Origin of the sequence: Sphingomonas mucosissima, assembly GCF_002197665.1 — a bacterium.
Taxonomy (GTDB): Bacteria; Pseudomonadota; Alphaproteobacteria; order Sphingomonadales; family Sphingomonadaceae; genus Sphingomonas; species Sphingomonas mucosissima.
Map to the genome: position 1 here is coordinate 1 of NZ_NBBJ01000003.1, position 55,068 is coordinate 55,068.

At 65.8% G+C, this 55,068-nt stretch carries 57 protein-coding genes and 1 riboswitch (1 of these 58 only partly in view); of the genes, 26 read left to right on the forward strand and 31 right to left on the reverse strand.

Translation table 11 applies throughout. The features are described 5' to 3' along the window. Positions 1–515 precede the first annotated feature (515 nt). The 3 genes from SPMU_RS09745 to SPMU_RS09755 all read right to left on the reverse strand — a co-directional run bounded on the left by SPMU_RS09745 (position 516) and on the right by SPMU_RS09755 (position 2,466). A complete protein-coding gene (locus SPMU_RS09745; RefSeq protein ID WP_088333720.1) occupies positions 516–1,496 on the reverse strand; it encodes an aldo/keto reductase in 981 nt (326 codons plus the stop codon). Positions 1,497–1,594: 98 nt separating this feature from the next. Then, positions 1,595–1,843, reverse strand: coding sequence for a hypothetical protein (locus tag SPMU_RS09750; protein ID WP_088334070.1), 249 nt, complete (start codon positions 1,841–1,843; stop codon positions 1,595–1,597). 35 nt (positions 1,844–1,878) lie between these two features. Next, positions 1,879–2,466, reverse strand: a complete 588-nt coding sequence (locus SPMU_RS09755; RefSeq protein ID WP_088334071.1) for a hemerythrin domain-containing protein — start codon at positions 2,464–2,466, stop codon at positions 1,879–1,881. A 211-nt stretch (positions 2,467–2,677) separates the two neighbouring features. Between SPMU_RS09755 and SPMU_RS09760 the strand changes: the two genes are divergently transcribed. From SPMU_RS09760 to SPMU_RS09780, 5 genes are all read left to right on the forward strand, one after another. Beyond that, on the forward strand, positions 2,678–3,826 hold the full coding sequence (locus SPMU_RS09760) for a zinc-dependent alcohol dehydrogenase (RefSeq protein ID WP_088333721.1): 1,149 nt from the start codon (positions 2,678–2,680) through the stop codon (positions 3,824–3,826). Between the two features lie 13 nt (positions 3,827–3,839). Continuing rightward, positions 3,840–4,394: a hypothetical protein gene (locus SPMU_RS09765; protein ID WP_088334072.1), complete on the forward strand. Its 555-nt coding sequence runs from the start codon at positions 3,840–3,842 to the stop codon at positions 4,392–4,394. A 368-nt stretch (positions 4,395–4,762) separates the two neighbouring features. Then, on the forward strand, positions 4,763–6,616 hold the full coding sequence (locus SPMU_RS09770; RefSeq protein ID WP_169715679.1) for a M61 family metallopeptidase: 1,854 nt from the start codon (positions 4,763–4,765) through the stop codon (positions 6,614–6,616). Between the two features lie 53 nt (positions 6,617–6,669). After that, on the forward strand, positions 6,670–6,951 hold the full coding sequence (locus tag SPMU_RS09775) for a DUF6894 family protein (RefSeq protein WP_088333723.1): 282 nt from the start codon (positions 6,670–6,672) through the stop codon (positions 6,949–6,951). An 81-nt stretch (positions 6,952–7,032) separates the two neighbouring features. Beyond that, positions 7,033–7,725 (forward strand): HAD family hydrolase, encoded by a 693-nt coding sequence (locus SPMU_RS09780; RefSeq protein WP_088333724.1) that lies wholly within the window; start codon positions 7,033–7,035, stop codon positions 7,723–7,725. Here SPMU_RS09780 and SPMU_RS09785 read toward each other — a convergent pair. Beyond that, complete coding sequence (locus SPMU_RS09785) at positions 7,722–8,873, reverse strand: hypothetical protein (protein ID WP_088333725.1); 1,152 nt, start codon at positions 8,871–8,873, stop codon at positions 7,722–7,724. The two genes, SPMU_RS09780 and SPMU_RS09785, sit on opposite strands and share 4 nt — an antisense overlap. After that, entirely contained in the window at positions 8,870–9,994 is a 1,125-nt protein-coding gene (locus tag SPMU_RS09790) for a hypothetical protein (RefSeq protein ID WP_088334073.1), read from the reverse strand. The genes SPMU_RS09785 and SPMU_RS09790 overlap by 4 nt, the downstream gene beginning before the upstream one ends. A 40-nt stretch (positions 9,995–10,034) precedes the next feature. On the opposite strand from SPMU_RS09790, the gene SPMU_RS09795 reads away from it, so the two are divergent. From SPMU_RS09795 to SPMU_RS09810, 4 genes are all read left to right on the forward strand, one after another. Next, entirely contained in the window at positions 10,035–11,330 is a 1,296-nt protein-coding gene (locus SPMU_RS09795) for a lipopolysaccharide biosynthesis protein (RefSeq protein WP_169715680.1), read from the forward strand. Positions 11,331–11,580: 250 nt separating this feature from the next. Continuing rightward, positions 11,581–12,624, forward strand: coding sequence for a diacylglycerol/lipid kinase family protein (locus SPMU_RS09800; protein ID WP_140418445.1), 1,044 nt, complete (start codon positions 11,581–11,583; stop codon positions 12,622–12,624). Continuing rightward, complete coding sequence (locus tag SPMU_RS09805; RefSeq protein WP_088333728.1) at positions 12,621–13,523, forward strand: hypothetical protein; 903 nt, start codon at positions 12,621–12,623, stop codon at positions 13,521–13,523. Before SPMU_RS09800 ends, SPMU_RS09805 begins: the two co-directional genes overlap by 4 nt. Continuing rightward, positions 13,520–14,281 (forward strand): NTP transferase domain-containing protein, encoded by a 762-nt coding sequence (locus SPMU_RS09810; RefSeq protein WP_088333729.1) that lies wholly within the window; start codon positions 13,520–13,522, stop codon positions 14,279–14,281. Before SPMU_RS09805 ends, SPMU_RS09810 begins: the two co-directional genes overlap by 4 nt. Before the next feature lie 10 nt (positions 14,282–14,291). Here the strand turns inward: SPMU_RS09810 and SPMU_RS09815 are convergent, their stop codons facing one another. Both SPMU_RS09815 and SPMU_RS09820 read right to left on the reverse strand, forming a co-directional pair. Continuing rightward, entirely contained in the window at positions 14,292–15,179 is an 888-nt protein-coding gene (locus SPMU_RS09815) for a DMT family transporter (RefSeq protein ID WP_088333730.1), read from the reverse strand. Positions 15,180–15,294: 115 nt separating this feature from the next. Further along, a complete protein-coding gene (locus SPMU_RS09820) occupies positions 15,295–16,167 on the reverse strand; it encodes a type 1 glutamine amidotransferase (RefSeq protein WP_245833030.1) in 873 nt (290 codons plus the stop codon). A gap of 74 nt (positions 16,168–16,241) precedes the next feature. On the opposite strand from SPMU_RS09820, the gene SPMU_RS17225 reads away from it, so the two are divergent. Both SPMU_RS17225 and SPMU_RS09830 read left to right on the forward strand, forming a co-directional pair. Next, positions 16,242–16,478: a hypothetical protein gene (locus SPMU_RS17225; RefSeq protein WP_088333731.1), complete on the forward strand. Its 237-nt coding sequence runs from the start codon at positions 16,242–16,244 to the stop codon at positions 16,476–16,478. 137 nt (positions 16,479–16,615) lie between these two features. Continuing rightward, positions 16,616–17,131, forward strand: coding sequence for a hypothetical protein (locus SPMU_RS09830; protein WP_088333732.1), 516 nt, complete (start codon positions 16,616–16,618; stop codon positions 17,129–17,131). A gap of 606 nt (positions 17,132–17,737) precedes the next feature. On the opposite strand, the gene SPMU_RS09835 is transcribed toward SPMU_RS09830, so the two are convergent. The 4 genes from SPMU_RS09835 to SPMU_RS09850 form a co-directional block, all read right to left on the reverse strand. Further along, positions 17,738–18,085, reverse strand: a complete 348-nt coding sequence (locus SPMU_RS09835) for a hypothetical protein (protein ID WP_245833032.1) — start codon at positions 18,083–18,085, stop codon at positions 17,738–17,740. Next, entirely contained in the window at positions 18,067–19,032 is a 966-nt protein-coding gene (locus SPMU_RS09840) for an SDR family oxidoreductase (protein WP_088333733.1), read from the reverse strand. The genes SPMU_RS09835 and SPMU_RS09840 overlap by 19 nt, the downstream gene beginning before the upstream one ends. Then, positions 19,029–19,445 (reverse strand): cupin domain-containing protein, encoded by a 417-nt coding sequence (locus tag SPMU_RS09845; RefSeq protein ID WP_088333734.1) that lies wholly within the window; start codon positions 19,443–19,445, stop codon positions 19,029–19,031. The genes SPMU_RS09840 and SPMU_RS09845 overlap by 4 nt, the downstream gene beginning before the upstream one ends. Positions 19,446–19,509: 64 nt before the next feature. Then, positions 19,510–20,847 carry an ABC1 kinase family protein gene (locus SPMU_RS09850; RefSeq protein ID WP_088333735.1) on the reverse strand — a complete coding sequence of 446 codons (1,338 nt, stop codon included), beginning with the start codon at positions 20,845–20,847 and terminating at the stop codon, positions 19,510–19,512. Between the two features lie 205 nt (positions 20,848–21,052). Here SPMU_RS09850 and SPMU_RS09855 point away from each other — a divergent pair, with 205 nt between their 5' ends. The 4 genes from SPMU_RS09855 (at position 21,053) to SPMU_RS09870 (ending at position 24,799) form a co-directional block, all read left to right on the forward strand. Then, the gene (locus SPMU_RS09855) at positions 21,053–21,499 is read left to right on the forward strand and encodes a hypothetical protein (RefSeq protein WP_088334078.1); all 447 of its coding nucleotides are present in this window, start codon (positions 21,053–21,055) and stop codon (positions 21,497–21,499) included. A 216-nt stretch (positions 21,500–21,715) separates the two neighbouring features. Beyond that, a complete protein-coding gene (locus tag SPMU_RS09860; protein WP_088334079.1) occupies positions 21,716–22,957 on the forward strand; it encodes an LLM class flavin-dependent oxidoreductase in 1,242 nt (413 codons plus the stop codon). A gap of 44 nt (positions 22,958–23,001) precedes the next feature. Next, entirely contained in the window at positions 23,002–24,237 is a 1,236-nt protein-coding gene (locus SPMU_RS09865; RefSeq protein WP_088333736.1) for an acyl-CoA dehydrogenase family protein, read from the forward strand. Between the two features lie 148 nt (positions 24,238–24,385). Next, positions 24,386–24,799, forward strand: coding sequence for a hypothetical protein (locus SPMU_RS09870; protein ID WP_088333737.1), 414 nt, complete (start codon positions 24,386–24,388; stop codon positions 24,797–24,799). Positions 24,800–24,977: 178 nt separating this feature from the next. Here the strand turns inward: SPMU_RS09870 and SPMU_RS09875 are convergent, their stop codons facing one another. The 4 genes from SPMU_RS09875 to SPMU_RS09890 form a co-directional block, all read right to left on the reverse strand. Beyond that, on the reverse strand, positions 24,978–25,847 hold the full coding sequence (locus SPMU_RS09875; RefSeq protein ID WP_088333738.1) for an NAD(P)H-hydrate dehydratase: 870 nt from the start codon (positions 25,845–25,847) through the stop codon (positions 24,978–24,980). Then, positions 25,844–26,605 carry a histidine phosphatase family protein gene (locus SPMU_RS09880; RefSeq protein WP_088333739.1) on the reverse strand — a complete coding sequence of 254 codons (762 nt, stop codon included), beginning with the start codon at positions 26,603–26,605 and terminating at the stop codon, positions 25,844–25,846. Before SPMU_RS09880 ends, SPMU_RS09875 begins: the two co-directional genes overlap by 4 nt. Positions 26,606–26,749: 144 nt before the next feature. Then, positions 26,750–27,421: a spermidine synthase gene (locus SPMU_RS09885; protein WP_088333740.1), complete on the reverse strand. Its 672-nt coding sequence runs from the start codon at positions 27,419–27,421 to the stop codon at positions 26,750–26,752. Continuing rightward, positions 27,418–27,786 (reverse strand): DUF6481 family protein, encoded by a 369-nt coding sequence (locus SPMU_RS09890; RefSeq protein WP_088333741.1) that lies wholly within the window; start codon positions 27,784–27,786, stop codon positions 27,418–27,420. The genes SPMU_RS09885 and SPMU_RS09890 overlap by 4 nt, the downstream gene beginning before the upstream one ends. Before the next feature lie 209 nt (positions 27,787–27,995). Here SPMU_RS09890 and SPMU_RS09895 point away from each other — a divergent pair, with 209 nt between their 5' ends. Both SPMU_RS09895 and SPMU_RS09900 read left to right on the forward strand, forming a co-directional pair. Beyond that, positions 27,996–29,303 carry a serine hydrolase domain-containing protein gene (locus SPMU_RS09895; RefSeq protein ID WP_169715681.1) on the forward strand — a complete coding sequence of 436 codons (1,308 nt, stop codon included), beginning with the start codon at positions 27,996–27,998 and terminating at the stop codon, positions 29,301–29,303. 10 nt (positions 29,304–29,313) lie between these two features. Next, positions 29,314–30,783: a CYTH and CHAD domain-containing protein gene (locus SPMU_RS09900; RefSeq protein ID WP_088333743.1), complete on the forward strand. Its 1,470-nt coding sequence runs from the start codon at positions 29,314–29,316 to the stop codon at positions 30,781–30,783. 264 nt (positions 30,784–31,047) lie between these two features. Here SPMU_RS09900 and SPMU_RS09905 read toward each other — a convergent pair whose 3' ends face one another. After that, a complete protein-coding gene (locus SPMU_RS09905; RefSeq protein WP_088333744.1) occupies positions 31,048–31,773 on the reverse strand; it encodes a c-type cytochrome in 726 nt (241 codons plus the stop codon). A gap of 100 nt (positions 31,774–31,873) precedes the next feature. On the opposite strand from SPMU_RS09905, the gene SPMU_RS09910 reads away from it, so the two are divergent. Both SPMU_RS09910 and SPMU_RS09915 read left to right on the forward strand, forming a co-directional pair. Next, on the forward strand, positions 31,874–32,764 hold the full coding sequence (locus tag SPMU_RS09910) for a prephenate dehydratase (RefSeq protein WP_088333745.1): 891 nt from the start codon (positions 31,874–31,876) through the stop codon (positions 32,762–32,764). Positions 32,765–32,856: 92 nt separating this feature from the next. Continuing rightward, positions 32,857–34,974, forward strand: coding sequence for a S9 family peptidase (locus SPMU_RS09915; RefSeq protein ID WP_245833034.1), 2,118 nt, complete (start codon positions 32,857–32,859; stop codon positions 34,972–34,974). Positions 34,975–35,021: 47 nt separating this feature from the next. Here SPMU_RS09915 and nudC read toward each other — a convergent pair whose 3' ends face one another. The 3 genes from nudC to SPMU_RS09930 are packed head-to-tail and all read right to left on the reverse strand — an operon-like array spanning position 35,022 to position 38,325. Then, on the reverse strand, positions 35,022–35,888 hold the full coding sequence (nudC, locus tag SPMU_RS09920) for an NAD(+) diphosphatase (RefSeq protein ID WP_088333746.1): 867 nt from the start codon (positions 35,886–35,888) through the stop codon (positions 35,022–35,024). Continuing rightward, complete coding sequence (locus SPMU_RS09925) at positions 35,885–37,270, reverse strand: serine hydrolase domain-containing protein (RefSeq protein WP_088333747.1); 1,386 nt, start codon at positions 37,268–37,270, stop codon at positions 35,885–35,887. Before SPMU_RS09925 ends, nudC begins: the two co-directional genes overlap by 4 nt. Next, on the reverse strand, positions 37,267–38,325 hold the full coding sequence (locus SPMU_RS09930) for an A/G-specific adenine glycosylase (RefSeq protein ID WP_425442167.1): 1,059 nt from the start codon (positions 38,323–38,325) through the stop codon (positions 37,267–37,269). The genes SPMU_RS09925 and SPMU_RS09930 overlap by 4 nt, the downstream gene beginning before the upstream one ends. 26 nt (positions 38,326–38,351) lie before the next feature. Between SPMU_RS09930 and SPMU_RS09935 the strand changes: the two genes are divergently transcribed. The 3 genes from SPMU_RS09935 to SPMU_RS09945 are packed head-to-tail and all read left to right on the forward strand — an operon-like array spanning position 38,352 to position 40,300. Then, positions 38,352–38,870, forward strand: a complete 519-nt coding sequence (locus tag SPMU_RS09935; RefSeq protein WP_169715682.1) for a DUF721 domain-containing protein — start codon at positions 38,352–38,354, stop codon at positions 38,868–38,870. Further along, entirely contained in the window at positions 38,867–39,538 is a 672-nt protein-coding gene (locus SPMU_RS09940; RefSeq protein WP_088333749.1) for a thioredoxin domain-containing protein, read from the forward strand. The genes SPMU_RS09935 and SPMU_RS09940 overlap by 4 nt, the downstream gene beginning before the upstream one ends. An 18-nt stretch (positions 39,539–39,556) precedes the next feature. Next, positions 39,557–40,300 carry a thioredoxin domain-containing protein gene (locus tag SPMU_RS09945; RefSeq protein WP_088333750.1) on the forward strand — a complete coding sequence of 248 codons (744 nt, stop codon included), beginning with the start codon at positions 39,557–39,559 and terminating at the stop codon, positions 40,298–40,300. Positions 40,301–40,415: 115 nt separating this feature from the next. On the opposite strand, the gene dapF is transcribed toward SPMU_RS09945, so the two are convergent. From dapF to SPMU_RS09960, 3 genes are all read right to left on the reverse strand, one after another. Then, complete coding sequence (gene dapF / locus SPMU_RS09950; RefSeq protein ID WP_088334082.1) at positions 40,416–41,345, reverse strand: diaminopimelate epimerase; 930 nt, start codon at positions 41,343–41,345, stop codon at positions 40,416–40,418. Between the two features lie 231 nt (positions 41,346–41,576). Further along, positions 41,577–42,044, reverse strand: a complete 468-nt coding sequence (locus SPMU_RS09955; protein ID WP_088333751.1) for a DUF6456 domain-containing protein — start codon at positions 42,042–42,044, stop codon at positions 41,577–41,579. 65 nt (positions 42,045–42,109) lie between these two features. Beyond that, a complete protein-coding gene (locus SPMU_RS09960) occupies positions 42,110–42,847 on the reverse strand; it encodes a phosphatase PAP2 family protein (RefSeq protein ID WP_088333752.1) in 738 nt (245 codons plus the stop codon). A 169-nt stretch (positions 42,848–43,016) separates the two neighbouring features. Between SPMU_RS09960 and SPMU_RS09965 the strand changes: the two genes are divergently transcribed. Beyond that, positions 43,017–43,289, forward strand: a complete 273-nt coding sequence (locus tag SPMU_RS09965; protein WP_245833036.1) for a type II toxin-antitoxin system Phd/YefM family antitoxin — start codon at positions 43,017–43,019, stop codon at positions 43,287–43,289. Further along, on the forward strand, positions 43,286–43,552 hold the full coding sequence (locus SPMU_RS09970) for a Txe/YoeB family addiction module toxin (RefSeq protein WP_088333754.1): 267 nt from the start codon (positions 43,286–43,288) through the stop codon (positions 43,550–43,552). The genes SPMU_RS09965 and SPMU_RS09970 overlap by 4 nt, the downstream gene beginning before the upstream one ends. Positions 43,553–43,614: 62 nt before the next feature. Here the strand turns inward: SPMU_RS09970 and SPMU_RS09975 are convergent, their stop codons facing one another. From SPMU_RS09975 to SPMU_RS10010, 8 genes are all read right to left on the reverse strand, one after another. Continuing rightward, the gene (locus SPMU_RS09975; RefSeq protein ID WP_088333755.1) at positions 43,615–44,367 is read right to left on the reverse strand and encodes a helix-turn-helix domain-containing protein; all 753 of its coding nucleotides are present in this window, start codon (positions 44,365–44,367) and stop codon (positions 43,615–43,617) included. A gap of 133 nt (positions 44,368–44,500) precedes the next feature. After that, entirely contained in the window at positions 44,501–46,375 is a 1,875-nt protein-coding gene (thiC, locus tag SPMU_RS09980) for a phosphomethylpyrimidine synthase ThiC (RefSeq protein WP_088333756.1), read from the reverse strand. A gap of 59 nt (positions 46,376–46,434) precedes the next feature. Continuing rightward, positions 46,435–46,524, reverse strand: a riboswitch (TPP riboswitch). Positions 46,525–46,571: 47 nt separating this feature from the next. Next, entirely contained in the window at positions 46,572–47,537 is a 966-nt protein-coding gene (locus SPMU_RS09985) for a ferritin-like domain-containing protein (RefSeq protein WP_088333757.1), read from the reverse strand. Between the two features lie 46 nt (positions 47,538–47,583). Next, positions 47,584–48,549 (reverse strand): ferritin-like domain-containing protein, encoded by a 966-nt coding sequence (locus tag SPMU_RS09990; protein ID WP_088333758.1) that lies wholly within the window; start codon positions 48,547–48,549, stop codon positions 47,584–47,586. A gap of 172 nt (positions 48,550–48,721) precedes the next feature. Next, positions 48,722–49,405, reverse strand: coding sequence for a Fe2+-dependent dioxygenase (locus SPMU_RS09995; protein ID WP_088333759.1), 684 nt, complete (start codon positions 49,403–49,405; stop codon positions 48,722–48,724). A 146-nt stretch (positions 49,406–49,551) separates the two neighbouring features. After that, positions 49,552–49,836, reverse strand: a complete 285-nt coding sequence (locus tag SPMU_RS10000; protein ID WP_245833038.1) for a ribbon-helix-helix domain-containing protein — start codon at positions 49,834–49,836, stop codon at positions 49,552–49,554. 121 nt (positions 49,837–49,957) lie between these two features. Beyond that, positions 49,958–50,230 carry a hypothetical protein gene (locus SPMU_RS10005; RefSeq protein ID WP_088333760.1) on the reverse strand — a complete coding sequence of 91 codons (273 nt, stop codon included), beginning with the start codon at positions 50,228–50,230 and terminating at the stop codon, positions 49,958–49,960. 34 nt (positions 50,231–50,264) lie between these two features. Beyond that, positions 50,265–50,534, reverse strand: coding sequence for a hypothetical protein (locus SPMU_RS10010; protein ID WP_088333761.1), 270 nt, complete (start codon positions 50,532–50,534; stop codon positions 50,265–50,267). A gap of 163 nt (positions 50,535–50,697) precedes the next feature. On the opposite strand from SPMU_RS10010, the gene SPMU_RS10015 reads away from it, so the two are divergent. Then, positions 50,698–52,749 carry a carbon starvation CstA family protein gene (locus SPMU_RS10015; protein ID WP_088333762.1) on the forward strand — a complete coding sequence of 684 codons (2,052 nt, stop codon included), beginning with the start codon at positions 50,698–50,700 and terminating at the stop codon, positions 52,747–52,749. Next, entirely contained in the window at positions 52,746–52,925 is a 180-nt protein-coding gene (locus SPMU_RS10020; RefSeq protein WP_088333763.1) for a YbdD/YjiX family protein, read from the forward strand. Before SPMU_RS10015 ends, SPMU_RS10020 begins: the two co-directional genes overlap by 4 nt. Before the next feature lie 543 nt (positions 52,926–53,468). On the opposite strand, the gene metH is transcribed toward SPMU_RS10020, so the two are convergent. Then, positions 53,469–55,068: the 3' portion of a methionine synthase gene (metH, locus tag SPMU_RS10025; protein ID WP_088333764.1), read on the reverse strand. It continues 1,109 nt past the right edge of the window; only the last 1,600 of its 2,709 coding nucleotides appear in the window; the start codon falls outside the window, past its right edge — the gene reads right to left on this strand; its stop codon occupies positions 53,469–53,471.

Below are 55,068 nucleotides of genomic sequence, written 5' to 3' on the forward strand. Positions count from 1 at the left end.
GTAACAAAGGACATACAGGTCAGGCTTGGCTTTAACCGAGAAACCGACACCCTGAGGTTGCCGGACCCGGAGCCGCCGCCCACATGTCCCTTCATCTAAACCAACAATGTCAAAGAGCGACAAAAACTGACGCCTCGACCTACCCCTCTTTCGCGGGGCGACCATGGCGCCTTGTTTTCGCTAACCACTCCAGCAACCCGTCCGGGCCGCCGCTGCGGTGAAACCCATCTAGGGAACACACCCCCAACCGTCAAACACTTTTTGCGGATTGCGCAAAATTTCTCGAGAAAGTTGCGGTTTTCCCGAGCGTTATCGAGGGTCGCCTCTCGCGGCGACCCCATTGGCCGCACTGCCGTCCTCTCGGGAGTCGTCCCCTTCGCGGACGCTTACTGCGCCGAGTCTGCCGCTGAGAATCGATCCTTGCGTTCGACTTCCGGCTTTGCTCCGAATCGTCGGCCGAGTTTGCTAGGCTCCGGCCTTTCTGCGATTCGGCCTGGCTCCCGGTCCCATGCACGCTACTGAAAGCCGACCACCGCATGCGGCACATAGGCCTGCTCGAGGCGGCGGAGCTCCTCATCGCTGAGAACGATGTCGAGTGCAGCGACGGCATCCTCCAGATGGCCTTGCTTCGAAACGCCAATGATCGGGGCGGACACGACCGCCTTCGACAAGACCCATGCCAGCGCGATCTGCGCGCGTGGCACGCTTCGTTCGCTTGCTACCGCAGCGACCGCTTCGACCACCTTCCTGTCCGCGTCGGCGGTTTGAGCATAAAGCGTTTGGCCGAACTTGTCGGTCTCTGACCGCGCGGTCGATTCGCCCCAGTCACGCGTCAGCCGCCCGCGCGCGAGCGGGCTCCAGGGAATGACGCCAATCCCTTCCGCTTCGCACAGCGGCAGCATCTCGCGCTCTTCCTCACGATACAGCAGATTGAGGTAGTTCTGCATGGTGACAAAGCGGGTCCAGCCGTTCGCGTCTGCCGTGTGCAGCATGGTCGCGAACTGCCAGGCGAACATGGAGGAAGCGCCGATGTAGCGCGCCTTGCCGGCCTTCACGACGTCGTGGAGCGCTTCAAGCGTTTCCTCGATCGGCGTCTCGTAGTCGAAACGATGGATCTGGTAGAGATCGACATAGTCGGTGCCCAGGCGAGCCAGGCTGGCGTCGATCTCGTGCATGATCGCCTTGCGGCTTAACCCGGCACCGTTGGCCCCGGGACGCATCCGTCCGTGTACCTTGGTGGCGATGACCACCTCGTCGCGCCGCGCGAACTCCTTCAGCGCTCGCCCGACGATCTCCTCGGAGCTGCCGTCAGAATAAACATTCGCGGTGTCGAAGAAGTTTATGCCGGCCTCAATCGCCTGACGAAGCAGCGGCCGGCTTTGCTCCTCATCAAGTGTCCATTCGTGATTACCGCGTCGGGGATCGCCATAGGTCATGCAGCCCAAGCAAAGCCGCGACACGTCGAGGCCGGTGGCACCCAGCTTTACATAGTCCATCCGGACTCTCCCGCCCCTTGCCACGATTGGCATCTATCATCGTGCGAACGCCCGTGCGTCCCGGCGCAGGTCAAACGCCGTGACGCAAGCCGCCAACGCTATTCGGTTGATCCCGCATTGGGCTGCTCACCCGTCTTTTCCTCGCCGAGCTGACCGGTGCCATGATAAGCCCGTCCGGTCTGGCCACCGTCAAAGCCGCCGGGTTCCTTGCCGGTGTGCGGATTGGGATACGCGCCGCCCTGGCTTTCCCCGCTGCTGTGCCGGCGGCTTGCCACTTCGCCATTCTCATCGGGAACATGCGGCGTCGTCCCACCGCCGTCAGCCTGCATCGGTTGCTTGTCCGTCATGTCGATCTCCAAGATAATTTCCGGTAGCGGAGCGCTCAGGCCAGCTTGAAGCCTTCCTTGTTCATCGCTGCCGTCACGTGCTTGTTCTGCTCCTCGGACAGCTGCGATCGAAGCCGCGGGAACAGGTCTTCTTCTTCTTCGCGCATGTGGCTTTCGATCATGGCGCGAAACTCCTTCAGCTTGGGGAGCCATTTCGGATCGTCCTTCGGCATCTCGCCGAGATCGAAGAAATATTGCTTCACATAGCCATGTTCGTGATTGAGGTGATCGGCCGCTTCGGTCAGCCCGTGATCCCGCATCATGGCGTACACGACGTTCTCTTCCTGAAACGCGTGCTTGCCGATCGCATGCTTCAACTGCGCAAGAAGCATCGAACGGCGCGCCACGGCGCCGTCGGGCGTCGCCTCGAGCAGATCAAAGATCTTCAGCGCGGCGGCATGCTCGCCGGCGAGCGCCTTGTCCCAATTTCCGGCGAACGCCGATGGCGCCTGCACCGCGGACTTGCGCAGCAGATTGGCCGCAAGGCCGATCGCAATTCCCGCCGCCGCGCCGATCGCCATCGTCTGCTTGCTAGCGCCCTGCGTATGAGCGCCCGTGTTCGCTTCAGTGCTCGAAGTCGCCATGTCCTGCTCCTCTGTCGAGTCAGCAACGACAGGACGGGCGGGGTGTTCCTGCAACGATGCCGGCGGCTGCTCTTTCGTAATGATCCAGATCAAGCCCACGGCCGGAAAACCTCGCCCGGCACCCGATTTGCAACAAAGGAGGGGAACTGAAGATACCGTCCCGACTTGAAGCTCTTAATCGAGCAACGCCGCTCGTATGGGAGCCCTTCGCATGCTGGCGATGAACTACCGCGGACCTTATCGTGTCCGTGTCGACGAAAAGCCGATGCCGCAGATCCTTCATCCGGAGGACGCGATTGTTCGCGTGACGCGATCGTGCATTTGCGGGTCCGACCTTCACCTTTATCACGGCATGGTGCCGGACACCCGCGTGGGCATGACCTTTGGCCATGAGTTCTGCGGCATCGTGGAACAGGTTGGGCCGGAAGTGCGCAATCTGAAGGTCGGCGATCATGTGCTCGTTCCCTTCAACATCGCCTGCGGCAAATGTCATTTCTGCCAGCAGGGATTGTTCGGCAATTGCCACGAGGCAAATGCGCAGGCGACCGCCGTGGGCGGCATCTTCGGCTATTCGCACACCGCCGGCGGGTATGACGGCGGACAGGCGCAATATGTGCGTGTGCCATACGCCGATGTCGGTCCGATGGTGATCCCCGACTGGATGGATCCCGACGACGCCGTGTTGCTGACCGACGTGGTGCCTACGGGCTATCAGGCCGCCGAGATGGGCGGCATCCAGCCCGGTGACACGGTGGTGGTGTTCGGCGCAGGGCCGGTCGGGCTGATGGCCGCACGCTCGGCCTGGCTGTTCGGCGCCGGGCGCGTGATCGTCATCGATCATCTGGACTATCGCCTGGAGTTCGCCCGCGTCTTCGGGCCCGCTGAAGTGTATAACTTCCGCGAGATCGACGACATGGCCGTCTTCCTGAAGAAGCAGACCGACTCGCTGGGCGCGGATGTCTGCATCGATGCGGTCGGCGGTGATGCGGCCGGCAATGCGCTGCACTATCTGTTCGGCACCAAGCTGAAGCTGGAGGCCGGGAGCGCCATTGCGCTCCACTGGGCGATCAACTCGGTGAAAAAAGGCGGGATCGTCTCGATCGTCGGTGTTTACGGACCGACCGGCAACATGGTCCCGATCGGCAACGTGGTGAACAAGGGCATCACCATTCGTGCCAACCAGGCGTCGGTGAAGCGCCTGCTGCCGCGGCTGATCGACCATATCAAGGCGGGGCACATCAATCCGAAGGCGATGATCACTCACCGCGTACCGCTGGCGGACATTGCGGACGCTTATCACCTGTTCTCGGCAAAGCTCGACGGCTGCATCAAGCCGGTGCTGCTGCCGAATGGCCAATAAGCGGAGGCGCGCGATGACGAAGCAAATGGTCGACACATCCAAAATCCCCGGCTGGGGCGCGGATGCGGATCCGGAGAACGACCCGACGTATCCGATCCGCCATATTGAGGATCAAAAGTCGCGCGGGCTCACCTGGACCCGCCCGACGCAGCAGATCCCGAACGTCGAGATACTGCGCTCGATCGAGCACAATCGGCTGCCCGCGGTGATCGGCACCTCCACGCCGCCAAGCGGGCTTTCCGGCGCCATCCGCCGCTATGCGTTCCGGCGCAGCGAATCCGATTGGCTGCATTGGCTGCTGCTGATGGGCGCGGACCGGATCAACGTGGTGGAAGGCGTGGTGGAGGACCTTACCCGCGGCAAGGTGCCCAACATTCCGGGCGAGATGGGCGCCCGCGCGGAGTGGCAGCACAACAAGACGGGCTTTGCGGTAAAGGCCGGCGCGACAGCCGCGATTGCCGCAGTTTTGGTCGCTGCCATTCGCGGCCGCCAAAGCGAGAAAAGCGTGTCGCCTGCTGCTCCTGCGGAGCCGGCAGATCCGGACAAGGCGCTCTTCATCCCATATTGAGCAACCAGGCGTTGCCATGGGCGGCCTCCAGCGCGCCGCACATGGCAATGCCGGCACACCGATACGCCCGAAATGCGAAAGGCCGCCCTCTTGCGAGAGCGGCCTTTCCATTGTCAGCCTTTCGCGGCTCTCGTCAGGCGAGAACCTCCGGCGCGGAGGTCACGTCCATCAGACTTGCCGCGAGCGGCGTGAGACAATGAGACATTCGACCACCTCCTTTCCGTTGTTGAACGATGATCGGGATATAAGCGGGCGTCCTTTTGTTTCAATGACTTGCCGCGGGCACAATCGGTAAAAAAACGATGCTGTCCCCATCGCGCTTGGCATGGATCAAGGACTCGGCCGTCCCCGCCCGGCATGAAACGGCAATGACGGATCTCCCCCGACCACTTTCGCAGCCACTTCCCCTTCCCGAGCCGGAAGATGTGGCGTTTGCTGGCACCATACGGCTGCACGTGGATGCGAGCGACGTCCTGCGCCGCATCTTTCGCGTGCATGAGGTGATCCCCGTCCCGGGAAAGGGCGTGTACACGTTGCTGCTGCCCAAATGGCTCCCTGGTTATCATGCGCCTCAAGCGCCGATCGAGTTGCTTGCGGGGCTCGCGTTCGAAGCAGCCGGCGAGCCACTACACTGGTCGCGTCACCCCACTGAAGTTCACGCCTTTCACGTCAGCGTGCCGGATGGAGCGACCGAGATCGACGCGCGCTTCCAGTTCCTCTCGCCGACCAGCAGCGCGCAAGGGCGCGTGGTCGTCAGCCCTGATCTGCTGAACCTGGAGTGGAACTGCGTGGTCCTTTATCCCGCAGGCCATTTCTCCCGCAGAATAGCGGTCGACGCCAAATTGACGCTCCCGGAGGGCTGGCAGCTCGCCACCGCGTTGCCGTTCGCGTCCCAGACAGGTGATACCGTTCAGTTCGAGACAATTCAGCTCGATGAGCTGGTGGATTCGCCGGTGATGGCAGGCCGGCATTATCGCCGGATCGAGCTGGACGACGGCGGCGTCACGCTGAACGTCTTTGCCGACGCGGCGCATCAGCTTGCCGCCACTGAGGAGCAGATCGCGCCGCACCGGGCGGTCGTCACGCAAGCGGATCGACTGTTCGGGCGTCGGCCGTTTGACCGCTTCGAGGTGCTGCTCGCGCTTAGCGACGAAATCGGCAGCATCGGCGTGGAGCATCACCGCTCCTGCGAGATCGCGAGCATCGGGGAATATTTCACCGATTGGGACAACAGCTTCCCGCGTCGCGACAGCTTTCCGCACGAATATATCCACGGTTGGAACGGCAAGCATCGGCGTGGCGCGGATTCATGGGCGCCATGCTTTTATCAGCCGATCCGCAACAGCCTGATGTGGGTGTATGAGGGCCAGACCCAATATTGGGACCGCGTGCTATGCGCCCGTTCCGGGTTGTGGACGCGTGAGCAAACGCTCAGCGCACTCGCGGATATCGCAGCCACGCACGACATGCAGGCGGGATCGCGCTGGCGCCCTGTCAGTGACACGACGAAGGACCCGATCATCGCGGCGCGTGCGCCGCTGCCCTGGCCCAGCTGGCAACGCAGCGAGGATTATTACACCGAAGGCGCCCTCATCTGGCTGGACGTGGATACGCGCATTCGCGAGCTGACCGGCGAGGCGCGCTCGTTGGACGATTTCGCCCACACCTTCTTTGGTGCCGAACTGCCCGTCGACGGCATAACCCGCACGTACCTGTTCGACGACGTCGTCCGAACCCTGCGCGATATCGCCGACGAGGATTGGTCGGCGTTCTTCGTCGAGCGGCTGCATGATACCCGCAGCGATGCGCCTCTCGCCGGCATCAAGCGCGGCGGCTACCGCTTGGTTTACCGAGCGGTGCCCAGTGAGATGTGGCGCGCCAAGGAGCAACTGAGCGGAATTCGCAGCTTCATCTATTCGCTGGGTCTATCCGTGTCCTCCGATGGGGAGGTCCAGGAGGTGCGCTGGGAAAGCGCCGCCTTCGACGCCGCGATCACCGCCGGCACCAAGCTGATCGGTGTAAACGGACTCACCTTCACACCTGACGCGCTCGACCGCGCGATCGAGGAGGCAAGCTCAGACAAGCCGATCGACTTGCTTGTGCAAGCCGGCAAGTATCAGCGCGAGGTGTCGATCGACTGGTCAGAGGGCCACCGCTACCCCGTTCTCGAGCCGATCCCTGGGAGCGTCCGCCGGCTGGACGATATCCTCGCGCCGCGGTGAATGATGGGCAGTAAAAGCTCGGATTTCACCAAGGCGCGGATTCATCACAACCTATGTTGAAGGTGGAAACTCCGCTTTGTTTCAAGCTTTTAAACCTCATGACCACCTACATCTTCCGTGTTCGCACACCTGACAACATCGTTCACCAGGTGCAGTGCAATGAGCTTCCGGATTTGGATGCAGCGATGGCACAGGCGCAGCGTTACGCACGAACATTGGTCCGCAATCCCGTTCGCCGGGGCGCCAGAACGATCGGCGGCGCCCTGGATGTTGAAGTGGCGGATCGGGCCATTGCGCGGCTCTTGCTGAGCGAGGTTGCGATCCAGATCTCCTGAGCGCGCAGGGGCGCAGTTGACGGGCGCGAGCAGCAGGCCGCGCTTTGACACACCGGGGTTGCGCATTGCACGGGCGGCGTGATGACCCACGCCCCCAAGGCCCTGCTCGCGATCTATGATCTCGACCGGACGATCACCAGCATGCCGACCTGGTCGCCGTTCCTGTTGTTCGCGGCACGGCGCCTCCGGCCCGCGCGGCTCGCGCTTCTGCCCGCTTTGCTTGGTCCTGCGGCGGCGCGCGCCATCGGCATCGTCGACCGCGACCGGCTAAAGGAACTGATGCATGCGATCATGCTCGGCCCTTCGCTCTCGCCACATTCACTGGAATCCGTTGCGGAGGCCTTTGCGGACTGGTTCGTACGCGATCACATCCGCCCCGGCGCACGCGCGCAACTGGCGGTAGACAAGCAGGAGGGGCGCCGCTGCGTCATCGCAACCGCGGCGCACCGCTTCTACGCGGCGCCGATTGCGCGACGGCTGGGGACGGACGATCTGATCGCGACCGAGGCGATGCGCGGCCCGGCCGGGGAGATCCTGCCGCGGCTGGGCGGGCCCAATTGCTATGGCCCGGCCAAGCAGGCGCTGATCGCCGCGTGGTTCGCGCAAAGCGGCTTGGACCGGGCAAGCACGCACATCCGCTTCTATTCCGATCACGCCACCGACGAGCCGACCTTCAACTGGGTCGATCAGCCCGTCGCCGTGAACCCGCATCGCAAGCTGCGGGCGCGCGCGGCCAGCCGCCACTGGCAAGTGGCGGATTGGGGCACGCCTTAGGCGCCGCCGCCGAACCGCTCGACGATCGCCTTCGCAGCCCGGGCGGAGGCGGATTGGTCCGTCACCGAGAAGGTCGTCGCGAAGGCCGCCTCCTGCGCGGCGCGGAAGCGCTCAGGCTCGCGCGCGGCACGCGCCAAGGCGACGGGCAGCGCCTCGACCCCGTCAATTACTTCCCCCAAATGCCAGTGCGCGAAATCCGCGCTATGCTCCCAGGCGGCACCGGTCGTGTTCAGGAAAAGCGCCGGGCGCGGCCGTGCGATCCATTCGTAAATCTGGCTGCTGGCGTCGCCGAGATAGATGTCCGCCGCCCGCGTATAGGTCATGTCCACGGATGCGTCGCTTCCCATGTCGACATGGATGTTCGGCAAGCGCCGATAGCGCGCCGCCACATCGCGCCGCCAGCGAACGACGCGGTGCTCGACGGAGGCGTGAACACGCCGCTGCGCGAGCATGACGTGCGGCGCCACCACCAGGTTGAAGTCCGACTGCCCAGCGAACCAACGAAGCACATCCGCCCCCATCGTGTACCAGGACGACAGCAGCGGATCGAAATGCGGATTGTAGAGCACCACCGGGCGATCATTGTCGAACAGGCGTGTCGGGGGCGCATCATCGATCGTGTCGAACTTCGGATAGCCGACAATGACATGGTTTTCCGGCGTGATCAGACTGTTGGCCAGCATCCGGTCCCGCACCTTGGCACCGGAAAGAAGCACGAGATCAAACCCGCGCATCACCTCGCGGAAACCCACCGAGCGATCCCCCGCGCCGTGCGGTATCCACACGAACTTAGGGTGATCGAGCCCGAAGCGATCGCGCAACAGGAGCGACGTGGTTTCCGGCACCACAAGCACGTCGAGCGCCGCGAACTCGGCCAGATTCTCGCGCAGCGTCGCAATACGCCGGAACGGCGCAATGAAGCGAAGCGCGCGATCCAGCGCCGCCGCGGTCTTGCCGATGTTCAGCGACACGAACCGCACCTGTTCGGCGGCGACGCCTAGCAGTGCTCGCACTTCGCGCTCCTGCGTCAGCGAAGACGTTAGGACGACCGCCTCCACCTTCGGGTAGCGTACGATTTCGGCGATCACCGGCGCCGTATGGCGGATTTGGTGCAAGGCATCGTGATTGAAGAGAAAGCCCACCTTCATGCGCGCTTCTCCCCCGTGAGATACGCAATCACGGCCTCCGCCGCCCGCGCCGCCGCGCCTGGCGACGTGTCCCCCAGGCTGGCCTTTGCCATCGCCTCCTGCCGCGGCCGATACATCGCGTGCCGCTCGGGTGCGGCATGGATCGCGGCCATCAAGTCCGCCGGATCGTCTACCACGTCGCCCAGATGCCAATGGGCGAAGCTCGGATCATCGCGCCAGTCGATGCGATGCGCGTTCAGGAACACGCAGGGCCGCGGCGTAGCCAAAAACTCGTAAACCTGGCTGCTGACGTCACCGACATAGATGTCCGCGGCCGCAGCATAGCTCATGTCCACGCAGCGGTCGGAGCCGGGATCCACCAGCACGTTTCCGGTGCTGCGCGCGCGCCAGCGGTCGCGCAGCGCCTCCCCGCGTCGGCGGAACAGCTTCACATGCGGCGCAACGATGAGGTTCATCGACGGATCGGCCGTGAAGCCCGCCAGCATCGGCTCGATAAACCGATACCATGAGGTAAGCTTCGGCTCCTTGTGCGCATTGTACAGCACGGTCGGCTGCGGCCGGTCGAACGGAAGATGGCCGGCCTCGGCGATCCGCGCCGCCGTATCCAGCTTCACCGATCCGGTCAGGGCATAGCCCCCTTTCCTGATCAGCCCCTCGGCCAGCATCCGCCCAGCCGTCTTTTCGCCCGCGAGCAGCACAAGGTCAAAGGTCGCGATCCGTGGAATAAAGCCACGTGCGCGGTCGCCGAAACCATGCGGACTGTAGATCAATCGCGGGCGCGTGGCGCCGAGCCGGCGCAACGCCGCCGCCGTATTCTCGACAGCGAACACAGCGTCGTAACCATTCAGTTCCGCGATGTTGTCGCGCATCACCATGTCCTTGAACATGCCAAGGCGCTTCAGCCGCTGCAGCCCCCGGGTGAGCGGCGACTTGCGCAGCGGCCGCTCCTCGATTGGCGGACCGCCCCACACGCGCGCAATCCGCGCCAAATGGTGCGGCGTCTCCGGGTCATTGTAGTAGTTGACGATCGTCCAGCCGGTTCGGCGTGCCAGTTCCAGCGCGATGGCCGCGCCATGGTAGCACTGATAGGCTTCTGCGATATAGAGGAAAGCGATGCGCATCCGCGTGCCCCATAGCGCGGTGGCGATTGGAAGACAGCCGTTGACGTCCCGCCTTGAAGCAATATCTCCGTTCCGGCGCGCGCTGCGCAATGTCGGCTGGCTGCTGACCGGCAAAGGGGTCGGGGCGGTGCTCAGCATCGTTTATCTGGCGCTCGCCACCCGCTCGCTGGGCGTTCAGGGCTTCGGCACCTTCACGCTGATCCTCAGCACGGCTCAGGCGGTCGCGGCGCTGGTCGGCTTCCAGACGTGGCAGATCGTGGTCCGCTTCGGGATGGCGCATCGGGAGAATGGCGCCGCCGGCGCGCTTTCGCGCCTGATCCGCTTCTGCCTCGCGCTGGATATCGGCGGGGCGCTGGTCGGGATCGCCATCGCCGGCGCGGCATTGTGGCTGATGCAGGCGCATTTCGCCTGGCCTGGGTCGCTCGCCTGGCAGGCGTTCGGCTTCTCCGTGATCCTCCTTTTATCGGTGCGCTCGACGGCGGTCGGCATTTTGCGCCTTCACGATCGGTTCGCGGTCGGTGCCGCGGCCGATTCCGTCACATCGATTGCACGCTTTGTCGGCGCGCTGGTCGCCGTGTGGCAGGGCGCGACGCTCACCGGCTTCCTGATCGCCTGGGCAGCGGCAGAGGTTCTGACCGCGCTCGGCTATTGGATCAGCGCCGCGCGCATTGCGCCACTTGCGATCGGGCGCTCGCGCGAGCCAGCAACGGTGGCCACCGAAAACCCCGGCATCTGGCACTTTGCTTTCGTCACCAACGTGAACTCCACGCTGAACGCCGCCAGCCGGCAATTCGCGGTGGTGCTGGTGGGGCTGCTCACCGGGGCTGCCGCCGCTGGCAACTACCGCCTCGCCTATCAGCTCAGCCAATCGCTGGTCCGCCTCGCAGACCTGTTCGCGCGCGGCGTCTTCCCGGAGGTGACCCGCGCGCACGCTGGGCAGCGCCATGGGGAATTGCGCAAGCTCGTGCGGCAATCGGCCAAGCTCGCGATGGGAGTGGGCCTCGCCACCTGCCTGCTGGTGCCACTTCTGGGGAAGTCGGCGCTCCACCTGATCGCGGGCGAGGCGTATCTTGGCGCCTATCCCGTCCTTGTGCTGCTGGGCCTCGCCGCCGGCTTGGACATCATGGCCGTCGGCTTCGAGCCGGTGCTTCTCGGCACTGGGCATGCCGGTCAGGCGCTGCGCATCCGAATGCTCTCGGCGGCTGTGCTCTTTGCGCTGGTCTTTCTGCTGATGCCATCGTTCGGAGTCATCGGCGCTGGCGCAGCATCTCTCCTCGCATCAGCTGTGGCGCTCCTCGCGCTGATGCGCAGCGCCTACGCGCTCGCCAGGGGCTGACAGCCCGGCAGACGGGCAAGCATCTTGAATTCACCAACGCCCGTCGCAACGTACAACGCCGGTCGAGCCCGCCCGCGCATGCACATGGGGCGGTCCGGATCGATCGGACGTGTGAAGCGCTCCCGGGAAAGAAGGGTCATTTATCCACTTCTGCTCCCGAAATGCCGCATTTGCGCCCACTTGCGGGGGCAACTCTGCAGCTTGGCGCGTAACATGCGTCTGTTGCAAATTTGTGAGGACGTCAGATTTCGTGAAAGTGCTATTCCCGACCGGCGACATTGTTCACCCCAGGGTCGGACCGCGCGCGGATCTGATGAACGGTTTCGGCCGCAAGCAGCTTACGGCGACGCCCAGCTCCTCCTTCCGCTTTCCGCGCGGCGCAGCGCGCGTCGGGATCATCAGCAATCCGCGCAGCCGGCGTAATTGGACGGTTGATCTGGAACGCAAGATCGGCCCCGGTGTCCTCGCCGCCGCACCCACCACGAATGAGCAGCTGGTGAAGACGCTGCGCTCGTTCGCCGAACAGGAGCTGGAGCTGCTCGTCATCGACGGCGGCGACGGCACGGTGCGCGATGTCCTCAGCGCGGCGGCCGGGATTTACAGTGACGATCTGCCGCCCCTCGCGCTCCTGCCATCGGGAAAGACCAATGCGCTTGCGCTCGACCTGGGGATACCCGTCGGCTGGTCGCTCCAGGACGCCATGGCTGCCCATGCCGCTGGTCGGATCCAGACACGGTCGCCGATCGAGATCCGGCGCGATGCGCAAGAGCCGCTTTGCGGCTTCATCTTCGGCGTCGGCGGCTTCGTGATGGCCACGGAGCTCGCGCAGTCCACGCACCGGTTTGGGGCGATCGACGGCCTTGCCGTCGGGCTCTCGCTGGTCGGTGCTGTGGCGCAAACCTGCTTTGGCAGCCTGGCAAACCGCTGGCGAGCCGGCGAGCGGGTCGAGATCTACGATTACGAGACGGGCGAGACGAAGGTCCGCAATCTCTATCTGCTGCTGGCCTCCACGCTTCAGCGGATGCCGCTCGGGACGAAGCCGCTCGGCAAGACAACCGCCGGCCTCGACGTCTTGGCCGCCGAGGCGCCACCTCGCCTGCTGCCGATCGCGGCGGCTGCGATCGTGGCCGGCCAGGAAGGTGGATGGCTGCAACGGCACGGCTATCATCACGCGCATGACATTCCGCCCGTGCAGCTCAAGCTCGAAGGCGGCTTCATCCTTGATGGCGAAATGTTCCCGGGCGGGACGATTGACGTCCGCACAGGTGCGCCGATCCGGTTCGTGACGCCGTGAGCGCCCTTACCGATTTTCTATCCGCCGAGCTCGATCGCCCTGTTCCTCCTGAGGTGGAGCATGCCGGCCGGGTAATCGCCGGTCGCCTCGGCGGCGCCGCGGTTCTGTTCTACGGCTCGGTGCTGCGGACCGGCGATTTAAGCGGATTGCTCGACTTCTACGTCCTGCGAGAAGGCCGCGCGCGCAGCGCGGTCGGCCGCTTGTTGTGGCCCGACGTCAGCTATCACGAGGTGAACGTCGGCGGCGAGGTGGTCCGGGCCAAGGTGGCGACGATGCCGCTCGATACCTTCTTGCGCGCGGCACAGGGCGGCACGCTCGACACCACGATTTGGGCGCGCTTCGTTCAGCCAGCCGCGCTGGTCTGGAGCAATGGGGCAAGCTTTCGGCAACGAACGATCGAGGCGATAGCGGAGGCCGGCATGACGGCCTCGCGCTTCGCCGCGCTGCACGGGCCAGAGCATGGCGATGCCATCGCATTCTGGCGCGCGCTGTTCCGCGCGACGTATTCTGCCGAGCTCCGGGTGGAGGCGCCCGGGCGTGAGGATCAGATCCTCGGCTATGATCAGCTGCGCTACAAAACGCTGCTGCCGCTTGCGTGGCGAGCGGCTGGGATCGACTTCGATCAGAATGGCGAGGATCTGTCCGCCCGCTTGCCCGAGCCGCTGGTCATTGCCCTTGCCACCGCCTGGTTGCGGCTGGAGCGAGCCGGCAAGCGGCTGAACCTGGCGCGGCTGATGAAAGCGGCGTTCACCTTTGACGGGGCAACCCGCTATGCCGCCTGGAAGATCGAGCGGCACACGGGCATGCAGGTGATGGTCACGCCGTTCCGGGAACGTCATCCGATCATGGCCGCGCCGGGGGTGCTTTGGCAGCTGTGGCGCCACACGGTGCTGCGATGATGCCAGCCGCGGTGGTGCTGGCGGGATCACGCGGTGGCACCGATCCGCTCGCCGACTATGCCGGTGTTTCCGACAAGGCGTTGATTGAGTTGAACGGCGAGACGATGCTGGCCCGCGTGCTTGGCGCGCTGCGCGCTGCCGGTGTGGTGAACGCGATCGTGGCCGCCAATGCACCGGCCGTGGCCGCCGAGGCCGCGCAGCATGGCGCGGGGATGGTGCCGGCGGCGGCCGGCCCCAGCGCCAGCACCGCCAATGCGCTTGCGGCGCTCGGCGCGCCCTTGCTGGTCACCACCGGCGATCATGCGCTGCTTCGCGCCGAATGGGTTCGCGATTTCGTGGCAAACGTGCCCCAGGGCGCGGATGTGGCGGTGCTGCTGGCCCGCCGCGAGTCGGTGGAGCGTGCCGCGCCCGGCTCGCGCCGCACGTATCTGCGCTTCGCCGACGGCGATTGGTCGGGTTGCAACCTCTTCCTGCTCGCCACGTCCAAGGCAGAGGCCGCCGTCCGGCTGTGGCAGGCGGTGGAGCGCGATCGCAAGCGCCCGTGGCGGATCGTCGGGCGGCTCGGCCCGGGGCTGCTGCTGCGCTATCTGATCGGCCGCCTGTCCCTGGCGGAGGCGATCGCGGCGCTTGGCCGGCGGGCTGGCGTGGTCGCCGCGGTGGTCGAATGCCGCGATGGGCTTGCCGCCGTCGACGTGGACAAGCCGTCGGACCTCGATTTCGTCCGCGCTTACCTCGCGAACCCTCCGCTCCCGGCCTGACCGCTGCGGTTCAGGCCTGTTCGCGTTCCGCCAGCAGCGGGCTTTGCGGACGGGATCGCAAGGCGACCACCAGCACCCCCGCGAGCGCCAGCATGGCACCGGCCACCATCCTGAGGTCAAGCTGGTCGCCGGTGAGCAGAACGCCGAAGGCAATCGTGAACAGCGGCGTCATCAGCGTGAGCGGCGCGAGCAGATTGGCCTCATACCGGCGGATCAGCCCATAATAGCTGGTATGCCCGATCACGGACACGACCAGCGCCGCAAACAGCACCGCGCCCACGAAAGGCCAGCCAATCGCCGTCGCGCTGGCCCATTGGTTCTGCTCAAACACGGCGGTCGCCAGCGCGAGGGGCAGAAACGACACCAGCCCCACCCAGGCCTGGAACCGCAGCGGCGCCACATCCTCCACCTGCTTCATCAGCACCGCGCCCAGCGATCCGGTAAAGGCAGCGCCGACGACGAACCACAGCCCGGCCGATAGCGCCACCCCTTCCGGGTTCCACACCACCAGCAGCACGCCGGCCAGCGTCAGCGCGATGCCGAGCCCGCGCCGCCAATGGATCCGCTCGCCCAGCATCACGATCGACAGCAGGGTGGTGAACGGCACGCCGATCTGGATCACCACGGCCGCGGCCGAAGGGCTTGCCGTTTGCAGGCCGATGAAGAGCAACGCAAAATTGCCCGCCCCCATCAGCAGGCCGATCACGATGATGCGCCAGCGCGGCCGCGGCATCGGGAGCAGCCAGGGCAGCGTGGCCGCGATCACCACCGCGAAGCGAACCGCGGCAAAGAACAGCGGCGGAATGCCCCATGCGCCGACCACGATCTTGCTCAGGACATTGCTGTATCCCCAGACAAGGCAGATCAGCACCAGCAAGAGGAAGTCGCGCACTTTCATGACAACACCCGTTGGCAGAGCCGAGCGCGCGACGCCAGCGCCTGACGCAATGGCTGGGCACCGCGCTCGCCAGCGCCGCTGCCCTCACCCGGTCGCGACGGCAGCGGCTGTGCCGCTACGCCCGCCCTCTTTGCGACCGCGTCGGCAGCACGAGCCGCTCAACGAAGTTACGGATCTCCCGCGTCCGGCGTTCCGGCACGGTAACCTCCTCGTCCAATCCCAGCCGCCATGCCAGATCCTTGCGGCCCGGCGCCTCATGCAGCGCCTCGACCAGCGCTGCGTGGCGGGCGACCGCCTCCGCGTCAGGGGCAAGTCCGTGTTCGACCAGGTCGTCTGACTGACGCCGCAACGCCGCCGCCACTTCGAACAGGCTGATCTCGGGGTGATATTGCACGCCCCAGAACACGCCCTTGCCGCATCTGATCTCGGCCGCCTGCACCGCGGTCGTGCCGTTGGCGCTCAGCAGGATGCTCGCTTCCGGCAGTCGCGCAACCTCATCGGTATGAATGGCGGGTGCGTCGAACACCGGCGGTCGCCCTGCAAGCAGCGGATGGCTTGTGCCTGCATCGGTCGCGTAGAGCCGCCGCGCAAACCCCGCCTCGCGGCGCGGCTCCATCGCCCGCACGCTGCCACCCGCCGCCACCGCGGCCACCTGAAGCCCGGCGCAGGAGCCAAAGGCCGGCGTGCCGGCGGCATAAACCGCCCGCATGAACTCAACGACCCGGCGCCCCTCAGCCGTTTCCTCATACAGGTGCATCGGTGACCCCGTGAGGAACACCGCATCGGCAGCTTCGAGCGCGCCGGCGGCAAGCGTATCGCCCTCATCGTCGGCAGGCGTGATCCGCTGCAATTCGGCGCCCGGCGCGATATGCCGCAACACGGCCTGAAAGGTTTCTCCGGAGCTTCGCCCCACGGAGGCGCGGCGCTTGTCGCGCGCGGCAGGCGTTTCGCTTTCGGCGATCAAGATCTTCATCGGCTTGCTGGTCACGCACTCATCCTTCTGAAGCGCATGAAACGGGCGAGCGGCGGGTCCGCTCCGATCGGATCGCCCTCAAGCGCGGCGTGAAGAGTGTGTATCAGCACTGCGACGAGCAGCATCTGCACCGCCACCTTGCCGAATTCCAATTCCGCTACAACCACCGCACCGCCAACGGCTTCAACGATCGCCACCGCGGCCAAGAAGCGCTCGCGGGCATCGTCGGGAGTGCATCACGTATCAGAGGCCTCACGTCCACGCCTAAGAAGGCGAAAGAGCAGGAGAAGCCCAAGATCCAGCGCTGGCGTACCAAACACCGGTGAGTCATTGGTGAACCGGGATCGTGGGGCAAATCACTCACGTTCAATCACTCTTCCCACACATTTCCACCACGGTGCGATTTAGGCGTTGCGTTCTGGCTGGTGGGAGCGTAGTGGATAGGTGCGAACGGAGATTAATCATGGCACAAGATGCGCTTGGTGCGCTTGACCTTGCTATCGAAGAGCTTGAGGCGGAGCTGCTGGGAAATCCGCGCTTTGCCTTGCTCACGCAGTTACGGGTAGCGCGAGACGCCTACATGGTGGCTTCCGAGGGAAACCTGTTTGCCTCCGGTGTGCCGCAAATTGTGATGAAGCGGCGCGAAGTGACGCCGAACCTCTCCCCGGATCGAGCTAAGGCATTCGAACTGTGCAAGAAGGCCCTGATCGGACAGACGCAGCCGGTTCGAACCCGCGATCTTTACGAGATGGTGGAGGAAAACGGCATCAACTTAAGTGGTGGCGCAAACAACCTCTCGTCACTGCTCTCACGCCATCCGTTAGTCTTTAAGGGCCACGGCCGCATGGGGTGGACTCTCAAACATTCGGGAAACGGAGCGGAGCCTGACTCTGGTGCGAACGGAGAAGGCTCCGCTCCGCTGTTTTCCTCTAGCCAGGAAGGGGGTGAGGACAATGAAGCCTCCACCGTGCATCACTAACTAGCGAGGAACTCCGGGGGAAACAGGTCTGTTACACCTGCCAACCTCGCAGCCCCGTTGGGGTGCAATCGCGACTATTATCACTCTTGCGAGCCGGGTGTCCGAAAGGCACCCGGCCTTTCATGTAGGTACCAGAACGGTTGGGATTTTGCAAATGCCGGGGACGCCCACCCCGACCCAGCTCCACAAGTTCAAGGAAGCAGCTCGCGAGCTAGAACGGACGACAACCCCGAACGCTTCAAGGAACGTTTGGCGAGAGTGGTGAAGCATAAGCCGGTGGAGAAGCAGGAGTGATCGCGCTGGTGATTGCACTTGCGTTGGGCGCACCGGAGCAACACCCGATGCGACCTTACCAGATGTGTTCCATAGAGAATGCATCAAATTGGACGACGGCATTTCCGATGCAGCCACAGTGGGGCAAGCCGTCGTTCGCCGCTGCTCACACGAAATGAAAGCGTCGGCGCGAGCGTCCGCCTCCGATATCCCCGCATATATGCAAGAATGTATTGTCAGGCATCTTGGAGAAGGGCGATCGGTATGGTTCAGACGCGGTTATAACCGCCCGCGCCGCTAGCCGTCCCGCTGGTTTTTGAACTACATCATCGCCTACGTTTTGCTCGAGGCCTCCAGGTCGGCGAACCAGTCGGCGTAGCGGGTGTTGCGCGCCATGTGCCGGTTCTCGTCGGGCGCGCCATCATCCCACCACACCGGTCCTCGCTCGCCGAGCGCCGTTTTCGCCGCCCCCACCCGCGCTCGGGCCGCGCCTAGCGCGCTTTGGTCAGCCGCGCGAAGCGCCGCGCCGACCGCCCGGCGCGCCGCCATGAGTTCTTGCACAAGGCGCTCGCGCGTCGCGTCCTCCAGCCGGGGATTGGCGCGACGCCACAAACGGCCGCGTACCACGATGTAGCGGCCGTCCGGCGTGACGGGCGGGTCGCTCAGCGATCGCGGCGCCACAGTAGCGCTGCGGCACCTGCCGCCATCAGCGCCGTGGCGCCGAACGCCAGGCCTGCTGCACGCCGCTGCTCAGGGCTCCGCCGTCCACCATCGGTTCCGCTTGCGGTCGCGGGCGGGTCGAACAACGCACCAACGCCATCCTCGCCCGGCGGCGCTTTGTCGGACCAATTGTCCATGAACCCGCTCATGACCGCCGCCGAGAGATTGGGGATGACGAACTGGCTGAGCTTCAGCGCGATCGCCGGTGCGCCAACGGCCGTTGTATTGCGCGGCCGGCGGGCGAGCCGCACCACGGCCCTCGCCACCGTTTCAGGGGCCAGCGCCCCCGGCGGCAGCGTCAATCGCGCGCCCGTGTAATTGCCGGCGTGATCGACGCCGGGCGTATCGACGAACGTGGGATAGACGTCGCACACATGGATGTGCGGCTTCTTGGACAATTCGCCGCGGAGCGCCTCGCTGAAGCCACGCAGGCCGAACTTGCTGGCCGCATAAGCTGCCGCATAGGGGGTCGCCACAAAGCCGCCGACCGAGATCATGTTCACCCAGATGCCGCGATCCTGCGCCAGGAAGATCGGCAGCACCGCATGCACATCGTTCAAGTGGCTGATGAGGTTCGTTTCGATCACGCGCCGGTGGTCGGCAATCGGCACGTCCTCATATCGGCCGACCACGCCCACGCCGACGCAGCTGAACCACAGGTCGATACCGCCGAGCAGGTCCGCGGCTTCCGCGGCCAGGTTGGCCACCGCGCCGGCATCGGTGGCATCCACCACCCGGACGTGCGCGGTGCCGCCTGCCGCACGGCATTTGGCGGCGATGTCGGCGAGGCCGGCTTCGCCGCGCGCCGCCAGCACAACGGCGCCGCCGTCCTGCGCAAACGCAATCGCGGTCGCCGCGCCGATCCCGCTCGATGCGCCAGTGATGACGACGCGGCGGACGCGGCTCATTTCCCGATCGCTTCCTTCACCTTGTCCGCGGCTTTGGACAGCAGGCCCTTCTCGGCTTCCTCGGCTTCTTCCTTGGTCTTGAAGGCCGCGCCCTCCGGCTCGGCAGGCGGCGCATAGACGGAGAAGAGCTTCAGCTCGCCCGAGCCCTTGTTGACGATATTGTGCTCCGATCCCTTGGGCACCACTACCATGTGGTTCGCACCGGCCTTGGTGGAATGGCCATCGATCACGACCTGCGCTTCCCCGTTGACGATGAAGGTCGTCTGATCGGCAGGATGCGTCTCCATGCCGATTTCCTCACCAGCCGGGATGCTCATCAGCACGATCTGGATCTTGCGATCGCGATACACCTCCTTTTGCCAGAGCGTGTTCTTGGTCGCGAGTTCGATCATGTCCTTGTTGAAGATCGCCATGACGGTGTTCCTTTGCTTGTCGAGGCAAAGGACGATTGTCGCGCGGGCCCGTTCCCCGTGGGCGCTAAGATTTGCCGCCGAGCGGCGCGTGCCGGTGCGCCTCGATCGTGCCGCGCAGATCGACCTGCGCCTTCAGATTGGCGCACAGCAAGGCGGTGCCGCTCACCTTGCGCTGGACAAACAGCGTGTCGACCGGCGGCACGTGCCACGTCTGCCGATCACGCGCCATCGGGATCGCCTCCTCCCGCACGACCGAGACGAACCCGCGGTCGCCGAAATCGAACGTGCCCGGCCGGTGCAGCTCCGCCACGATCACATCGATCATCCGGTCAACGATCGCGCGGTGGCGCGCGGCGGCGGCTTCTCCCAGGAACCCGGCCGCGATCGCCGCTTCGCGCACCTGCTCGCGATCGCCGTCGAGCGCGGTCATCAGCAGCCGGTGATAGCCGGTCTGGGTGGCGGGCTCCACCGTCCGTGCGGCGCCGAAGTCGAGCAGCACCAGTCGCCCCGTCTCATTCTGCCAGCGGTAATTGGCGAAGTTGGGATCGGTCTGCATCAGGCCCCAGTCGAACAGCTCGCGCAGCACCAGCGATACCAGCGCCCCCGCGGCTTTATCGCGCACCGCCTGCGGCTCACCTTCCAGCGTCTCGATCGGAGCCCCGGCTACGAAGTCCATCGCCAGCACCTGCCCGGTACTCAGCTCGGGGACTGACCCGGGCACCACATAGGCCGGATCGTCGCCGATCAACGTGCGATAGCGCTCCAGCATGGCCGCTTCGCGCCGGTAATCGGCCTCGTCGTGCAGCTGTTGTTTGGCCTCTGCGAGCAGCGGCGCAATGTCGATCTCGCGCGGCAGCAGGCCCGATACACGCAGCAGCGTCGCGACATTGTCGACATCCGCGTCGATGCTGCCGGCGACGCCGGGATATTGCACCTTGATCGCCAGCGCTCGCCCGTCGGGCAGCTCCGCGCGATGCACCTGGCCGATCGAGGCGGCGGCGATCGGATGCGCCTGGAAGTGGCGAAAGCGCCGCCGCCAGTCCTTCCCCCATTCGGTGGCCAGCACCCGCTCCAGCTGCGCTGGCGGCATATGGTGCGCATTGTCGCGCAGCCGGGCGAGGATCTGGGTCAGCTCCGGCGGCAGCAGCTCGCCGGCATCCATCGAGATCATCTGCCCCAGCTTCATCGCCGCGCCGCGCAGATGCGCCAGCTGGTCGGCTACCCGAGCGGCATTGGCCGGCGTCAGCAGCAGATCGCCCATCCGCGGGCGCTCCCCCGCGGCCAGCCGTCGGGTGCCCTCGGCCAGAACCCCGCCGGCCACGCCGCCCGCGAGTCGACCAAAGCGACCGAAGCGGGACAGTCTCCCGCTCGGCACCGCCCGACCACGTCCATCATCCGCCATTCTGGTCCTTTCACCGCACGCGACCGGCCTTGCTGGCCGGAGCACTCACGGAAGCGGCCAATATCAGCCAGTCCTCATCCAAGCGCCGCCCGATGCGTCCAGTTCCCCGGCCGCATCGCGCTGGCAAATCGGTGTGGTGCGATGTAGCGGGCAGCCGCTTTGGAAAAGCTGTCGATAGGGGCAGCCAATATGCTGATGGTGGTTGGTGGTAGACAGAAGTTGGGGCGGCCCGCCGCTCTCGAATGTGCCGGTGCGCACGAACGACAGCCTCGAGGAGCGCGCCGCCCGCCGCGCGCAAGCCCGCGAAGATCGTGCAAACGCGCGCGGCGGCGACATGGCAGAGCGGCTGGAAGCGCGCGCCAAGGCGCGCGAAGCGCAGGCGGCGGAGCGCGAACGGATCCGGCAGGAACGGCTTGAGGCAGAGGCCAAACTGGCCCAAAGCGATCCCCACACCGCCGCAGCGCAGCGCAAGCGCGGCTCGGGTCGCAAGGATATCGTGCGCGAACAACGCGATACGACCGGGTACGCCATGGTGGTAAATGCCGATCGCATCCGCAAACTGGCCGCCCGCGGCGCCTCGATCGCCAGCCTCTCCGCGGTGCTGGGGCTCAGCACCCAGGAGATCGAGGAAGCGCTCGCCGCCACGCCCTGACGCAAGCTGGCAAGGACACGTCCTTGTATTGACAAAGCCTGCCTGGGCGCGGATCAACTAAGTCAAGTCGATTAGAACCTGCGCCAAGCAGGTGGTGGCTTGAGCGGGGCGTCGCGGGGACGCCCTGGGGAGAGGATGCCGATCCGTTCGCGCCATCGGGACAATGCCCGAGCCGAGCCGTCGCGCGTCCAGGGCTTGACGCGTGAAAGGTTGACCATGGCTCGATTGAAATTCGGTGCATTCCTCGCCCCCCACCACCCGATCGGCGAGCATCCGATGCTCCAGATGCGCGAGGACATCCGCCTCGCGAAGCACCTCGACGAGCTCGGCTATGACGAATTCTGGGTCGGCGAGCATCACTCGACCGGCTGGGAAGTGATCGCCTCGCCCGAGATGTTCCTGGCCGCCGTCGGCGAGCACACCCAGCGCATTCGCCTGGGCACTGGTGTCGTCTCGCTGCCCTATCACCACCCCTTCAACGTCGCGCAGCGCATCGTCCAGCTCGATCACATGACGCGGGGGCGCGTGATCTTCGGCACCGGCCCCGGCGCGCTGCCGTCGGATGCGTACATGCTCGGCATCGATCCGATGACTCAGCGCGATCGGCAGGACGAGGCGATCGGCGTTATCCGCCGCCTGTTCGCGGGCGAGCGCGTCACGCATGAGAGCGACTGGTTCACGCTGAAGGATGCGCGGCTGCAGCTGTTCCCGCTGCAGGAGGAAATGCCCTTCGTCGTCGCCTCCTCGATCAGCCCCTCGGGCATGACGCTCGCCGGCAAATACGGCATCGGCGCGCTCTCGATCGGCTCCAACTCGGACGCCGGGCTCGCCGCGCTGCCGACGCAATGGAGCTTCGCCGAACAGACCGCCGCCAAGTCGGGCAAGACGGTCAGCCGCGACAATTGGCGCGTGCTGATGAGCTGGCACATTGCCGAAACGCGCGAGGAGGCACGCGCCCAGGCCGGCGCCGGCCTCATGAAATGGCACAATGAATATACCGTCGGCACGCTGATGCGCCCGGGCGCCAAGCCCTTTGCCTCGCCCGACGAAGCGGTGGACCTGACCGCCTTCGTCGATGGTGCCGCCGCCGTCATCGGCACGCCCGACGATCTCGTCGCCGCGATCCGCAAGCTTCACGCCTCGGCCGGCGGCTTCGGCACCGTGCTCGGCTTCGTCCACGACTGGGCGAACCGCGAGAATACCGCGAAAAGCTGGGATCTCGTCGCGCGCTACGTCATCCCGGAAATCCATGGCCTGCTCGAGGGCTATCGCACCTCGCGCCAATATGTCGTCGACCACCGCGACGCCTTCGAGCGCGCCGGTCAGGCCGTGCTGTCGAAGATCATGTCGCACGAAGGCGCCGCCGCCGCGCTCAAGGCGGGCATGGAAGGCAATGTCGCGATGCGCTCGCCCAACGCGCCCGATCTCAACAAGGCCGCTGCGGCGATGAAGGAATAAGCACCGGCGAGAGGCCCGGGCGCATCCATCAGGAGAGTGATACCATGTCGATCGATTTCGAGATTCCGGCCGAGGCCAAGGCGATCCGCGCCAAGGTCCGCCAATGGGTACAGGACGAATGCAAGCCCGCCGAAAAGCGGCTGACGGATGGCGAGGATTACAAGACCGTCCTCAATGAGCTGCGCGCCAAGGCACGGGTGCAGGGCCTGTGGTGCCCGTTCATCCCCAAGGAATATGGCGGCATGGGCCTTGGCCCGCTCGCCAACGCCCTCGTTCAGATGGAGCTGGGCGAAAGCCACCTCGGCGCGCTGTCGATGAACACGCAAGGCCCCGATGACGCGACGATGATGACGCTGCTGGCGCACGGCACCGATCATCAGAAGGAAAAGTATCTGAAGCCGCTGCTCAACGGCGAAAAGCGCATCTGCTATTCGATGACCGAGAAGGCGGCTGGCGCCGACGCGACGGGCATGCAGACCCGCGCGGTAAAGGACGGCAACGAGAATTACGTGCTGAACGGCGAGAAATGGTTCTCGTCCGCCGCCAGCGTCGCGGACATCGCGCTCGTCATGGCGATGACCGATCCCGAGGCCCCGCGCCATCAGCGCTATTCCACCTTCATCGTCGAACTGCCCAACCCTGGCTATCGCATCGTCCGCGATATCGAGACCATGGCGGTGCATGGCCCGCTAACCGAGATCCTCGGCGGCGGCCATTCGGAGGTCGAGATCAAGGATCTCGTCGTGCCAGCGGAGGATCTGCTCGGCGGCGAAGGCAATGGCTTCAACATGGGCCAGCATCGCCTCGCTTATGGTCGCCTGCGCCACGGCATGCACAATGTCTCGATGGCGCAACGCGCGCTCGATCTCGCCACTGCCCACGTCATCCAGCGCGAGACGTTCGGCAAGCTTCTGAAGGAGCGGCAGGGCGTGCAGTGGATGCTCGCGGATTGCGCAGCCGAAATCTACAAGGCGCGGCTGATGCTGCTCCACATCGCCTACAAGGCGGAGCGCGGCGACGACATCCGGCAGGAGAACTCGATCGCGAAGATCTTCCTGGCCAACATGGTTCATCAGGTGGTCGACACCGCCATCCAGCTACACGGCGCGTTGGGCTTCAGCCTCGATACCCCGCTCGCCGCCTGGTACACCCACATCCGCTCGCAGCGGCTGGTCGACGGCCCGGACGAAGTCCACCGCTGGACGGTGGGCCGCAACGTCATCAAGGCGTTTGAGCGCGAGGGCACGACCGCCTCGGCATGCGGCGGCGACCTGCTCTGACGACCCTCGGGGAGCGCCGCGGGGGCGACCCTTCCCGGTACCGATCGCGGCGGGATCGATACCGGGTGGCGTCCGTTTGCAGAACGCTCTGCGACAACTGAAATGAAGCCGTGGGAGGCGGCTTCCCGAAGCCGCAAGGGGATGACCGATGACCACGCATCTTTCGTCCACGCACAGCCGCCCCACCCCGCGCATCGTAACCGGCTGGAAGCTCGACCGCACTGACCGGTCTGGCCTTCTCGCCCGTTTTCCCCCGTTGTTCCCAGATGTGGTTGCCGATCACGTCACGCTCCGGTCCGGCACGGATGCAAACACCCCGCTGCCCCTCGACCAGCACGGGGAGATTGTCGGAGAGATAGACGATCACGAAGGCGTGCAGGCGCTGGTGGTGCGCATCGGCGGCTCCACCATTCGCGCCGACGACGGTGTCTTCCACATCACATGGTCACTCGATCGTGCGCGTGGCCGGGAGGCCAAGGAAAGCAACGAGGTGATCGCACGGCTTGGCTGGCGGCCGCTCGCCGAGCCGATCCCGATCCGCTTGCGCCCCGCTCGCTTCTAGGCGCGAAGCGACCCGCCGTTCTTTTGTCTGCGCAACCGCGGTGAAGGAGCGGGCACCGGATCAAGCCGCGTCGGCTACGAGGAGAGCGGCGCTGCTCCGCCAAGTGGCGGTTGCGTATCAATTTGCCGCACCGTCCCGGCATCATTCCAGGCAACAGGGCTCGACCAAGCACCGGAGGTTAGCGCGGAAGCAGCCCCGGAAGCAGCGGCAGCAGTTCTCGAGCGAGGAAGCCGATCGGGGCGGTTTGCGCCGCCAGCGTCCGCCCGGCCTCCCCGTGCAGCCACACGCCCCAGGACGCCGCGTCGGAGAGTGGCAAGCCACGCGCTACAAGGCCGCCGATTGCGCCCACCAGCACATCGCCCGACCCGCCGGTGCCAAGGCCAGGCCCGCCACCACGGTAATGGACCAAGCCGCCATCAGGAGAGGCGACCACCGTTTGCGCATCCTTGAGCACGATGACTGCCCCAAACCGCCGCGCGGCGTCTCCGGCGTAACGTGGCTGGTCGCGACGCACGTCTTCCTCATCGCAGCCGAGCAGCGCTGCCATCTCTCCGGAATGCGGTGTCATGATCAATCGGCCGCGCAACGGCTCCAGCGCATCCTCCATGCCATGGAGGCACGCCACCGCCGCCGCATCAAGGATGATCGGGATCTGCGCATCGGCTGTGGCCACTCGCCGCACGAGGCTCGCCGCGGATTCCTGTTCGGTGATACCGGGCCCGATCACCGCAACATCGACGCCGCCAAGTGCCTTCAGCAGAAGCTCGGGTGAACCATCAGCGATCTCCCCGTCGGCATCTTCCGGCAGCGCCAGGACTCGCGCCTCGGGAAAGCGCACGCCGAGCAGCAAAGCTGCCGACCGTACCGTCGCCATACGGATCTTTCCTGCGCCGACACGAAGAGCAGCTTCTCCCGTCAATGCAATGGCACCGGGCACGTTGACCGAACCACCGGCGACGAGCAGGCGCCCGCGCGCGTCTTTGTCCGTGCCGGCTTCCACCGCCTCAATCGGATGGTCGCTGCGCCAGGATGCGTCCAGCTCGATCATCGGCGTACCGCCCCTGCGTCGGGCTCCGCGGTCACCGGCACCGTGCCTGATCCCACGGCGCGGACGTCATTGTACCGCACCAGCGCCAGCTTTCCCGACGACCCCAGGAAAGGATCGAAGCGATATTCGGTGACGGAGCAGTTCGCGACTTCGCCGGTGCGATCGATGGCGATGATCTCATCCTCTGTCATGTTCTCGATCACATAGCGTAGGCACAGCACCACCACCTGGTGCGCAACGATCATCACCCGCTGTCCAGCGTGGTGGAGTGCCACGGTATCCAGCAGCGCCCGCAAGCGCAGGATCACGTCGCACCAGCTCTCGCCGCCGGGCGGGCGATGATAAAATTTGCCCAGCAGCCGACGAAATTCGGCTTGGTCCGGTTGGATGGCGGCGATGCCACGGGTGGTCAGGCCGTCGAGAATGCCAAACTCCTTCTCGCGCAGCCGCTCATCAAGGCAGATCGGCTCGTCACCCGCGCCGCCGCCGGCATCGCGGAAGATCCGCGCCGTCTCACGCGCCCGCACATAGGGCGAAGCGAGCAGCACCTCAGGGCGCTCACCGGTAGACTGCGCGGCGAACCACGCGCCAAGCGCCGCCGCTTGCGCTTCGCCGCGCGGTGAAAGCGGCACGTCCACGTCCCGGGCGGTCAGCGCGATCCGCTCCTCGCCGGCGCTATAAGCCGCCTGCCGCGCGACATTGCCGGCGCTTTCGCCGTGCCGCACGATCCAGAGCCGCTCAGGCCAGCCGCTGGCCATCGCACACCACCGGATCGCTGATCACTGCCACTATCATGCCCTCTCCATCCTCACCCTTGTCCAAGCATGGGGGCGGCAGAGAGTTCCCGTGGATCGACGCGATTCAGATCAAGGCGCTGCCTCAGGCGTTAACGCAGGCCAAGCTTAAGGGCGGCGTGCAAACCAGATGATATGGGTCGCGCCCTTGCCATTGCCGCGGGCCCGCACCCGAACCTCGTCCACCGCGAAGCCCGATTTCGACAGCCGCCGCGCAAAGACTGGGTCGGGCGCCGCGGACCAGATCGCTAGCGTTCCGCCCGGCTTCAGCGCGCGCATCGCCGCGGCCAGCCCCTGTGCGGCGTAGATGCCGTCGTTTGCGGGGCGGGTCAGGCCATCGGGCCCATTGTCGACGTCCAGCATGATGGCATCGAACTCTGCGCTGGCCTGCCGGATCGAGTCGGCCACGTCGCCTATGTCCAGCACCACGCGGGGGTCATCGAGGCACCCGTCGGTCACCGCCGCCATCGGCCCGCGCGCCCATTCGATGATACCGGGCACCAGTTCGGCCACCACCACCCGCGCATCCGGCCCAAGCCGTTCCAGCACCGCGCGCAAGGTGAAACCCATGCCGTAGCCGCCGATCAGCAGCCGGGGATTGGGGTGGCCGGCGAGCCGCTCGCACGTCATGGTGCCGAGCGCCACTTCCGAGCCGCTCATGCGCGTGCTCATCAGCTCGTTACGGTCTAGCACGATCATGAAATCAGCGCCGCGTCGAAACAGGCGCAGCGGAGGCCCGCCGGGTACCTCCGCGATGCCGACCAGTTCGCGCGGGGTCACCCGCGCTGGCGGGCCTTGCGTGCGGCGTAGCGCGCGTCGCGAGCCGCCTTCAATTCTGCCGGCGTTGGGACGTTGATCGGCGCTGCGCGGCGCGTGGCGGCAAGACGCTCGGCCTCTGCGGCAGCTTCGGCCTCGACCTGGGCGCGTGCCTCCGCCCTGGCGGCCTTCTCGCTCTCGATCGCGGCACGGTGAGCGGCGCGGCGCTCGGCCGCCGCGGCCTCACGCGCCTCCAGCGCAGCGGCGCGCGCCGCTGCGGCTTCGGGATCAACCGCCGGTTTGGTGCGCAATTTTTCCAGTGCGCGCTGCTTAGCCTCTCGGGACGCGGACGCGCGCTCGCCGAAGTCGGGAATCTTAGCTCCTGCCATGCCGGCGCTCGTTAGCAGAAAACGCCGACGGAGGAAGGCTTAATCCCGCTTTTATTCCACATCAGGCATTTAGGCGGCTCTCCAACGCTATCGATTGGTGCACAAACGGCCGCAAACAGGTCACTTCCGGCTCGACGCGGCCCCTTTCGAGTGGAAAGGCGATCAATGCGGCCTACCTGATGCGCCGCCCCGCCGATTCAGGAAGATTGATGCACGGAACGTGGAAAAAGCCGCAGGGCAGACGCAAGATCGCTGCGGCCACCGGAATGGCATTGTTGATCGGCATCGGATCCACCCTCGCCACCACATCACGCCAACCGACCGCCGCCGCCGACCAGATCACGGCCAAGCTACGCCTGCCGGTTGGTACGGAGGCCGATCCATCCCGAGTCGATTACCGGCGCCTGGATCAGCGGATCGCCCTGGTGATGCAGGAGCCCAATATGGTGGGCCTGGCAGTCGCGGCGGTTGAGCGCGGGCGACTCCGCTTCATCCGCGGCTATGGCGAGACGCTGGCCGGATCCGGCGAGCCAGTCACCCCCGATACGGTGTTTCGCTGGGCGTCGCTGTCTAAGGGCGTGGCTTCGGCCCTCGTCACCAGGCTGGCGGATGAAGGACGCCTGTCCCTCGATGCGCCGCTCTCCGGCATGGGCACCACGCTGACGCTGCCGGGAGATACCAAGAACGCCACCGTCGCCGATCTGCTGTCGCATCGGCTGGGCCTTGTTCGCAACGCGTGGGATGATCGCCTGGAGGCAGGCGCTGATCCGAAGGTGATCCGCGCAGAACTCGGCACGCTGGCGCCATTCTGCCCGCCGGGCACGTGCTACGCCTATCAGAACATCGCCTATGATGCGGCTGCCGAGATCGTCGAGCGGACCACCGGGCAGGATTATGCCACGGCGGCGCGTGATCGCCTGTTCTCACCGCTAGGCATGAAGAACGCGAGCGTCGGACGCATTGGACTGGAGTCCGCTGCACGCTGGGCCAAGCCGCACCGCATGGGCCGCCAGCCGGCAATGGTGAACGATTATTACTACCGCGTTCCCGCAGCCGGCGGCGTGAACTCACCCGTTCGCGACCTGACCCGATGGATGCTGGCGCAGATGGGCGCGGCGCCCACCGTGCTGCCCGCGGAAACGCTTTCCCTCATGCATCAGCCGCGCGTCCCCACCCCGCCCCACGGCCGACGCGGCGCCATGGACCGAGCGTTGACCGATGCCGCCTACGGGCTGGGATGGCGCACCTTCCATTATGCTGGCCATGCCCTTGTGGGGCACCGAGGCTCCGTCGACGGCTATGGATCGCTGATCCTCTTCGACCCCGCCGATCGTAGCGGGATCGTGATGCTATGGAACAGCAACAGGCACGTTGCGGCGCGCCTCCAGCTGGAATTCTTTGACATGCTCTATGGTCTAGCGCCCACCAACTGGCTGGAACTGCCCGCGCCTGGCGCAGGAGCAACAGGCACCGATACGAACCGTTCGCCTACATGGATCAAAGCCAGCCACCAGTGATTGTTTGCCCATGACCACAGCGGCGAGCGGCGAACGGCCCACAGAAATCGAGATCAAGCTGGAGATCGAGCCAGGCGGCGGGGCGATGCTGTGCCAGTCGCGCGTGCTTGCCGGGCTTGCCCTGAACGATCGCGAACAGTTCACCACCTACTTCGACACGCCCGAGCAGGACCTCCGGGTGGCCGGCATCTCGCTGCGGGTGCGGCGGACCGGCGATCGGCACGTCCAGACAATCAAGACCATTAGTGCGCCGGGCGTCGGCATATTCGCTCGCCCGGAGTGGGAACAGGACGTGGCGGGTTCCAGCCCGGACCTCGGCGACTCGTCGCCGATCCGGGAGATGGTGAACGCGGAGGTGCTGTCACGCCTTCGCCCCGCGTTCACCGTCGCGGTGCGGCGCCGCAGCTGGCGGGTCGAGTCGGGCGACGCCGTCATGGAGGTTGTTCTGGACGAGGGCACGGTCCGCGCGAGCGGGTGTGAGGCGCCGATCGCGGAAATCGAGGCCGAGCTGCAACACGGCGAACCAGAGGCTTTGTTTTCTCTTGCGCGTACGCTCGGCGGCGAGCTGCCGTTGCGGCTCGGCGTTCTGACCAAGGCCGAGCGGGGATACCGGCTGGCCGAGGGCCGCCTTTACACGCCGGTGAAGGCGGAACGCGTGCCGATCGGCGCCGAGAGCGATGTTGCGGAAGCCTTCGCAACGATCGCCGCATCGTGCCTCCGCCAGTTCCGCCTCAACGAAGAGCTCCTGCGTAGCAACCCGGAACCGGATGCGCTGCATCAGGCCCGCGTGGCGCTTCGACGGCTCCGATCAGCGCTGTCGATCTTCAAACCCGTGGTCGCCGACGACCGCTCGCGGCATCTCGCTGCCGAGTTGCGCCACCTGGCGCGATCGCTTGGTGCCGCACGGGACCTCGATGTCCTGATCGAGACCCTGGGACCACACGTCAACGAAAGCGTCCGCGCGGCCCATGCCGAGGCATATGCCGCCGCCCTTGCTACGTTGGACGCGCAGCGGACGCGCGACCTGATGATTGACCTGATGGCGTGGATCGCCTCTGGCGACTGGCGGGTGCGGCCTGCGGATCCGGCCGCGACCAACCAGACGGCCAAGCGCTTCGCGTCGGCCACGCTGGGCAAGCTGCGCCGACGGCTGAAGAAGCGCGGATCGCACCTTGCCGAGCTCGACGATGAGGAACGGCACCAAGTCCGCATCCTGACCAAGAAGCTGCGCTATGCCACCGACTTTTTCGGGCCCTTGTTCACCGGCAAGAAGGCCCGGCAGCGATACAAGGTGTTCAGCAAGAAGCTCGCTGCGCTTCAGGAGCATCTGGGGACGCTGAACGACCTGGCGACCGCGCCGCCGTTGCTGGCGAGACATGGAATCGACCCGGCTGCTCTTCCCGCGTACAAGCGAAGAGCTTTGCTGACCAAAGCTAGCGACGCGCATGCCGCGCTGGTCGAAGCCAAGCGATTCTGGTGAGTTCGCCGGGGAAGGTAATCTGTCCAACCGATCGCTGGCACATTACCGATCAGAATCTGCACGAGTTGGGGCGGGAAAATGTTCGCGGCCTAGAGCTCCTGCCTCGCTCTAAACTGAGCGCGGTCGACGGCTGGGTAACCGTTCAGGGCTGCAGCGTCACGCTTTCGCGGACCGAGCCATGAAGCTTGGTCGGGAGTTTGCCGGCTTTACCAGGGCCGATCCGCCCGTCCGTGCCGAAGCAACGAACGGGCAGAGCAGCGACGATCAGCGGCCCGTCTGCTTCTGCGCAGCCGGATCGACCGAAGGCGCGCCGCTGGCCGGGGTGGCCGTATTGGCAATGTCGCCGGTCTGACCACGCACGTCCTTCTCGACGGCATCCACCGCGTTTGCAGCGTCGGGTGCGGCACCGCCGCCACCGCCGCCCTGAACCGTATTGCCGCCATCGGTCGCCGGCTCGGCACCCGGTGCCGGAGCCGCCGGAAGCGGCAGGTTCGAGCCTTGCTGGTTCAGGTAAACGATGATGTTCGCGCGATCCTGTGGGTTCGAAAGGCCGGCAAAGGTCATCTTGGTGCCGGGCGCGAACTTGCGTGGGCTGGTGAGCCACGCGTTCATCTTCTCGAAGTCCCAGTTGCCGCCGACCTTTTTCAGCGCGTCGGAATACGCAAAGCCAGCGTGGCCGGCGACCGGCTTGCCCATGGTTGCGTACAGGTTCGGGCCAATACCAGCGGCGCCGCCCTGATTGATCGTGTGGCAAGCAGCGCACTTCTTGAACACGTCCGCGCCCTTGGCTGCATCCGCGCTGGCCAGCAGGGTTGCGATCGGCACCTCGGCGGCGCCACCGCCGCCCTCTTCCTCGGCAGCCTCGATCGGGTAGCCCGACTTCTCGACCTCGCCAGAATGGAAGATCATGCCGCCGACGATCGACAGCCCCAGCGCGGCGCCGCAGGCAGCAAGCACCCAGCCTGCAATCGTGTTGGTCCGATCATCCATGTCGTGCGGTTACCCCTCCAAAGTCGTGCGTCCATAGAAAAGCCGGCATCGGACGGCAAGCGCTTGAGAGGAAGATGATCGTCGCTTAGCGGTCAGATCAATGGAAAATTTCGCCGCGCCTGCTCGTCCGATCGTTGCCAGCATGATCGCCGCCGCCTCCAAAGCGCCTGAACGCACGGTTGCGTTCCAGGGTGCGCCGGGCGCAAACAGCCATGTCGCGGTGACGGAAGCGTTCCCCGATGCGCTGCCGCTGCCGTGCTTCTCCTTCGACGACGCGATTGAGGCAGTGAAGCGCGGAGCGGCCGACCGGGCGATGATTCCGATCGAGAATTCGCTGCATGGCCGGGTCGCCGACATTCATTTCCTGCTGCCCGAATCGGGGCTGGTAATCACCGGCGAGCACTTTCTACCGATCCGCCACGCCCTTATGGGGGTCGGCACGCGCGACGATGTTCGCGAGGCGATGAGCCACCCGCAGGCGCTGGGGCAGTGCCGCCACTGGCTAAAGGCGCATGACATTCTTCCAATATCCTATCCCGATACGGCCGGCGCGGCCGCCGTGATCGCGGAGCGACGGGAAGCAAACGTGGCGGCGCTCGCCCCGCCGGCGGCCGCAGAAATCTACGGGCTCAACCTGCTAGCCACCGACATCGCCGATGCGGATCACAACATGACCCGCTTCGTCGTGCTCGCGCGTGGCGGCAAGCCGCCTGCGGGTGACGGCCCGTGGATGACCACTTTCATCTTCGAGGTGAAGAACGTGCCGGCCGCGCTCTACAAGGCGCTGGGGGGCTTCGCGACCAATGGCGTCAACATGACCAAGCTGGAAAGCTATCAGCGCGGCGGGACGTTTGCGGCGACCGATTTTTATTGCGACATCGAGGGCAAGCCAGGCGACGAGAATGTCGATCGCGCACTGGAAGAGCTGGGCTTCCAGACGAAGTGGGTACGGGTGCTGGGAACGTACCGGCAGGCGCGCAAGCGCGGCTAGCCGCGCACATCGCCGCGTCATCGTAACGGCGCGGCTTGCGTCGCGCGGGCCCTGTCGTATCACTCGCCACAACAACAAGGAGGCGAGCGGGAATGACGATGCGGAAGATGTTGCTGGCGAGCGTGGCCATAGCCGTTTCGAGCGGCGCTCTGGCCCAAGGGGCGCCAACGCCGCCGCGCGCGGCAAAGAAGCCGCACGAAGTTACCGCGCCCGGCGGCATCCGCAGCGACGAATATTATTGGCTGCGCGACGATACCCGCAAGAATCCGGAAATGCTGGCCTATTTGAATGCAGAAAACGCCTATGCCGACGCGCAGCTCGCCGCACTGAAGCCGCTGCAGGAGACTTTGTACCAGGAGACGGTGAGCCACATCAAACAGGATGACAGCTCCGTTCCGTATCGGAAGAACGGCTATTGGTATCAGACCAGGTTCAACACCGGCGCCGACTATCCGGTGATTGAACGCCGCAAGGGTGACCGCACCGCGCCGGCCGAAGTGATGTTCGATCAGCCGGCCATGGCCAAGGGCCACAGCTTCTTTGCGCTGTCCGATTGGGCGGTCAGCCCGGACAATCGCTTGGTCGCCTACGCCGAGGACGTGGTCGGCCGTCGGCAATATACGTTGAAGGTGAAGGACCTTGCCACCGGCCAGATCCTGCCGGACACGATCACCAATGCCGAGCCCAACGTGATCTGGGCCGGTGACAACAAGACCATCCTATACGTCGCGAAGGAGCCCACCACCCTGCGCGGCTACAAGGTGATGGCGCACGCGATCGGCACGCCCGTAGCGCAGGACCGCCTGCTTCACGAGGAAAAGGACGACACCTTCGCGATGTGGATCGGGCGCACCAGTGACGATCGCTTCTTGTGCGTCTTCGCGCAATCCACGGTCAGTAATGAGCAACGCTGCGCCCCCACAACCGCTCCGGCGACATTTCAGACCCTCGCGCCGCGCAAGCGCGAGTTGCGCTACCAAGCGGATCACATGGATGGGCGCTGGATCGTGCGCACCAATCATCGCGCCAAGAACTACACGCTGATGACGGTGGCTGACGCCGATCTCGACAAGGGCACGGCCGCTTGGCGCGACCTGACGCCGGCGAACGACACGGTGTTCATCGAGGGGTTCAAGCCGTTCAGGGACTTTGTCGCCATCGATCAGCGCGAAGGCGGCAACCGGATGATCCGCGTTCTCGATGCGGCGGGAAAGTCGCTGCCGGTCAAGGCCGATGAGCCCGCGTATCGCATGGCGCTGGACGTTAACGAGGAGCCGGATACCCCCTGGGTGCGCTATACCTACGGCTCGCTTGTCACGCCGACGACCACCTATGAGGTGAACGCAAAAACGGGCGAGCGGCGCGTGCTGAAGGTGGCGCCCGTGCCGGGCTATGATCCCGCCAACTATGTTACGGAACGCGTGTGGGCCACAGCGCGCGACGGCACGAAGATTCCGGTCAGCCTGGTGCACCGCAAGGACGTAAAGCGCGACGGCACGGCGCCTTTGTTTCAATACGCCTATGGCAGCTACGGGATCTCCACCGATCCGGCGGTCGATCCGGGGCGGATCGGCTTGCTCGATCGCGGCATGGTCTATGCTATCGCGCATATTCGCGGCGGGCAGGAGATGGGCCGCCAATGGTATGATGACGGCCATCTGCTCAACAAGAAGAACAGCTTCACCGACTTCATCGACGTGACGCGCTACCTCGTCGCGCAGAAATACGCCGCCAAGGGCCGCGTCGCCGCGATGGGCGGTTCGGCCGGGGGGCTGCTGATGGGCGGCGTCGCGAACATGGCGCCCGAGGATTACAAGGCGATCGTCGCACAAGTGCCGTTCGTCGACGTGGTGACGACGATGCTCGACGCCTCGATCCCGCTCACCACGTTTGAATATGACGAATGGGGCAACCCGGCCCAGAAGCAATTTTACGACTATATGCTCAGCTACTCACCTTATGATCAGGTGGCGGCGAAGGCATACCCATCGATGTATGTCGGCACCGGATTGTGGGACAGCCAGGTGCAATATTATGAGCCGGCCAAGTGGGTCGCTCGCCTGCGGGACAAGAAGACGGACAATAATCCGTTGCTGTTCCGCGTAAACATGGAGGCCGGGCATGGCGGCAAGTCCGGCCGTTTCGAGCGCTATCGTCAGAACGCCGAATGGCAGGCCTTCGTGCTCCAGCAGCTGAATGTGGTGAAATAAAGCAGCTGGCCGCCTTCCCGGTAAGAGCCGGGAAGGCGGGCGAGCGATCAGGCCTCGTTGGCCCAGAGCGTCAGCAGCGTATGCGCGATGGCGTAGGTGGGCGGCGCAACGAACGGGCCGTCTCCCGCCAGCGCGGCACGCACCTCATCGCGGGTGAACCAGCCTGCCATTTCGAGCTCATTCTGGTCGAGCGTGATCGCATCATCCTCGGCGATCCCGACGCAGGCGATCATCAGCTGCGACGGGAACGGCCAGGGCTGGCTGCCGATGTAGCGCACGTCGGAAACGCGCACGCCGGCCTCCTCCTGGATTTCGCGCGCCACCGCTTCCTCGATCGATTCGCCCGGCTCCAGGAAGCCCGCGAGCGCGGAGTAGCGGCCGGCCGGCCAGCTAGGCTGGCGGCCTAGCAGGGCGCGCCCATCATGCTCCGCGATCATGATGACGACGGGATCGACGCGCGGGAAGTGTTCGGTGGAGCAATTCCCGCACTTCCGCCCCCAGCCGGCGCGAAAGGAGTCGGTCAGCGTGCCGCAATTGGCGCAGAAGCGATGCCGGGCATTCCAATCGAGCACAGCGCGCGCCATCGCATAGGTGGCTGCCTCGCCCGGCGCGAGTTGATCGAGCGCCCGAAACAGCGCGGGTGAGCGCAGCGGCGGGGCAGGTACGCCCTCTGGCGCAGCGGCGAACCTCGGACGGCCCTCATCGAAGCCGAGCAGCACGATATGCGCATCGTCCGGCGCCTCCGTCACCATAGTCCAGCCGAGGCGGCCTTCCTCGGTGATCTCGGGATCATAGCCGTCGAGCTTCAGCAGCCGCGCGCGCCAGTCGCCCATCGCGGCAGCAAAAGCCTCTGCATCGTTGCGATGATCGGCGACGCGGCTCAGCGTGCCGCCGGTGAAACCCGGCACGATCATCGTGCAGTCAGCCGCTGGAGGTCGCGCGCAAGGGCGGCAGGCACGCTTTGCCGCAAGCCCCATTGCTCCGCCGGAAAATATTGCACCATCACCGTCCCTCGCGCCTTCTTCACTGGGTCGACCCAGGCGATCGTGCCCGCGGCACCGCCCCAGCCGAACGTACCCTTTGATGGCGTGCCGCCCGGGGCATCCTGAAGATAGACCGAACCGCCCGCGCCAAAGCCCATGCGGGCCGACATGGCGCCACCCGTGCCCTCGCCGATTCCGCCGAAAGTGACGCCCGGCGGCAGCAGGTTGGACATGGCGAGCGCCGCCGTCTCCGCCTTCATTACCTGGCGCCCATCCAGCGTGCCGCCATTGGCCAGCATGTGAAGAAAGCGGTCATAATCGCGCGCGCTGGAGACCAGACCAGCCCCGCCATAAGGAAAGCTGGGCGGCGTGAGGTAAACCGATGTCGCACCCGGATCGATCGGTGCGCGATTGTCGCCGACAAAGACGTAGTTGGTGGAAAGCCGCCCGACCTCGCTCGCCGGCACGCTCCAGTACGTGGATCGCATACCCAGCGGATCCAGCAGTCGCGTCTGCACAAAGCGGTCGAACGGCATGCCGCTCGCCTTCTCGATCACTGCGCCCATCACATCGAGGCCGATCGAATAATGCCATTTGGTGCCTGGCTCGGCGATCAGCGGCACGGAAGCCACGCGGTTCGCGAACTCCGCAAGACTGGTCGGCCGGGTCGTGCGCGCCTTGGCCTCCGTCTGCCTATTCACCTGCACCGGCACGATACCGCGCCGCTCATATTCCTGCAGCAACGGGCCCTTGGCGCTGATGTTGTAGCCAAGGCCCGCCGAGTGCGTGAGAAGGTGACGGATGAGGATCGGGTTCTTGGCCGGCACGCTGTCGAGCGACGCATCCGGGCTGGTCAGCACCCGCATATTGGCGAACGCGGGGAAGTATTTGCTGATCGGATCGTCCAGGCTGATCTTTCCATCCTCGACTAGCAGCATGGCGGCGATACCGGTGATCGGCTTCGTCATGGAGTAGATCCGCCACAGGCTGTCCGGGCCAGCGGAGGGCGCTTGCGCGCCATCGGCGATACGCCCCGCCACCACATATTGCGTTGGCATGTCGCCGACGCCGAACGCGGCGACGATGCCCGGCATCTTTCCGGTTTCGACGAGATTGTTGAAGAGCTTCTGCGTCTCCGGAAGTAGCGGGTTGCCCACGGATGCCGCAGCGGCGGGCCCAGCTGCAGGTTGGGCCTGAGGCGCGGGCTGAACAGTTGGCCGGGGCTGCGATGCCGGGCGTGCCTGCTGAGCATTACCAATGCCTGCCGCGAACACCAGAAGCACCGCGGTGCCGCCAATCCAGTGCGTTCTCATCGCATCCTCCCTATGGCCTTAGCGGCCTTTGCAAAAACAGTCGGCAAACCTGCGGAAGCAAGATCATCGACCGGCCACCACTCGCCTTCAGCCAGCGCTGAATGCGCGTCGCAGCGCGCAACGGCAAGCGCGAGTTCAAGCGTGAAATGCGTAAAGCCATGGCCGACGACATGGTTCAAAAGTGTCCAATCGGCGCCGGCCGGGGCTTCCGCAAGCCCGGGCGCCGTGGCCTCCCATGGCCCGGTCGGAAGCGCGCGCATCCCGCCAAGCAGCCCGCTTGATGGTCGGCGAACAAGCAGCACCTCCCGGTCCGTGGCCCCAGCCTGCGACTCCACCGGCACCTCGCGCTCCAGCCAGAAGATGGTGCCGAAACGTGCGGGTCGCGCCTTTTTGGCCGGCTTCACGGGAAAAGCTTCCTCTTCGCCGGCCCGGTGCGCTGCGCAGTCGTCCGCCAGCGGACACAGCAGGCACTTGGGCTTGCGCGGCGAGCAGATGGCGGAGCCCAGATCCATCATGGCTTGCGCAAAATCACCGGCGCGCTGATCGGGCGTGATCTGTTCGGCAGCGGCGCGCACGGCGGGCTTTCCGGCGGCGCGGAACAGGCGCGAGACGACCCGTTCCACGTTGGCGTCGATCACGACCGCGCGCTGGCCAAATGCGATCGCCGCGACAGCCGCAGCGGTATAGTCCCCAAGACCCGGTAGCGCGCGAAGCGCCGCCTCCGTATCCGGCAAGTGACCGCCGTGATCCGCGACGATCGCGCGTGCGGCACGTACGAGGTTGCGGGCACGCGCATAATAGCCGAGCCCCGCCCAAGCGGCCATAACCTCCGCCTCGTCCGCTGCCGCGAGACTAGCAACGTCGGGCCAGCGCGACACCCATGCTTCGAATCGCGGCCGCACGGTGGCAACGGTTGTCTGCTGAAGCATCACTTCCGACAGCCAGACCCGATACGGGTCAGCACGCACGCCAGGCGGCGCCCGCCACGGAAGCGTGCGGGCATGCCGATCGTACCAGTCGAGCAGCTTGTCGGCGATCGAGCGCTTGGCGTCCACGCCCCGGCTATGGCATGGGGCGCCAGATGAGCAAGCGGGTGCGAGCGTCCCAATCACAGCCGGAACCCGCGCGGTCGAACCGTTCGCGGCCTGTATCCGAGCTGCTGCCCAGCGTCGGCGGCGCGGCATTCCGCCGTTTCGGCTTCGTGCAATCCTCGATCGTCACGCGCTGGCCCGAAATCGTCGGCGAGAAGCTCGCCGCGGCGAGCGCCCCCGAATCGATCAAATTTCCGGTGGGCAAGAAGCAGGATGGCACGCTGACCTTGATGGTGCGCAGCGCCCATGGCGTGATGATCCAGCATGTGGTGCCGGAGGTCATCGAGCGGGTGAACCTGTTCTTCGGCTATCCCGCCGTTGCCAAGGTCGCGATCCGACAAGGGGATCTGGCACCCCGGCCCAAGCCGCGCCCGACGCCGGGACTTCGCCCCGTGCCGGTGGAACTGGGGCAGAGCCTCAAGACCATCGAAGACCCTGAACTCAAGGCGGTGCTGGAGGCGCTTGCCGCCAGCGTCGGTGCCTCCAGTGGATTACCTATCGTCAAATGAAGAAGCTACTCGCGTTCGCCGCTCTCGCCCTTGCTGCGCCGCTGACGGCGGCCACGCAAAAGCCGTGGACGGCCACCGCTAGGCTGGCGCCGTCGGGCAGCTATGTCATCGGCAATCCCGCCGCCAAGGTGAAGCTGATCGAATATGTCAGCTACACCTGCCCGCACTGCGCGCATTTCGCCCGCGATTCGGCAGCGGTGCTGAAGGGCAAGCTCATCGCGTCGGGCTCCACGAGCATGGAGGTGCGCAGCGCCATTCACGACCGCTATGATCTGGTCGCCGCAACGCTGGCGCGCTGCTCCGGCCCTGCCCGCTTCCCCAAGCTGCACGAGCTGCTGTTCGACCGGCAGGAGCAGTGGCTGAAGACTGCGGTTGCCTTTGACCAGACTTCCGGCCAGGCAGCCGCTGGCAAGCCGCAGGCGCAGGTGATGCGCACGCTGGCCGATGGTGCGGGATTGAGCGCTATCGCGAAAACCGCCGGGATGACGGACGCGGCGATCACCGCCTGCTTCGCCAACGAGGCAAACGTCGCAAAAACGCTGCAGGTGGCCCAAGCGATGCAGGGGAAGATCGGCGGTACCCCGAGTTTTGAACTGAATGGCAAGGTGATCCAGAACACCGACTGGTCCGGGCTGGAACCCATGCTGCGCGCCGCCGGCGCCAAGTGATCGATACGGAGTGATAGCATGAAACTGCATTTTGCCGCGTCCACCCCTCTCCTCGCCTGCGCGCTTGCGATGCTGGCCGCGTGCGGCGAAAGCGGCAACACCAACGCCGCCGCACCGAACTCCATCGCTGCCGCACCGGCGCCGGCCGGGCAGGACTGGACGCAGGTTGTCTCCACGACTTCCGACGGCGGCTTCGTGATGGGCAATCCGAACGCGCCGTTGAAGCTGGTCGAATATGGCTCGCGCACCTGCCCGACGTGCGGCAATTTCGGCCGCACCGGCACCCGCCCACTCGAAGACACGTACATCAAGTCCGGCAAGGTCAGTTACGAGTTCCGCGACTTTTTGGTTCACGCGCCCGACCTTGGCGTGGCGATCCTGGGCCAGTGCGCCGGCGAGACGCCGTTCTTCCCGATCCTCGAGCAGATGTTCGTCGAGCAGGATCAGTTCCTCCAGAAGTTGGAAAGCGTGCCGGCTGACTTCCAGCAGCGACTGCAGGGCATGAGCCCGGCGCAGCAGGCCACCGCCTGGGTCGAGCACCTCGGCTACCTCGATTTCGTGAAACAGCGTGGGCTCACCGACGCACAGGCGCGCCAGTGCCTGACCGATACGAAGCGGATCGAGGAACTGGCCAAGGTTTCCGAAGTCGCGATGCGCGACAAGGAAGTGACGGGCACGCCGACCTTTATCCTGAACGGCGATAAGCTGGATGCGGCAAGCTGGCCGCAGGTGGAGCAGGCGCTGAAGGCAGCGGGCGCCTGAGGCAGAACGTGGTGAGCGCCGCCGGGATCGTAACCCACCCCGGCGACGTTCAGGAACGGGCGGCGGCTACCGCCTATTACCGCCGCGCTTATCGGCAGCGCCGGTTGTGCACGGCCTAGATGCCCGCCCATGCCGCGATTTCATCTTCATGCCGGCTGGTCACCACCAAATCGTCGGCCCGGGCTTGCGACAGATCGACTGACACCTGCCCCGTCCATTCAACCGTTGCATTGCCGCTCAGCGTCACCATTCCCGCCTCGCTGGCGGAGGCGCGCACCAGGCCGCCACGATTGCGCACGGTCACTGTCCGGTCGAACGGCAAGCGCCCCGTCAGCCCCGCGACAAAAGTCGACGCCCCCATCGCGCTGCCGCACGCATTGGTGAGGCCAACGCCGCGCTCAAACGTGCGGACGTAGAGTTCGCCGCCTTCGCGCACCTCGATGAACGAGACGTTCGCACGGTTAGGCAGCCATGCAGGCGCCCCCTCGCAAATCTCGCCGATGCGGACGAGCTCGGCCTCGTCCACCGCGTCCACAAAGGCGATCAGATGCGGGTTGGGCATGGCGATGGCAGTGAAGCGCAGGTCGGGCGACAGCCGCGCGATGACCGCGTCGACGATGCGGATGCCCTCGCCCGTCAACGGCCAGTCGCGCACGTCGAAGCTCGCCGGGCCCGCGGTTTCCCGCACGGTATAGACGCCGGGGGCAAGATCATCGTCACGCGCGACCTCGGCATGGCTCGTCTTCAGCCGCGCGACCGCTGAGCGCTGACCCGTCGCCTCCAGCCCGGCACGCGCCACGCAGCGCAGGCCGTTGAGGCACGTTTCCGGCTCCGAGCCGTCGGCGTTGAAGATCCGCATCCCAAAGGCGGCACGGTCATCGCCCCCCGTGAGCAGCAGGATGCCGTCCCCGCCCACCGGGCCGGCGCGGTAGGAGAGCGCGCGCGCGACCTGCGCCCACTCCCCATCCGCCAGCACGATGTCGCGGGCGTCGATCAAGGCAAAGTCATTGCCGGAGCCGTGGCATTTGGTGATGTCGAAGCGCATGCCGACCATATGATGTGCCCTCCGGTGCGTGTCGAGCCGCCCCTGCGAAGACCGTGCGCGCTGCGAAACTTCACAAACCTTGCGCATAGCATGAAGGAAAATGCGTGTGAGGTTCGGTTTCGGCGGGGCGATCGTCCACTTACCGCTTCGATGCGCCGAGCTTGTCGAAGAGAGTGGCCGATGGCCGAACGGCCGTGGCATGTCCTTCGACAGGCTCAGATGAATGGGGGCTCACCCGAGCCCGTAATGGTCGGCGAGCCGGTCCAGCGCCATGGTCAGCACCAGGCGTCCGGAGCGCGTGGGCCAGCCCAGAGACTTCTCCACCGTCGGCAGGCCTTCGCCGGCGCATACCACACGCCACAGCACATCGTTGAGGCCGCGCCCCACTGCCGTGACCGCCGCATCGAACCGGCGCTTGGCGGCGAGATGGGCCGCGCCGGGCTCCAGCCCCGGCCCCGCCCCGCCGTCCACGCGGGCAGACCAGCGCATCGTTACCGCCGGACCGATCGCGGCGCGTTCGTAATCGGCGCGCAACCGCTCGCCAGCGGCGATCTGCCGCACATCGAGCAGGCCCCGCGCGCCGAGCCACGACAAAGGCGACTCGGCGAGGTTCACGCTGACGCTGCGGCCCCGCCCCCGCGCCTTGCCCGGCAGGACATGACCATCAGCGTCGATTGCACGCTCTACCAGCACCCGCATCACATGTTCTCCTTATGTTCAATGCGGATGCGGATGGCACGGAGAAGGCCTTGTAGGACAGGCCTTTAGCGGCGCGCGTGGCGTAGCCGCAGCCAGGCGCCGAGCGCCCACCACGACAGCGCCCAGAGCGCCCCGGCGCTCCAGCCCGCCAACACGTCGCTCGGCCAATGGACGCCCAGATAGACGCGGCTCGCGCCGATCAGCAGCACCAGCGCGATGGTGGCGGCGAAAAGGTACCATCGCGCAGTGCGGCGTGGCACGATCTGCATCACCGTCAGCGCGATCGTCAGATACACGATGGCGCTGTTCCCGGCGTGGCCGCTGGGAAAGCTGGCGGAGGACACCTCCACGAGATGATCCACCAGCGCCGGTCGTTCGCGCCCGACAAGGTGCTTGCCAAGGTAGATCAGGGTCGAACCGGTAACCGTGCCGCCGAAGACGAGCGCCGCGGTGAGAAAATGGCGGCTCGCCAGCAGAAAGCCCGTCGCCAGCACCGTGACCAGCGTCAGCACTGTGCCGCCGCCCAGGGCGGTGAAATCGATCATGACAGCCTGCAGCTTCGCCGGGCCGATCGGGGTCGACAGATCGCCGGAGGTTCGCAGCGCCAGCATGATAGCGTGATCGAAGTTGAACTGCGCACCCCGGGCGATCGTCGCCCCCAATAGTGTCAGGATCAGCACAGCGCCTGCCAGCGCCGCCAACGCGATAAAGGCATAAGGCGGATGGCTGACGCCGTCGGGCGCGCTCTGATCGGGGGTGACAGGTGTGTGGGCGAGCGTTTCGAGCGGGGATTCGTGATGCATGGCGATTGCCCTAACACAGTTGGGGCGGGTGCCTCCTCCCCTGCCGCGCAACGATGAGGCAGCCGGGGGAGGCTGATCAAGGGAAAGCCAAAAGAACATGTGCTTGTGATGCCGGCTTGAAACCTACTGCACGGGCAGACCTCGTGCGCCCATTGCAAATTGTACGTAGATGCGTACATTCGCGTTTATGCAGTCTATCAGCATCTCCGAAGCGCGCGCCAACATGAAGTCGCTGGTGGACCGCGTCGTCGCCGACAAGGCACCGATCGCGATCACGCGCCAGAAGGGCGAAGGGGCGGTGCTGATCTCCGCAAGCGAATGGGCGTCGATCGAGGAGACGCTCTACCTGCTGCAATCACCGCGCAACGCCGAGCGCCTGCTGGAAGCGATCCGCGGCCTCGACGCGGGCGAAGGGATCGAGCGCGAACTGATCGAGCCGTGAAGCTCACTTTCTGGTCGACGGCGTGGGAAGATTACCTGCACTGGCAGGGTGATGACCGGCGCGGGCTGGAGCGCGTCAACGCGCTGATCAAGGAATGCCAACGGGATCCATTTCGCGGCACCGGCAAGCCTGAGCCGCTCGGTGGGAATCTGACCGGCTGGTGGTCTCGCCGGATCAACCGCGAGCATCGACTGGTGTATCGGGTGAGCGGCAGCGGCGAGGCGCAGACGCTGGAGATCGCGCAGTGCCGGTATCATTATTGAGGATGGCGCCGGGCCGCTGCGAGCAGCGACCCGGCTGTACGGTAGATCAGACGGCCGGCGCGTCAGTCGACGTAGATGCCGGCGACCTTCCAGGTTCCGCCTTCTCGGTTCAGGGCGATCGTTTCGATCGCGCCCTTCTTGCTGGCGAAATCGGTGCGGAACTGGACGGTGCGATAGCCATTGGGCGGGGCTGGCGTGTCCATATCGCTGATCAACGTGCGCGACACGACGCGGCCAAGCGGCGAGCGTACCTTTTCCGCGGCAGACTGCCAGTTCTCAAGCGTGTTGGCGGTGCGGAAAGATTGCGTGGTAGCGGCGTAGCTGTCGCGCCAGTTCGCGGCGTCGCCAAGCTCCAGCCATTCACGGGCGGCCTTGACGCCCTCGGACTCGGTCAGCGGAGCGGTCGCGGCCGGCGCAGGTTGATCCGCGGGCTGGGTGGTGGGGCTGGTCACGGCCAGCAAGGCGGCAGCAAGTGAGATCATGGCGGTTCCTCCGATCGCCCAACCAACTGCTCGCGACCGTCGCGGCGATGGTGGGGATTGAGGTTCATGGTGTTGATCGTGGCCGGGCGACGCAGCCCATAATGCTGCGTCCCCGATGTTTTGGGGGGTGCCGCCCTCCGCCTCGCGCAGCAGCCGCGCCGCTTCCTTGCTGCTGGAAACGGCGAGCTTGCGCCGCGCATCGCGCAGGCGTTCGTTGATCGTATGGACCGATAGATCGAAGTGCCGCGCCATCGACTTGGCGTCGTGCCCGGCGAGGAGCAGGCGAAGCGTCTGCTTCTCCTTTTCCGTCAGCGCCTCAACTCCGGGAGTCATCAAACCTCACGCAATCCCACCCGATTTCGCCGGTCAGGGTAGCGGAGCATCCGCCGGGCGTGACCCCCAAAATGATTGTACCCGCGGCTGATCGGCCGCGGGTACAGGAGAGTAGGTGGCGTGCCGGGCGGCGTCAGTCGTGCTCGCGATCCCCGGCGCCCATGTAGAGCTCGCGGCCGGTTTCCTCGTAGACGTTGCTCATCTTTGCCATGCCGGCTTCGGCCTCTGCGGTGGCGATGAAGCCTTCGCTGCCCTGGTTCTGCAGCCGGGCAAAGTCGCGGACTTCCTGCGTGATCTTCATCGAGCAGAACTTCGGGCCACACATCGAGCAGAAATGCGCGGTCTTGGCGCCTTCCGCCGGCAGCGTCTGGTCGTGGTACTTTTCCGCCGTGTCGGGATCGAGGCTGAGGTTGAACTGATCACGCCAGCGGAATTCGAAGCGGGCGCGCGACAGGGCATCGTCGCGCATCTTGGCCGCGGGGTGCCCCTTGGCGAGATCGGCGGCGTGGGCGGCGAGCTTGTAGGTGACGACGCCGACCTTCACGTCGTCGCGATCGGGGAGGCCGAGATGCTCCTTGGGCGTGACGTAGCAGAGCATCGCGGTGCCGTACCAACCGATCATCGCCGCGCCGATGCCTGACGTGATATGGTCGTAGCCGGGCGCGATATCGGTGGTGAGCGGCCCGAGCGTGTAGAAGGGCGCCTCGCCGCACACCTCCAGCTGCTTGTCCATATTCTCCTTGATCTTGTGCATCGGCACGTGGCCGGGGCCCTCAATCATCACCTGCACGTCCTGCGCCCAGGCGCGGTGCGTCAGCTCGCCCAGCGTGTAGAGCTCGGCGAACTGCGCCTCGTCATTGGCGTCGGCGATCGAACCGGGGCGAAGGCCGTCGCCCAGCGAATAGGCGATGTCATAGGCCTTCATGATCTCGGTGATCTCGTCGAACCGCTCGTAGAGGAAGCTCTCCTTGTGATGCGCGAGGCACCATTTCGCCATGATCGAGCCGCCGCGGCTGACGATGCCGGTCACGCGCTTGGCGGTGAGCGGCACGTACGGCAGGCGCACGCCGGCGTGGATGGTGAAATAGTCGACGCCCTGCTCGGCCTGCTCGATCAGCGTGTCGCGGAAGATCTCCCACGTCAGGTCCTCGGCGATGCCGCCGACCTTCTCCAGCGCCTGGTAGATCGGCACGGTGCCGATCGGCACGGGCGAGTTGCGGATGATCCATTCGCGCGTGTCGTGGATGTTGCGACCGGTGCTGAGGTCCATCACCGTGTCCGCGCCCCAGCGGATCGACCAGACGAGCTTGTCCACCTCAGTGGCGACGTTCGATGCGACGGCGGAATTGCCGATGTTGGCGTTGATCTTGACCAGGAAGTTGCGGCCGATCGCCATCGGCTCGGATTCGGGGTGGTTGATGTTGTTGGGGATGATCGCGCGGCCGCGGGCGACTTCGTCCCGCACGAATTCGGGGGTCACGTAATCGGGGATCGCCGCGCCGAAGCTCTCGCCGTCACGGACATACTCACGCAGCATCTCGCGGCCGAGATTTTCGCGCGTGGCGACATATTCCATCTCGGGCGTGATGATGCCGCGCCGGGCGTAGTGCATCTGGCTGACGTTGGCGCCGGGCTTGGCGCGCAGCGGGCGCTTCACGACGTTGGGGAAAGGTTGGACGCCGCCCGAACGGTCCGGGCCGAGCTGGCCGTTGTCCTCCGGGCGGATCTCGCGCGCGTCGTACGCCTCGACGTCCCCGCGGGCCATGATCCACTCGCGGCGTAGCTGCGGCAGGCCGGCGTTGATGTCGATGCGGGCGTTCGGGTCGCTGTACGGGCCCGACGTGTCGTAGACGTTGAGCGGGGGCTCGCCGCAGCCCGGCTCCAGATCGATCGCGCGCATCGCGACCTTGAGCGGACCGACGTGGATCTTGCGGCTGCCGCGGATCGGGCCGGTGGTAACGCCGATGGCGGCGCGGGCGGCTTCGATGGGGGAATCTACGTCGGCCATGTTCTTCACTCTCCATGTGCCGAAGAGCGAAAGACGGATTGCCGGTGGTGGCGCGCCGCTCCCTCCCTCCGCCGGTGTCAACCGGATCAGGTTCAGCGGGTCGGGGGCTCGTGCCCCCCTCTCAACCGCCGTCAGCGGTCCCCCGGGGATGTGGCCGTTCTACGCCGTTCGCCGCGTGCGGTAAACCCGCCGCGGGTCAGCTGCCCCCGCTGATCTTCAGATCGCCGTTGAGGCCCGCCGGGAAGAAGCCGCCCGACGGTACGGACTTCGTGTTCGCATACAGGATGTTGAGCACGCGCGGGGTCGATCGGCTGAAGGCGATGCCATTGGCATCGGCAGGCGAGATGTTCGCCGCGGCGCCTGCCGTAACGCCCTGATCGAGATCACCGGCGCCATCCAGCGCGTCGCGCTTGTCGCTGAAGCGGGCGGCGCGTTCGCGCAAGGCGGGATTGCGATACAATTCCATGCGGATCAGCCCGGCGTGATAGCTTTGCGCGGCGAGCAGCCCGTAGAAACCGAGCCGCGTGGCCGCGACGGCGATCAGCGGCTGCAGGCCCTTGTACGCCGTGACAATGACATCCTGCAGGAAGAATGCGCCGAGCAGGAAGTTCTCGTCATTGGCATAAGGATCGAAGCTCTCCTCCAGCGCGACGGAGAACGGGCCGTTGGCGGCGCCAGAGATGTTGATCGCCGGCTGCGCCACCGCGTCCGCCGTGATGATGCCGCGCAGGAAAGCGATCCGCCGCGGCGAGTCGGCCGCGATCTCGCGGGCGCAGGCGGCGATGAACGGATCGGCAAAGGTCACAGCCGCCCCGCCCGTCACTACGCCGGCCGTGCCCGTGCCGGTCAGAAGATCCGCGGGCACGCCGGCACCGGTGGTGGCGTAGCTGAAATATTGCGCCTGGAGATATTCCAGCTGCAACGCGAAGTTGATCGACTGGCGATCGGCGTTGGTGCTGGAGGTGGGGCTCGGCGTTGGCGACGGCGACGGATTGGGCGTCGGATCGCCATCATCATCGTCGCCCCCGCAGGCGGACAGGAGCGCAAGCCCGCCGGCGGCAACGGAGGCGCCCCCGGCAAGCTGGAGAAAACGGCGACGCTCGGCGCGGCGATCGGTGCCGGTGGCAGCGGGCGACTGAGGCAAATTGTCGTGATCGGTCATGGCGAATGATCCTGGAAACAAGGGAACGGGCGAGGCGCGCGTCGCCTCAGCTCGTCGCGGTGGACTTGATCGTGCCGTTGACCCCGGCGGTGAAGAAGCCGCCGGTCGTCACCGTGCCGCTGTTGAGATAGAAGAAGTTGAGCACCTGCTGCCGCGAGCGGCTGATCCCGAGCCCGTTGGCGTTCAGCGGTGCGATATTGGCGATCGCGGCACCGGAAGCCGACGTGCCCGGCCGGACGCCCTGATCGAGATCGGTCGCGCCATCCAGCGCGTCGCGGGCATTGGAGATGGCCTCGCTTGCGTCCACCAATGCCAGCGTGGCGATTCCCTTGCGAGCGAGCATCGCGCGCAGCGCCGCGGCGTGGTGCGCCTCCACCGACATCATACCGCCGACCGCCTCGACAAAGGAGGCGGTGGTGAGGGAGTCCATGATGCCAGTGTAGGCCGTGACGGCCACATCCTTCACCATGAACGCCGCCAATAGGAAATTGTCGTCGTTGGCATAAGGATCGAACGCCTGGCCGTTGCCCACCAGGCCGGCCGCGCGCGCCAGCGTGCTGAACGCGCCCGTCGGCGAGGCGCCCAGATCGATCGCCGGCTGTGCGACCACGAGATTGGACGTCAGTGACGAGCGCAGGAAGCGCACATGCGCCAGCGCATCCGCGGCCATCTCCCGTGCGACGGCGGCGAGGATCGGATCGCTGAACGAAACCGCCCGCGCGCCCGACGCCGCCCCGGCCGTGCCGCTGCCCGAGATATCCGCGGCGGCGAGCACCGTGCCGCCCGTCGCCACCGCGAACAGATTGGCCTGCAGATATTCGACGTTGAGGATGAGATTGAGCACATCCACTTCGCTGACAACCGCCTGCGCGGCAGCGGGCGCCGCCGTCAGCGCCAGCGCGCCTGCCCCGATCGTCGCGGCGCCGATGGTGGTGGCGAAGAAGGCGCGGCGATCGACGCGCTGTGGGCCACGCCCCTCTGGCGTTTCGATCAACGTTTCCGTCTGGGACATCGCGGCTTCCTTCTTTCTCTAACGCCTACCGGGGGCACTGGCCGGCCCCGTGCGTAATCCGTTTCGCTGTCGGGTTCCTGAACGGATCGACAGGAACGCGCTAGCGGGAAAGTGCGCGCAAGGAAATCCGCGGGCTGGAGTGCAGGCCGCCGGAAGTTAAATCCCGCCCGCCTCAGGCGTCCGCCCAGCGGCGCAGCAGATTATGGTATACGCCCGTCAGCTGGATAACGGCCGGATCATCCTGCCCGCGATCCGCGGCGACGGACTGGATGCTGCGATCGAGCTCGAAGAGGATGCGGCGATCGGCATCGGCTCGCACCATGGATTGCAGCCAGAAGAACGAGGCGACACGCGTGCCGCGCGTCACCGGCGTCACGCGATGGAGACTGGAGGAGGGATAAACGACGGCATGCCCGGCGGGCAGCTTCACGCGCTGTTCCCCGAACAAATCCTCGATCACCAGTTCGCCGCCGTCATAGCTCGCCGGATCGGCGAGAAAGAGCGTGCAGGAGATGTCCGAGCGGATGCGAAAGTCGCTGCCGCGCTGGATACGGATCGCATTGTCCACATGCGTGCCGAACGTCTGCCCCTCGCCGTAACGATTGAACAGCGGGGGGAAGACCTTGAGCGGCAGGGCCGCGGCAAAGAACAGCGGCGATCGGCCAAGCGCATCCAGCACCATCCGCCCGGCCTCCCGCGCGGCGGCGCCTTCCTCGGGCAGTTGCTCGTTCCGCTTGGCCAGTGCGGACTGGTGACCCGACGTGACATTGCCGTCGACCCATTCGGCAGCGTCGATGATCCGCCGCAGGCGGGCGAGTTCTTCCGCATCGAGGACATCCGGAACGGCGATCAGCATGAGCAGGCTTCCCACGGGCAAATGACGCGCCGACGCTGCCCCGGCGTGCCGCCATCAGCGACCCCGGGGAGCGCCCGGAACGGTCGATTGTCGCCGCCGCCCCCTTTCAAGCGCGAGAGCCCGTTGCGCTGCCGCCCCTCCCCGTGTCAACCTTGTTGCGAGCGATTATCATCTTTCGCATGCATGATGTCGTTCAGCAGCCACGTCCGCAGCGCGCTGGCGAGGTTGGGAGGATCGGGCGCTCCGATGCGGACAGCGTCGATTTCCGCAACAAGCGCGGAGAGCGGCAAATGGCGTGCGGCCGCCGCCTGTTCCAGCGCCTGCCAGAACAAAGGCTCCAGGCTGATCGAGGTGGGATGGCCGGCGATGGTGATTGATCGCTTCACCGGCCCGGCGAAGCCGCCGTGCGGCCGACGGATGCCGCCAGTCACCACCGTTCAGCCCCGCCAGCCCGCACGCACCGGCGAGCCCGGGCGCCGAATGCGTGGTGAACCCGCCGCTTCATGAACCAGCCTGCACGGCAGCGTTTGATCACGCAACGTGCGAGCGCTGCTATTCCAGATCCGACTCGCTTACGACGATCGGGTTCGCGTCCGAATTGCGGCTGAGCGCGGACAATGCCGCCTCGGTCACCTGATCGATGAAGCGGTTGAACATATCCGCGGCGTCGCCGTCCGGCCGATCGCCGCTCAGCGCCTCCAGCAGATCATATTGCACGGCGAACTCGTAATCGTCGCCGTCCACCTCGCCGGTGAATTCCACGAGTTCGGCCTCGATATTGTCGAGGACGGAACTGGTATCGATCTCCAACTGGCTGTTCGCCATCACTACTTCCTTTTGCTCTGATGTTCCACGCCGCTCAGGCCGGCAGGTGTCGCGCGAGATCGCCGATAGCGTCGCCGACGAACCTGTCGAGAGGCATGCCGCCGTCCAGATGAACCGGCCGCTCCAGCGTCAGCACGGCGGCGCCCTTCATGTCGCCTTCCAGCTCCTGCCATGCGCGTACGGCTGCTTCCAGATTGGTGACTTCGGGCACGGCTTCGCTTCCGCGCGTCACATCCTCCAGCGACGCGCTCATCTTCCAATCGATCGAAGGGTCGAGTGCATCGCCCCAGGTGGCTTCCGCCATGCTACGTCTCCCGCGCCGTTTTCCAATACTGCCCCCAATCGCCGGAACCCACAGGAGGGTTCCCGCCGGCAATCAATGCATTGTGCAGGGAGCCGCGCTGGCGGCCGGCCGTGCCATGCACTACGGGGCGGTGCATCAAGGCGACGCGCGAAGGGGATTGGTGATGACGCGGCATCTTCCATGGATTGCGCTGGCGCTCGTCGGGGCCGCGAGCCTTGGCGTGATCGCGACCGTTCGCGGGGAGCCGGTCAACGCCCTGTGGATCGTGGCGGCGGCGGTCTCCGTCTATCTCGTCGCGTACCGATATTACGCCTTGTTCATCGCGCGCGCCGTGGTTGGCATCGATCCTTCCCGGCCGACGCCGGCGGTTCGCCGCGGCGACGGGCTGGACTATGTTCCCACCGACCGGCGTGTCCTGTTCGGACACCATTTCGCGGCGATCGCAGGCGCGGGCCCGCTCGTGGGGCCGGTGCTCGCCGCGCAAATGGGTTACCTGCCCGGGACCCTGTGGATCCTGGCCGGCGTGGTACTGGCGGGGGCGGTGCAGGATTTCATGATCCTGTTCATTTCCATGCGGCGCGACGGCAAGTCGCTGGGCGAACTGGTCCGCATGGAAATGGGCGCGATTCCCGGCACGATCGCGCTGGTCGGGGCCTTCATGATCATGGTGATCATCCTCGCCGTGCTGGCGCTGATCGTCGTCCGCGCGCTGGCGGAAAGCCCCTGGGGGCTGTTTACCGTGATCGCCACCGTGCCGCTCGCCATGGTGATGGGCGCCTATACCCGCTGGCTCCGCCCCGGCGCGATCGGCGAGGTATCGATCATCGGCTTCATCGGGCTGATCGCGGCGATCATATTCGGGCAGAGCGTCGCGGAGAGCGCTTATTGGGGCCCGATCTTTACGCTGACGCCGGTGCAGCTGTGTTTCGGCCTGATCGCTTATGGCGCCATCGCTTCGCTGCTGCCGGTATGGCTGCTGCTCGCACCGCGCGATTACCTGTCGACCTTTCTCAAGATCGGCGCGATCGCTGCGCTCGCCATTGGCATCGCGGTCCTTGCCCCGCCGCTGCGGATGCCCGCGCTGACCGAGTTCGCGTTCACTGGCGCTGGCCCGGTCTGGGCGGGTCCGCTGTTCCCGTTCCTGTTCATCACCATCGCCTGCGGCGCCGTGTCGGGCTTCCACGCGCTCATCTCCAGCGGCACCACGCCCAAGCTGATCGCCAGCGAAGGCGACGCGCCGTTCATCGGCTATGGCGCCATGCTGATGGAAAGCGCGGTGGCGATGATGGCGCTGATCGCGGCGTCGATCCTCGACCCCGGCATCTATTTCGCGATGAACGCGCCGGCCGCGATCACCGGCGGCGATCCCGTGACCGCGGCGGCGGCGATCACGGCCATGGGCTTTCCCATATCGGCCGAAACACTCGCCAACACTGCGCGCGATGTCGGCGAAGCGACGATCGTCAGCCGCACCGGCGGCGCACCAACGCTGGCGGTCGCGATGGCGGAGATCTTCAGCACCATACTTGGCGGGCCCGGGATGAAGGCCTTCTGGTACCATTTCGCGATCCTCTTCGAGGCGCTGTTCATCCTGACCGCGGTGGACGCGGGCACCCGTGCCGGCCGCTTCATGCTGCAGGATCTGCTCGGGCTTGCCTCGCCCCGCTTCAAGGAGACGAAAAGCTTTCTTCCCGGCCTGATCGCGACGATGCTGTGCGTCGGCGCCTGGGGCTTTTTCCTCTACCAGGGCGTCACCGATCCGCTCGGCGGGGTGAACACGCTCTGGCCGCTGTTCGGCATCTCCAACCAGATGCTCGCCGCAGTCGCGCTGATGCTGGCGACGGTGGTGCTGTTCCGCATGAAGCGCGAACGGTTCGCCTGGGTGACGATCGTCCCGGCCGCCTGGCTGGTGCTGTGCACCGGCACTGCGGGGCTGATGAAGCTCTTCCACCCCGATCCGAAGATCGGCTTTCTCGCCCATGCGCAGGTGTTTTCAGACGCCATTGCGCGCGGTGAGGTGCTGAAGCCTGCCGCCACGATGGCGGAAATGGGCCGGATCGTCTTCAACGACCGGATCGACGCGGCGCTTTGCGCGCTGTTCCTGGGCGTGGTGGCCGCGATCCTCTTCTATACGGTGCGTACCTGCCTCGCCGCCCGCCGCATCGCGCAGCCGAGCGTGCAGGAGATCCCGCCGATGCTGGGGGCGGCGCGGTGAGCCTCTTTGCCCGCCTTGCGGAAACCGCCCGGCTGATGGTCGGCCTGCCCGATTATGACACCTACTGCCGGCACGTTGCCGACCACCATCCGGAGCGGACGCCGATGACCCGCGCCGAGTTCTTCAGGGAGCGCCAACAGGCGCATTATGGCAGTGGTGGCGGGCGGTGTTGCTGATGCGCCGTTCGTCCGCGGGCGGCGTCACCGGTCACACGTCGGGATAGCGCTCCAGGATCGCGCTGGTCACCCGTTGGTCCAGCCGAAGGCGTCCTGTGTCGGATATTCCCCGCGCAGCCTGGCTTGCGCTCCTCCGCGTCATATTTCTCCAGCATCTTGCCTTTGCCCGCACAAGCTGCCTCCACCGGGCCGAGCTACCAGTGCAAGCAATCGTCTTGCGGAAGATCATCGCTGCCGGAGGCGTTGCTAAGAAGACCAGGATCGACTTCATCTCCGACGGGCGGCCCACCGGAAAATGCTATTTCCAAACGCACGTCCGGCTTGCGTCAGCACACGATCTGACGGTGCAAGGCGTACGGCCCATTCCCCTAACCGGCGGAGCGGCCGGTGTTACCCTAGAGACAGTATCTCACGAAGCCCCGTCATGCCGAACTCGTTTTGACACCCAGCGAGCCAAGACTGCTTCTGTGGACGATGGACCCTGAAGCAAAGTTCGGGGTGACGGATGAGAGATGGCGCCGGCTACGACAACCGCACCCCCTCTTAACTCAGGTTCGGCCGCAGCCAGCGCTCCACCTCGTCCTTTGGTCGGCCACGGCGGGTTGCGTAATCCGCCACTTGGTCCTGGCCGATCTGCGCCACGCCGAAATAGGCCGCGTCAGGGTGACCGAAGTAGAAGCCGGACACCGCTGCTGTCGGCAGCATCGCCATGCTTTCGGTGAGCGTGATCCCGGCAACGTCGCCGGTCCCGTCGGCGAGCATTTCGAACAACTCCGGCTTCAGCGTGTGATCCGGGCATGCCGGATAGCCGGGTGCCGGGCGGATGCCGCGATATTGCTCGCGGATCAGCGCCTCGTTGGTCAGCTGCTCGTCGGGCGCATAGCCCCAAAGCGTGGTGCGGACGTGGCTGTGCAGTCGCTCGGCAAAAGCCTCGGCGAAGCGATCGGCCAGCGCCTTCAGCAGGATGTCGTTGTAATCGTCCGTGTCGGCCTTGAAGCGCGCGAGATGCGGGTCGATCCCGTGGATCGCGACGGCGAAGCCGCCGAGCCAATCGCCGCGCGAATCGATGAAGTCGGCCAGGCACATGTTCGGCCGGCCCTCGCGCTTTGCCACCTGCTGACGCAGAAAGCACAGGCGCCGGCTGCCCTCGTTGCTGCGGTCGAGATCGGGCACACGGATATGCTCGGGCACGCTGCCGCCGTCGGGCGTGCGGTGATCGTCCGAATGGCGGTGCTGGACGAACACGTCGTCGCCATGGCGGTGGCAGGGCCATAGCCCGACGACGCCGCGTGCGGTAAGCCACTTTTCGGCAACGATCGTGTCGAGCATCGCCTGGGCGTCCGCAAACAGCGACCGCGCGCTTTCGCCGACGATCTCGTCGTCGAGAATGGCAGGGTAATTGCCGGCAAGCTCCCATGAGCGGAAGAACGGCGTCCAGTCGATCAGCTCGCGCAGATCCTCCAGGCTCCAACTGTCGAAACGGTGAATGCCGGGCCGAAGCGGCGCGGCCGGCTTTTGCGCCATGTCCGCGACGAACGCGTTCGCGCGCGCCGTCTCCAGCGGCACCAGGTTCGATCCGCTGGCATTGGCGCGCTTGACGCGTACCTCGTCGTATTCGGCCTTGGTTTTCGCCACGAAGTCGATCGATTGGGTGTCCGACACCAATTGCGTGCACACGCCCACCGCGCGACTGGCGTCGAGCACATGGACCACCGCGCCCGTGTAGGCCGGATCGATCTTCAGCGCGGTATGCACGCGGCTCGTCGTCGCGCCGCCGATCAGCAGCGGCATGGTCATGCCGGCGCGCTGCATTTCCTCCGCAACGGTCACCATCTCGTCGAGCGAAGGGGTGATGAGGCCCGACAGGCCGATCATGTCGGCGTCATGCTCCACCGCCGCCTCGAGGATCTTGGGCCACGGCACCATCACGCCAAGGTCGATGATCTCGAAGCCATTGCACTGGAGCACCACGCCGACAATGTTCTTGCCGATATCGTGGACGTCGCCCTTCACCGTGGCGAGCACGATCTTGCCCTTGCCCTTGGCGCCCGGCTCCTTCGCCGCCTCGATATAGGGCAAAAGGTGGGCGACCGCCTTCTTCATCACGCGGGCGGACTTCACCACCTGCGGCAGGAACATCTTG

What these genes read in the sequence shown, in the direction of transcription:
- SPMU_RS09780 (WP_088333724.1), top strand. Translation starts at nt 7,033, where the DNA reads ATGACCCACGCCCCCAAGGCCCTGCTCGCGATCTATGATCTCGACCGG.
- SPMU_RS09760 (WP_088333721.1), top strand. Translation starts at nt 2,678, where the DNA reads ATGCTGGCGATGAACTACCGCGGACCTTATCGTGTCCGTGTCGACGAA.
- SPMU_RS09955 (WP_088333751.1), bottom strand. Translation starts at nt 42,044, where the DNA reads ATGCGGGTGCTGGTAGAGCGTGCAATCGACGCTGATGGTCATGTCCTG.
- SPMU_RS09895 (WP_169715681.1), top strand. Translation starts at nt 27,996, where the DNA reads ATGCACGGAACGTGGAAAAAGCCGCAGGGCAGACGCAAGATCGCTGCG.
- nudC (WP_088333746.1), bottom strand. Translation starts at nt 35,888, where the DNA reads ATGATCGTGCCGGGTTTCACCGGCGGCACGCTGAGCCGCGTCGCCGAT.
- SPMU_RS09770 (WP_169715679.1), top strand. Translation starts at nt 4,763, where the DNA reads ATGACGGATCTCCCCCGACCACTTTCGCAGCCACTTCCCCTTCCCGAG.
- SPMU_RS09910 (WP_088333745.1), top strand. Translation starts at nt 31,874, where the DNA reads ATGGAAAATTTCGCCGCGCCTGCTCGTCCGATCGTTGCCAGCATGATC.
- SPMU_RS10005 (WP_088333760.1), bottom strand. Translation starts at nt 50,230, where the DNA reads ATGGCGAACAGCCAGTTGGAGATCGATACCAGTTCCGTCCTCGACAAT.
- SPMU_RS09790 (WP_088334073.1), bottom strand. Translation starts at nt 9,994, where the DNA reads ATGCGCATCGCTTTCCTCTATATCGCAGAAGCCTATCAGTGCTACCAT.
- SPMU_RS09960 (WP_088333752.1), bottom strand. Translation starts at nt 42,847, where the DNA reads ATGCATCACGAATCCCCGCTCGAAACGCTCGCCCACACACCTGTCACC.
- SPMU_RS09870 (WP_088333737.1), top strand. Translation starts at nt 24,386, where the DNA reads ATGACCACGCATCTTTCGTCCACGCACAGCCGCCCCACCCCGCGCATC.
- SPMU_RS10015 (WP_088333762.1), top strand. Translation starts at nt 50,698, where the DNA reads ATGACGCGGCATCTTCCATGGATTGCGCTGGCGCTCGTCGGGGCCGCG.
- thiC (WP_088333756.1), bottom strand. Translation starts at nt 46,375, where the DNA reads ATGGCCGACGTAGATTCCCCCATCGAAGCCGCCCGCGCCGCCATCGGC.
- SPMU_RS09925 (WP_088333747.1), bottom strand. Translation starts at nt 37,270, where the DNA reads ATGAGAACGCACTGGATTGGCGGCACCGCGGTGCTTCTGGTGTTCGCG.
- SPMU_RS09880 (WP_088333739.1), bottom strand. Translation starts at nt 26,605, where the DNA reads ATGGCCAGCGGCTGGCCTGAGCGGCTCTGGATCGTGCGGCACGGCGAA.
- SPMU_RS09940 (WP_088333749.1), top strand. Translation starts at nt 38,867, where the DNA reads ATGAAGAAGCTACTCGCGTTCGCCGCTCTCGCCCTTGCTGCGCCGCTG.
- SPMU_RS09755 (WP_088334071.1), bottom strand. Translation starts at nt 2,466, where the DNA reads ATGGCGACTTCGAGCACTGAAGCGAACACGGGCGCTCATACGCAGGGC.
- SPMU_RS09865 (WP_088333736.1), top strand. Translation starts at nt 23,002, where the DNA reads ATGTCGATCGATTTCGAGATTCCGGCCGAGGCCAAGGCGATCCGCGCC.
- SPMU_RS09785 (WP_088333725.1), bottom strand. Translation starts at nt 8,873, where the DNA reads ATGAAGGTGGGCTTTCTCTTCAATCACGATGCCTTGCACCAAATCCGC.
- SPMU_RS09900 (WP_088333743.1), top strand. Translation starts at nt 29,314, where the DNA reads ATGACCACAGCGGCGAGCGGCGAACGGCCCACAGAAATCGAGATCAAG.
- SPMU_RS09945 (WP_088333750.1), top strand. Translation starts at nt 39,557, where the DNA reads ATGAAACTGCATTTTGCCGCGTCCACCCCTCTCCTCGCCTGCGCGCTT.
- SPMU_RS09915 (WP_245833034.1), top strand. Translation starts at nt 32,857, where the DNA reads ATGACGATGCGGAAGATGTTGCTGGCGAGCGTGGCCATAGCCGTTTCG.
- SPMU_RS09905 (WP_088333744.1), bottom strand. Translation starts at nt 31,773, where the DNA reads ATGGATGATCGGACCAACACGATTGCAGGCTGGGTGCTTGCTGCCTGC.
- SPMU_RS09985 (WP_088333757.1), bottom strand. Translation starts at nt 47,537, where the DNA reads ATGACCGATCACGACAATTTGCCTCAGTCGCCCGCTGCCACCGGCACC.
- SPMU_RS09935 (WP_169715682.1), top strand. Translation starts at nt 38,352, where the DNA reads ATGAGCAAGCGGGTGCGAGCGTCCCAATCACAGCCGGAACCCGCGCGG.
- SPMU_RS09875 (WP_088333738.1), bottom strand. Translation starts at nt 25,847, where the DNA reads ATGATCGAGCTGGACGCATCCTGGCGCAGCGACCATCCGATTGAGGCG.
- SPMU_RS09830 (WP_088333732.1), top strand. Translation starts at nt 16,616, where the DNA reads ATGGCACAAGATGCGCTTGGTGCGCTTGACCTTGCTATCGAAGAGCTT.
- SPMU_RS09850 (WP_088333735.1), bottom strand. Translation starts at nt 20,847, where the DNA reads ATGGCGGATGATGGACGTGGTCGGGCGGTGCCGAGCGGGAGACTGTCC.
- SPMU_RS09750 (WP_088334070.1), bottom strand. Translation starts at nt 1,843, where the DNA reads ATGACGGACAAGCAACCGATGCAGGCTGACGGCGGTGGGACGACGCCG.
- SPMU_RS09840 (WP_088333733.1), bottom strand. Translation starts at nt 19,032, where the DNA reads ATGAGCCGCGTCCGCCGCGTCGTCATCACTGGCGCATCGAGCGGGATC.
- SPMU_RS09990 (WP_088333758.1), bottom strand. Translation starts at nt 48,549, where the DNA reads ATGTCCCAGACGGAAACGTTGATCGAAACGCCAGAGGGGCGTGGCCCA.
- SPMU_RS10010 (WP_088333761.1), bottom strand. Translation starts at nt 50,534, where the DNA reads ATGGCGGAAGCCACCTGGGGCGATGCACTCGACCCTTCGATCGATTGG.
- SPMU_RS09765 (WP_088334072.1), top strand. Translation starts at nt 3,840, where the DNA reads ATGACGAAGCAAATGGTCGACACATCCAAAATCCCCGGCTGGGGCGCG.
- SPMU_RS09995 (WP_088333759.1), bottom strand. Translation starts at nt 49,405, where the DNA reads ATGCTGATCGCCGTTCCGGATGTCCTCGATGCGGAAGAACTCGCCCGC.
- SPMU_RS09775 (WP_088333723.1), top strand. Translation starts at nt 6,670, where the DNA reads ATGTTGAAGGTGGAAACTCCGCTTTGTTTCAAGCTTTTAAACCTCATG.
- SPMU_RS09890 (WP_088333741.1), bottom strand. Translation starts at nt 27,786, where the DNA reads ATGGCAGGAGCTAAGATTCCCGACTTCGGCGAGCGCGCGTCCGCGTCC.
- SPMU_RS09815 (WP_088333730.1), bottom strand. Translation starts at nt 15,179, where the DNA reads ATGAAAGTGCGCGACTTCCTCTTGCTGGTGCTGATCTGCCTTGTCTGG.
- SPMU_RS09860 (WP_088334079.1), top strand. Translation starts at nt 21,716, where the DNA reads ATGGCTCGATTGAAATTCGGTGCATTCCTCGCCCCCCACCACCCGATC.
- SPMU_RS09845 (WP_088333734.1), bottom strand. Translation starts at nt 19,445, where the DNA reads ATGGCGATCTTCAACAAGGACATGATCGAACTCGCGACCAAGAACACG.
- SPMU_RS09745 (WP_088333720.1), bottom strand. Translation starts at nt 1,496, where the DNA reads ATGGACTATGTAAAGCTGGGTGCCACCGGCCTCGACGTGTCGCGGCTT.
- SPMU_RS09810 (WP_088333729.1), top strand. Translation starts at nt 13,520, where the DNA reads ATGATGCCAGCCGCGGTGGTGCTGGCGGGATCACGCGGTGGCACCGAT.
- dapF (WP_088334082.1), bottom strand. Translation starts at nt 41,345, where the DNA reads ATGCGCTTCGACATCACCAAATGCCACGGCTCCGGCAATGACTTTGCC.
- SPMU_RS09965 (WP_245833036.1), top strand. Translation starts at nt 43,017, where the DNA reads ATGCGTACATTCGCGTTTATGCAGTCTATCAGCATCTCCGAAGCGCGC.
- SPMU_RS09975 (WP_088333755.1), bottom strand. Translation starts at nt 44,367, where the DNA reads ATGACTCCCGGAGTTGAGGCGCTGACGGAAAAGGAGAAGCAGACGCTT.